The organism is Thermoleptolyngbya sp. PKUAC-SCTB121 (assembly GCF_016919485.1).
Lineage (GTDB): Bacteria > Cyanobacteriota > Cyanobacteriia > Elainellales > Elainellaceae > Thermoleptolyngbya > Thermoleptolyngbya sichuanensis.
Window position 1 is genome coordinate 516,993 of record NZ_CP070366.1, and the last position, 57,671, is coordinate 574,663.

The 57,671-nt window shown below is 56.0% G+C and carries 40 protein-coding genes and 1 pseudogene (2 of these 41 cut by a window edge); 18 read left to right on the forward strand and 23 right to left on the reverse strand.

Features of this window, described 5'->3' with window-relative positions; translation table 11 throughout:
• The 3 genes from rpoB to rpsT all read right to left on the reverse strand — a co-directional run.
• A protein-coding gene (gene rpoB / locus JTM80_RS02180) for a DNA-directed RNA polymerase subunit beta (protein ID WP_205370491.1) crosses the window boundary here: on the reverse strand, positions 1-1,716 show its 5' portion. The gene continues 1,578 nt to the left of window position 1, outside the view; 1,716 of the gene's 3,294 nt are visible here — the first part of the coding sequence; it begins with the start codon at positions 1,714-1,716; its stop codon lies beyond the left edge, outside the window.
• 737 nt (positions 1,717-2,453) lie between these two features.
• On the reverse strand, positions 2,454-3,305 hold the full coding sequence (locus JTM80_RS02185) for a TatD family hydrolase (RefSeq protein WP_205370493.1): 852 nt from the start codon (positions 3,303-3,305) through the stop codon (positions 2,454-2,456).
• Between the two features lie 210 nt (positions 3,306-3,515).
• Positions 3,516-3,818, reverse strand: coding sequence for a 30S ribosomal protein S20 (gene rpsT / locus JTM80_RS02190; RefSeq protein ID WP_172353956.1), 303 nt, complete (start codon positions 3,816-3,818; stop codon positions 3,516-3,518).
• Between the two features lie 291 nt (positions 3,819-4,109).
• Between rpsT and hisD the strand changes: the two genes are divergently transcribed.
• Positions 4,110-5,462: a histidinol dehydrogenase gene (hisD, locus tag JTM80_RS02195; RefSeq protein ID WP_172353957.1), complete on the forward strand. Its 1,353-nt coding sequence runs from the start codon at positions 4,110-4,112 to the stop codon at positions 5,460-5,462.
• Between the two features lie 62 nt (positions 5,463-5,524).
• Here the strand turns inward: hisD and JTM80_RS02200 are convergent, their stop codons facing one another.
• Both JTM80_RS02200 and clpS read right to left on the reverse strand, forming a co-directional pair.
• Entirely contained in the window at positions 5,525-5,914 is a 390-nt protein-coding gene (locus JTM80_RS02200; protein ID WP_172353958.1) for a hypothetical protein, read from the reverse strand.
• Between the two features lie 89 nt (positions 5,915-6,003).
• Positions 6,004-6,285 carry an ATP-dependent Clp protease adapter ClpS gene (gene clpS / locus JTM80_RS02205; protein ID WP_068511220.1) on the reverse strand — a complete coding sequence of 94 codons (282 nt, stop codon included), beginning with the start codon at positions 6,283-6,285 and terminating at the stop codon, positions 6,004-6,006.
• Positions 6,286-7,072: 787 nt separating this feature from the next.
• Between clpS and JTM80_RS02210 the strand changes: the two genes are divergently transcribed.
• A complete protein-coding gene (locus JTM80_RS02210) occupies positions 7,073-7,525 on the forward strand; it encodes a hypothetical protein (protein WP_172353959.1) in 453 nt (150 codons plus the stop codon).
• Positions 7,526-7,528: 3 nt separating this feature from the next.
• Here the strand turns inward: JTM80_RS02210 and JTM80_RS02215 are convergent, their stop codons facing one another.
• Entirely contained in the window at positions 7,529-7,723 is a 195-nt protein-coding gene (locus JTM80_RS02215; RefSeq protein ID WP_068511224.1) for a hypothetical protein, read from the reverse strand.
• Positions 7,724-8,605: 882 nt separating this feature from the next.
• On the opposite strand from JTM80_RS02215, the gene JTM80_RS02220 reads away from it, so the two are divergent.
• From JTM80_RS02220 to JTM80_RS02235, 4 genes are all read left to right on the forward strand, one after another.
• The gene (locus JTM80_RS02220; RefSeq protein WP_084782602.1) at positions 8,606-8,974 is read left to right on the forward strand and encodes an STAS domain-containing protein; all 369 of its coding nucleotides are present in this window, start codon (positions 8,606-8,608) and stop codon (positions 8,972-8,974) included.
• Positions 8,975-9,134: 160 nt separating this feature from the next.
• Positions 9,135-11,804, forward strand: a complete 2,670-nt coding sequence (locus tag JTM80_RS02225; RefSeq protein ID WP_205370495.1) for a TIGR03960 family B12-binding radical SAM protein — start codon at positions 9,135-9,137, stop codon at positions 11,802-11,804.
• A 782-nt stretch (positions 11,805-12,586) separates the two neighbouring features.
• A complete protein-coding gene (locus JTM80_RS02230; RefSeq protein ID WP_172353963.1) occupies positions 12,587-14,701 on the forward strand; it encodes an Rne/Rng family ribonuclease in 2,115 nt (704 codons plus the stop codon).
• Between the two features lie 36 nt (positions 14,702-14,737).
• The gene (locus JTM80_RS02235) at positions 14,738-15,352 is read left to right on the forward strand and encodes a ribonuclease HII (RefSeq protein ID WP_172353964.1); all 615 of its coding nucleotides are present in this window, start codon (positions 14,738-14,740) and stop codon (positions 15,350-15,352) included.
• A 108-nt stretch (positions 15,353-15,460) separates the two neighbouring features.
• Here JTM80_RS02235 and JTM80_RS02240 read toward each other — a convergent pair whose 3' ends face one another.
• Positions 15,461-16,045, reverse strand: coding sequence for a DUF1997 domain-containing protein (locus tag JTM80_RS02240; protein ID WP_205370497.1), 585 nt, complete (start codon positions 16,043-16,045; stop codon positions 15,461-15,463).
• A 457-nt stretch (positions 16,046-16,502) separates the two neighbouring features.
• Here JTM80_RS02240 and pheA point away from each other — a divergent pair, with 457 nt between their 5' ends.
• The gene (gene pheA / locus JTM80_RS02245) at positions 16,503-17,348 is read left to right on the forward strand and encodes a prephenate dehydratase (protein ID WP_172353967.1); all 846 of its coding nucleotides are present in this window, start codon (positions 16,503-16,505) and stop codon (positions 17,346-17,348) included.
• 168 nt (positions 17,349-17,516) lie between these two features.
• Here the strand turns inward: pheA and JTM80_RS02250 are convergent, their stop codons facing one another.
• The 3 genes from JTM80_RS02250 to JTM80_RS02260 form a co-directional block, all read right to left on the reverse strand.
• Positions 17,517-18,167: an LON peptidase substrate-binding domain-containing protein gene (locus tag JTM80_RS02250; RefSeq protein WP_068511235.1), complete on the reverse strand. Its 651-nt coding sequence runs from the start codon at positions 18,165-18,167 to the stop codon at positions 17,517-17,519.
• Between the two features lie 261 nt (positions 18,168-18,428).
• Positions 18,429-18,812, reverse strand: coding sequence for a divalent-cation tolerance protein CutA (cutA, locus tag JTM80_RS02255; protein ID WP_172358779.1), 384 nt, complete (start codon positions 18,810-18,812; stop codon positions 18,429-18,431).
• 51 nt (positions 18,813-18,863) lie between these two features.
• Positions 18,864-19,397 carry an ATP-binding protein gene (locus JTM80_RS02260; RefSeq protein ID WP_225906737.1) on the reverse strand — a complete coding sequence of 178 codons (534 nt, stop codon included), beginning with the start codon at positions 19,395-19,397 and terminating at the stop codon, positions 18,864-18,866.
• 57 nt (positions 19,398-19,454) lie between these two features.
• Here JTM80_RS02260 and JTM80_RS02265 point away from each other — a divergent pair, with 57 nt between their 5' ends.
• A complete protein-coding gene (locus tag JTM80_RS02265; protein ID WP_172353968.1) occupies positions 19,455-20,612 on the forward strand; it encodes a PP2C family protein-serine/threonine phosphatase in 1,158 nt (385 codons plus the stop codon).
• Between the two features lie 236 nt (positions 20,613-20,848).
• Here the strand turns inward: JTM80_RS02265 and JTM80_RS02270 are convergent, their stop codons facing one another.
• Positions 20,849-28,780 (reverse strand): LamG-like jellyroll fold domain-containing protein, encoded by a 7,932-nt coding sequence (locus JTM80_RS02270; protein ID WP_205370499.1) that lies wholly within the window; start codon positions 28,778-28,780, stop codon positions 20,849-20,851.
• A 924-nt stretch (positions 28,781-29,704) separates the two neighbouring features.
• Here JTM80_RS02270 and JTM80_RS02275 point away from each other — a divergent pair.
• A complete protein-coding gene (locus JTM80_RS02275) occupies positions 29,705-31,333 on the forward strand; it encodes an aspartate:alanine exchanger family transporter (RefSeq protein ID WP_205370501.1) in 1,629 nt (542 codons plus the stop codon).
• On the opposite strand, the pseudogene JTM80_RS02280 reads toward JTM80_RS02275, so the two are convergent.
• Positions 31,330-33,894: pseudogene (locus tag JTM80_RS02280) on the reverse strand (MGH1-like glycoside hydrolase domain-containing protein); the annotation flags it as partial. The gene JTM80_RS02275 and the pseudogene JTM80_RS02280 overlap by 4 nt on opposite strands.
• 87 nt (positions 33,895-33,981) lie before the next feature.
• Here JTM80_RS02280 and JTM80_RS02285 point away from each other — a divergent pair.
• Entirely contained in the window at positions 33,982-35,295 is a 1,314-nt protein-coding gene (locus tag JTM80_RS02285) for an NF041680 family putative transposase (RefSeq protein WP_205369514.1), read from the forward strand.
• 343 nt (positions 35,296-35,638) lie between these two features.
• On the opposite strand, the gene JTM80_RS02290 is transcribed toward JTM80_RS02285, so the two are convergent.
• Positions 35,639-36,424 (reverse strand): hypothetical protein, encoded by a 786-nt coding sequence (locus JTM80_RS02290; protein WP_172353973.1) that lies wholly within the window; start codon positions 36,422-36,424, stop codon positions 35,639-35,641.
• A 558-nt stretch (positions 36,425-36,982) separates the two neighbouring features.
• Between JTM80_RS02290 and egtB the strand changes: the two genes are divergently transcribed.
• Together egtB and egtD are read left to right on the forward strand one after the other, a co-directional pair.
• Positions 36,983-38,251 carry an ergothioneine biosynthesis protein EgtB gene (egtB, locus tag JTM80_RS02295; RefSeq protein WP_205370504.1) on the forward strand — a complete coding sequence of 423 codons (1,269 nt, stop codon included), beginning with the start codon at positions 36,983-36,985 and terminating at the stop codon, positions 38,249-38,251.
• Between the two features lie 104 nt (positions 38,252-38,355).
• Positions 38,356-39,333 (forward strand): L-histidine N(alpha)-methyltransferase, encoded by a 978-nt coding sequence (egtD, locus tag JTM80_RS02300; protein WP_172353976.1) that lies wholly within the window; start codon positions 38,356-38,358, stop codon positions 39,331-39,333.
• Here egtD and JTM80_RS02305 read toward each other — a convergent pair.
• From JTM80_RS02305 to JTM80_RS02315, 3 genes are all read right to left on the reverse strand, one after another.
• Entirely contained in the window at positions 39,319-39,921 is a 603-nt protein-coding gene (locus JTM80_RS02305; protein ID WP_205370506.1) for a cupredoxin domain-containing protein, read from the reverse strand. The two genes, egtD and JTM80_RS02305, sit on opposite strands and share 15 nt — an antisense overlap.
• Before the next feature lie 265 nt (positions 39,922-40,186).
• On the reverse strand, positions 40,187-42,439 hold the full coding sequence (locus JTM80_RS02310) for a heavy metal translocating P-type ATPase (RefSeq protein WP_205370508.1): 2,253 nt from the start codon (positions 42,437-42,439) through the stop codon (positions 40,187-40,189).
• Between the two features lie 12 nt (positions 42,440-42,451).
• Positions 42,452-42,646: a heavy-metal-associated domain-containing protein gene (locus tag JTM80_RS02315; RefSeq protein WP_172353980.1), complete on the reverse strand. Its 195-nt coding sequence runs from the start codon at positions 42,644-42,646 to the stop codon at positions 42,452-42,454.
• A 362-nt stretch (positions 42,647-43,008) separates the two neighbouring features.
• On the opposite strand from JTM80_RS02315, the gene JTM80_RS02320 reads away from it, so the two are divergent.
• Positions 43,009-43,686, forward strand: a complete 678-nt coding sequence (locus JTM80_RS02320; protein WP_205370509.1) for a GNAT family N-acetyltransferase — start codon at positions 43,009-43,011, stop codon at positions 43,684-43,686.
• Positions 43,687-44,029: 343 nt separating this feature from the next.
• Complete coding sequence (locus JTM80_RS02325) at positions 44,030-46,099, forward strand: Calx-beta domain-containing protein (protein ID WP_205370510.1); 2,070 nt, start codon at positions 44,030-44,032, stop codon at positions 46,097-46,099.
• Positions 46,100-46,184: 85 nt separating this feature from the next.
• Here the strand turns inward: JTM80_RS02325 and JTM80_RS02330 are convergent, their stop codons facing one another.
• A complete protein-coding gene (locus tag JTM80_RS02330; protein ID WP_172353984.1) occupies positions 46,185-47,240 on the reverse strand; it encodes a zinc-dependent dehydrogenase in 1,056 nt (351 codons plus the stop codon).
• Positions 47,241-47,417: 177 nt separating this feature from the next.
• Complete coding sequence (locus JTM80_RS02335; protein WP_068511873.1) at positions 47,418-48,113, reverse strand: aldehyde oxygenase (deformylating); 696 nt, start codon at positions 48,111-48,113, stop codon at positions 47,418-47,420.
• Positions 48,114-48,550: 437 nt separating this feature from the next.
• On the opposite strand from JTM80_RS02335, the gene JTM80_RS02340 reads away from it, so the two are divergent.
• A complete protein-coding gene (locus JTM80_RS02340; protein WP_172353985.1) occupies positions 48,551-49,366 on the forward strand; it encodes a carbohydrate ABC transporter permease in 816 nt (271 codons plus the stop codon).
• A 57-nt stretch (positions 49,367-49,423) separates the two neighbouring features.
• On the opposite strand, the gene JTM80_RS02345 is transcribed toward JTM80_RS02340, so the two are convergent.
• A complete protein-coding gene (locus tag JTM80_RS02345) occupies positions 49,424-50,605 on the reverse strand; it encodes an aldo/keto reductase (RefSeq protein ID WP_172353987.1) in 1,182 nt (393 codons plus the stop codon).
• Positions 50,606-51,127: 522 nt separating this feature from the next.
• Between JTM80_RS02345 and JTM80_RS02350 the strand changes: the two genes are divergently transcribed.
• Positions 51,128-52,168, forward strand: coding sequence for a DUF2325 domain-containing protein (locus tag JTM80_RS02350; RefSeq protein WP_205370511.1), 1,041 nt, complete (start codon positions 51,128-51,130; stop codon positions 52,166-52,168).
• Between the two features lie 58 nt (positions 52,169-52,226).
• On the opposite strand, the gene rpiA is transcribed toward JTM80_RS02350, so the two are convergent.
• From rpiA to petB, 4 genes are all read right to left on the reverse strand, one after another.
• A complete protein-coding gene (gene rpiA / locus JTM80_RS02355; RefSeq protein WP_205370512.1) occupies positions 52,227-52,931 on the reverse strand; it encodes a ribose-5-phosphate isomerase RpiA in 705 nt (234 codons plus the stop codon).
• A gap of 140 nt (positions 52,932-53,071) precedes the next feature.
• Positions 53,072-53,518: an anti-sigma regulatory factor gene (locus JTM80_RS02360; protein WP_172353991.1), complete on the reverse strand. Its 447-nt coding sequence runs from the start codon at positions 53,516-53,518 to the stop codon at positions 53,072-53,074.
• Between the two features lie 186 nt (positions 53,519-53,704).
• The gene (petD, locus tag JTM80_RS02365) at positions 53,705-54,187 is read right to left on the reverse strand and encodes a cytochrome b6-f complex subunit IV (RefSeq protein WP_068511887.1); all 483 of its coding nucleotides are present in this window, start codon (positions 54,185-54,187) and stop codon (positions 53,705-53,707) included.
• A 155-nt stretch (positions 54,188-54,342) separates the two neighbouring features.
• Complete coding sequence (petB, locus tag JTM80_RS02370) at positions 54,343-55,011, reverse strand: cytochrome b6 (RefSeq protein WP_172353992.1); 669 nt, start codon at positions 55,009-55,011, stop codon at positions 54,343-54,345.
• Between the two features lie 276 nt (positions 55,012-55,287).
• Here petB and ctpA point away from each other — a divergent pair, with 276 nt between their 5' ends.
• Both ctpA and JTM80_RS02380 read left to right on the forward strand, forming a co-directional pair.
• Complete coding sequence (ctpA, locus tag JTM80_RS02375; RefSeq protein ID WP_304941117.1) at positions 55,288-56,571, forward strand: carboxyl-terminal processing protease CtpA; 1,284 nt, start codon at positions 55,288-55,290, stop codon at positions 56,569-56,571.
• Positions 56,572-56,747: 176 nt separating this feature from the next.
• Positions 56,748-57,671, forward strand: the 5' portion of a protein-coding gene (locus JTM80_RS02380; RefSeq protein WP_172353993.1) for an HD domain-containing protein. Its footprint extends 315 nt past the window's final position; 924 of the gene's 1,239 nt are visible here — the first part of the coding sequence; the start codon lies at positions 56,748-56,750; its stop codon lies off the right edge, out of view.

Here is a 57,671-nt window from a genome sequence, read left to right on the forward strand (position 1 = left end):
CATGCCAGAGTCGCGGGCAGTCTGGGCTTCCAGTCCCGTTCCCACCAGCGGACGCTCGGGACGCAGCAGGGGCACTGCCTGACGCTGCATGTTTGATCCCATCAGGGCGCGGTTAGCATCGTCATGCTCCAAGAACGGAATCAGAGAGGTCGCCACCGAGATAATTTGCACCGGAGAAATCGCCACATAGTCTACCTCGGCTGGTGTGGTGGTCGTAAAGTCTCGGCGATATCGGACGGGCACTTGCTCGCCCATGATGTAGCCGTCTTCATCAACCGACACATCTCCGGGAGCCACCCGCAGGTCATCCTCCTCATCCGCCGTCATATAGACGGGCGGCTTATCCTTCAGCACCCGACCCTCTTTGACCTCGTAAAAAGGCGTTTCGATAAATCCGTAGGGATTAACGCGGGCGTGGGTTGCCAGAGAGCCAATCAAACCTGCGTTTGGTCCTTCCGGCGTTTCAATGGGGCAAATGCGTCCGTAGTGAGAGGGGTGGATATCGCGCACTGCAAAACCTGCCCGCTCTCGCGTCAGACCGCCGGGTCCCAAGGCGCTGAGGCGACGCTTGTGAGTCAACTCCGCCAGCGGATTGGTCTGATCCATGAACTGCGAAAGCTGCGAGGAGCCAAAGAACTCCTTGATCGCAGCCACCAGCGGCTTGGGGTTGACCAGCGAAGCAGGGGTTAGCGTGTCAGCATCCGATACGGTCATCCGCTCCCGAATAATCCGCTCCAGACGGTTCAGACCAACTCGCACCTGGTTTTGCAGCAGTTCGCCCACCGAGCGAACCCGGCGGTTGCCCAGGTGGTCGATGTCGTCCACCATGCCAATGTCAAATTCCAGGTTGATCAGGTAGTCGATAGCCGCCAGGATGTCCTGCGGAGTTAGCACGTGCACGGTTTCGGGCACGCTGAGCCGCAGTTTCTTGTTGAGCTTGTAACGTCCGACGCGGCCCAAGTCATACCGCTTGGGATCAAAGAAGCGGGAGTCGAGCAATTGCTGACCGCCGGACACGGTGGGCGGTTCACCGGGGCGCAGCTTGCGATATAGCTCCATCAGGGCTTCTTCTTCGCTGAACTGCCCTTCCTTGGCGATAGTTTTTTGGAAATATTCGGGATGGCGCAGCGCATCAAAGATTTCGCCATCGCTTAAACCCAGCGCCTTCAGCAGCACTTGAGCAGAGAGCTTGCGGGTTTTGTCGATGCGAACCCACACGAGGTCATTTTTGTCTGTCTCGAACTTTAGCCAGGCCCCCCGGTTGGGGATCAGGCTGGCGTTGTAGGTGCGGCGACCGTTCTTGTCCGTTTCTGCTTTGTAGTAAACACCGGGGCTGCGGACGATCTGGTTGACGATAACGCGCTCGGCCCCGTTGATGATAAACGTACCCCGATCGGTCATCAGCGGCAGGTCGCCAATAAAAACTTCCTGTTCTTTGATCTCGCCGGTTTCTTTGTTAATCAAACGAGTGGGCACATACATCTGAACGGCGTAGGTGCTGTCTCGCCGCTTAGCCTCGTCTACGTCATACTTGGGGCGTTTCAGCTTATAGTCTTTGCCCAAGAAATGAAGTTCGAGCTTGCCCGTGTAATCCGTGATCGGAGAAAAGCTGTCTAGCTCTTCAATCAGTCCTTCTTCCAGGAACCAGCGGAAGCTTGCACGCTGGATTTCGACCAAATCGGGCAGCGTAAAGTTGGCAGTGGCTTGTGTAGTCATGCGTCTCCTCGAACAGGTCAATTCTGGGGAGCATCCCAGAGAGCAAGGCAGTAGGGTCAAAAGCGCGGTCAGGGGTTTGCAAGCTCAAGGAACAGGCGAGAATAGGGGATTCCCAATACCGAGATGAGCTAAGATGACGTGAAACGGCGATTGCCACACAAGTTCCTGAGTTCTGAACTAGCAGAAAACAGGGGCTTGCGTGGGCGCAAAGGCTCTCCAAACTGTTTCGGTGAGCCAATCGAACTCAGGGGGAAGCTCGAAGTAGGGCAAGGTCAATGTCCTGACAGGAACAGCTTCAGGCTGAACAGGCTGAGCAATGCTGAACGGTATCAAGTTGAATCTCAAATCGGCTGAATGAGCTAAGCTGGGCGGGCTAGCGGAAGGGCAGGTGAGCGAAGTTGGGGGAGTTGCCGCTAGGAGCAATGCAACCCGTGGATGAGAGAGTTGCGCCAGAGGGCATATCGGCAGAAAGAAAAATAGAGAAGCATTTATATAAGAAATCTGAATCTAACCGATTGTCAGCAAAGTGGCAAGGGAGCCAAGAAACAGCGCTGAGTCTGGAGCAGCGGAGCCGCACACCACCAGCAACCCTGCGATGCCATACGCAGCCCCTATAAGATTATGACGCATGTCGCCTGATCCGTGTCCAGTTTTTCGCAAATCCCTCTTGACAAACTTTTGCTAGGGCTGCTAGCGGGATGGAATCTGCAACACGCTAAGGGTTGTCGCTAAGACTTTTAGGGTGAAGACAGGGACGGCAGCCGATCCGGAGATGCCCACGCGGGATCTGAGGCTGGAACGTCGAGGCGGAACAGGCGACGGGCGTTCTGGGTTGTCTGGTGGGCGATCGCCTCCAGGGATTCTCCCCGCAATTCCGCCACACGCTCCGCCACATAGCGGACATAGGCAGGCTGATTGCGCCGTTCGCCCCGCTTGGGAACAGGGGTCAGAAATGGACAGTCGGTTTCGACGAGGAGGCGATCGCCCGGAACTCGCCGAGCCGAAGCCTGTACCTGGCTTGCGTTCTTGAACGTGACAATGCCGCTAAAGCTGATATAGAACCCCAATTCTAGAAACCAGTCGGTTTCTTCTGGGGTGCCGCTCCAGCAGTGCATCACGCCGCGAACGGGCCCATCCACCGCCCAGATCTGGCGCAGGCTCGCCGCCATTTCAGCCGCTGCATCCCGGCAGTGGATGATGATCGGCAAGTCCAACGCTCGCGCAACCCGGATCTGAGCCTCGAACGCCTCAAACTGAAGCGCCCGATTATCCGCCTTGTAAAAATCCAGCCCCATTTCGCCAATCGCTACGACTCGATGATCCGAGCGGGCCAGAGTGCGAATTTCGTCAGCCATCGTCGCAGTCCACCGATCGGCATCCAGCGGGTGCAACCCGACCGCGAAGGAAATCTCTGGAAACTGATCGGCGATCGCCCGAATTGCGTCAAACTCGGCAGGCTCAACGCAGGAGTGAACCAACTGCACCACACCCGCCGCCCGCCAGCCCTGAGCAACCTCCAGCAAATCGGGCTGAAAGCTCTCAAAGTTGAGATGAACGTGGGTGTCGATGAGCGGAGGAAGTTGGGTCACAGCGATAGAGCCACCCGCGAGGGCCGACAAGAAAGGCTAGATGTGAGACGTGATGCTCTCGGACTTTATAGGGACTGGCCCAGCCTTGGCCAATCTAATCTAAACTGGCCGATGCTCTAAAAGCTCACCCACAAACCATTACTGATCCGCATGGCGAGGTACATTGGACAGGTTCGAGCAACCTAGATCTAAGCTTCATCCAGGCTTTATCTAAGCTTTAGCGGCCGTCTCCGTTTGAGACCTTAGCGCCTTGGCCAGCCGAGCCTTCCGACGTGCCCCGGTATTGGGGTGAATCACGCCCCGCTTCACTGCTTTGTCAATTTTGCTGTAGGCGGCCGCTAGGCGATCGCCCACTTCTTTCTCTAGCTCCGGCGTTGGATTGGCCGCATATTCGTTGACCGTGGTGAAATATCGCTTCATCAAGGTCTTCACCGCAGACTTGTAAGATTTATTGTGCAGTCGGTTGCGCTCTGCAATCTGAACCCGCTTAATCGCAGACTTAATATTTGCCACAGTGTGTCTCTATTGGGTAAAGGCTACAAAATTTCGGCAGCTATCTATTCTAGCGAATAACTCACCAATATGCTAGAACCACTCCCTATAAATCTAGCTCACGGCTACACTAATCCGCTAAAAATCCCGCTAATCTAGAGATAGGTCGTACCCATAGGCACTCAATAGCAGTCCGGTTTTCCTCCAACGAGCGGCAGAGTTGAAGGCTTCTGGGAATGGATTCGGTTTTTGAGTTCGACCTTTGAGTAGACGGGGCACTCCCGGACTGGCGTCTCTCACCTCACTGTGGCAATGCTGCGAATTATCAATCAACGGTCTGAAGCCTCAACGGAACTGCGGCGAATTTGCGATCGCACCCACGATGAGCAAATCCTCCACAAGGAGGCAACGGTTCAGCAGGTGCTCCAGGCAGTGAGGCGGCAGGGCGATCGCGCTGTTCTGCACTATGCCGAAGAGTTTGACCAGGTATCCCTAAAGCCCGAAGAACTGCGAGTCAGCGGCTCCGAGCTAGACGCAGCCTACCAGCAAGTTTCCAAAGACCTGCTCGATGCCATTCGCATTTCCTGCAAGCGGGTGGAGGCCTTTCATCGGCAGCGCGTTCCCAAAAGCTGGGTGCAGTTTGAAGATCCAGAAATCGTCCTAGGCAAGCGCTATACGCCCGTCGATCGGGCTGGGCTGTATGTCCCCGGTGGGCAGGCTGCCTACCCCAGCACGGTGATTATGAACGCGACCCCGGCAAAGGTGGCAGGCGTAGGGCGCATCGTGATAGCAACCCCGCCGCGCCCAGATAAAAGCGTGAATCCGGCAATCTTGGTGGCGGCTCAAGAGGTGGGGGTGCAGGAAATCTATCGAGTGGGCGGGGCGCAGGCGATCGCCGCACTGGCCTACGGCACAGACACTATCCCCAAAGTGGACGTGATCACCGGCCCAGGCAATATCTACGTTACCCTGGCGAAAAAACTGGTCTACGGGACGGTAGGGATCGACTCCCTGGCAGGGCCCTCGGAGGTGCTGATTATTGCCGACCACACGGCCAATCCCACCCATGTCGCCGCCGACATGCTGGCCCAGGCAGAACACGACTCGCTGGCGGCGGCAATTTTGCTGACTACAGACGCGACGCTGGCCCACAAGGTCGTGGCGGAGGTGGAGCGGATGCTGATCAACCATCCCCGTCGCCTGCTGACCGAAAAGGCGATCGCCCACTACGGTCTTGTGATTTTGGTCGATTCTTTAGCTCAGGCAGCAGACCTTTCCAACGAGTTTGCGCCGGAGCATTTGGAGCTTCAGATTGCCGATCCCTGGGTGCTGCTGGAAAAAATTCGCCACGCCGGAGCCATCTTCCTCGGCCACTCGACTCCCGAAGCCGTAGGCGACTATCTTGCCGGCCCAAACCACACCCTGCCTACCTCTGGCGCGGCTCGCTACGCCTCCGCACTCAGCGTAGAAACCTTTATCAAGCATTCCAGCCTGATTCAGTATTCCCCGGCTGCGCTTCAGGAAATGGCGACAGCGGTTGACACCCTGGCGATGGCCGAGGGACTGCCATCCCACGCCGACTCAGTGCGCCTGCGGGTGCAAAAGCCGACCAGCGCTCAAGAAGTGACCGGCGATTATCCCATTAGTCCCGAAGCGGGCTTTTAATGCCACGGGTCAGCGTATCCTCCCAAACCTTGCTGGCTCAACCCGTTCAATCTGCACCATGCTCAGGATCGACTCTGGCGGGTAAGGTATTGCCGCAGCCGCATCAGGCTCACAGTCTGCCCTAGATTCAGCGGCAGCAGCGAGATACCCTGTAAAGACGACTGCACCCAGCCCTCGCCCCAATACCACTGGTGAAATCCGTCCACGCCCTGACTGAGCAGCAGCCGCAGACTGTTGGAGTCCAGCACATCGACTTGATGCCGGATGGCAATCGGCCCTAGCCAGCCTGTGAACTGCATTCCCGGTTCTAGGCGATCGCCCAGATCATGCGAAAAGGTCTGCGGCCCAAGCCACTGACGAAATTCCGCAGGACGCAGCAAGCTATCTCGAATTGCGGCTTCGGAGGCATTTAGCTCAATCCGCAACTCACTATGTTGAAAAACTCCAAGCATGATGGCAGGGCGAATGGTCTGGGGTACTGGTCTAGGCTACTGGTCTGGGTTACTAAGCCGGGTTATGGAGTCTGGAGTACCATCCAGCACTATTCATCTGGCTCGATTGTGCTGGTCAGTCCGTGGCTTTTTAACGTTTCGCAGTAAAACTCAGCATGTTCTTGGGCGCAGGTGATCACTAGCGCAACGCCGTTGGTGTGTGCTTCCATCATGATGTTGATGGCCTGCGGAACCGTAAGGTTGGGCACAGTTTTCATCAGCGTTTGAACGACGTATTCCATCGAGTTGAAATCGTCGTTGTGCAGCAACACGCGATAGCGGGGAGCTAGCTTTCGGGAGGTTGAACGCTGTTCAATAGTCTCGACAGCCACAGTTCTAATCCTCTTTTTCTGAAAAGTACAGCAACGTAACAGGTTCAGTAACGTAACAGGTGCGGTCATATAGAGGCAGTCACGACACACTTGCCTGAATTGCGCCAGTGCAAACCTGTAGTGACAGCTTAACAAGTCTTATGAAGCGCCTGAAGACACGCCAGAGAGATGCCTTGCAAGTACACGGTTCCGCCTGTAGATGTACCTAGTAAATAAATCCTAGTAAATAAATCTAGGAGATACATACGGATGGATGAGTGTGCATCAGCTTGTTCATCCGGCCCAGTCTATTCAGCAGGATGCGTCAAGTAGGCATCTTGTCATGCATTGACTTGCTCTCTGTGGGCGATCGCCCGTCTGACGTGGCGCTTCGATCAATACCTTAGCGCGAATTCATATTTCTAAATGTTGCTCAACACTCAACCCTACAAAAAACTGACATTGAACGCATCCCAGGTCAAGAGAATATCAACACCTGGGAGTGTCGCACTGCCAGAACTCTGCGCTCCAAAGCGGTACTTTCGCAGTCCTCAGCCTTCGGTTCTCAACCTCCGCCAGATGCTCCACCGAAGCAGCACTCTCGGCGTAAAAGTCTGGAGCAGTGCCCCGCCCACTTGATAACCCAATTTAGATAGCCCAATTTATAAGATAGAAGAAGGTCAGTCGGCATCAAGTCTCATGGAGCCAGCGCTTCCCTGCCCATGTGAGATCTTTGGCGGCTGAGCAATCTGCAACTCATCGTCCAAGTAAACGGCTATTCGGGGGCGATCGCCAACTAGAGTCATTCATGGATTCAGCTTCTACGTTTCATCCCAGCGAAATCGTCTGCATCGAACATGAAGAAATCCGCCTTTATGCAGAAGTGATCCAGCTTTCTGAAACTCGTCCGGTCTGCTGGCTACGGCCGCTGCTTTTGGTCACGCTGCTCTCCGAGGAGCAATCCGCGGCCTGCGACGTGAGCGCTCTGGCCAGTTCTATCCCCCCGCTTGGGCGATCGCTAGAATCAGAGAGAATCCACAGCATGATCGATCTGCGCGAAGGGGCGGATCTGCTCTTGCCTACTGCACTCATGCGCCATGCGCTGGATGTTGAGCTAATTCCGCTGTGGTCAGCGCTGCACTCGCTCAAGCCTGCCGCTGAGGGCGATCGCCCCGTTCAAAATCCTTTGCATTCTTTGACACAAAGACTTTGGGCTGCCTATCCTACAATCTTCGAGTCTTCGGAGAAGAAATGCAGCTAACCCCTATGGACTGGGCACTAGGCGCACACGGCCAGCATCCATCTCAGACATCAGCAGTTCCAGAGCTTCATAATCCGCGTCTGAAATGTATCCCAGTCGGGTCAGTTCATAGTTGATTTCGTTCTCAATGTCAGGGGTCAACTGCTTGATATAGAGGGCTTTGGCAACCAGTTGACGAATCACATGGGTAGTCTTCATTGCATTCTTCGCCGCAATGTTTGGGGCATCTCACACTGTTTAAATTGTCGTTCGCTTCTTCGGGAACAGAAGTGATCTCCACCGAGCGAAACAAGTGATCTAAAACGGGTAATTTTTGTGACCTAAATCACCAAGGCTAGGCGGAAACGGAAGTGAAGGGTTGCAGACGGTTCAGAAAGTTGAATCCATTCAGGGGCAACATCAGCCTTTAGCCAAATCGCCAAAACTGCTTCGCTTCGGCTCGCTGAGCAAATCTCAGGCTTGTGGGATATTCCAGGGGCGATCGCAGCGCCGACTGTTCTCAGTGCGATGTGAGGGTAGATGCTAGCGCAATTTGTAGCAAGCCGCACTCGTAGGAACACTTATTTAAATCTTTATAGAAGAGCGGATTGCTTTTAAAGATTCCGCGAATACACGGAAATAGGCTGGCACGGAACCTGTTGAACGAACTATTTTTCAGGGATCACGGTTTGTGTTCCCACTCGGTATCAGTTTTGAGGTTCAACGTGTCCGTGTACCGTTGGGATTTAGTCAAGGCAGGCGGATCAAGCCCTTGCCAAGCCGATCTTTTCCATCGACTTCCATTCGATTTTCGTTCGGTAGGATTCAACTCAGTCGGTAGGATTCAACTCAGCCTGAACTCTGAACCCTAAATTCTAAGAGGATGTTTGAAAAGTCCTACTGTTTGTAGCAGGGCGTGCAAGATCCCCCTAAATCCCCCTTGAAAATAGGGACTTTAAGGCGGTTTACCCCCCTTTTTAAGGGGGGCTGGGGGGGATCTCTGAGTGCTTAACATTACAGGCGATACCTTTTCAAACACCCTCTAAACGCGGTTCAATTCTAATTCTTTTTTATCTCTTGTCGGGGTGAAATTAGCTTGTGATGCAAACCTTACTATCAGAATCTCTGCTCTCTGAATTTTCGCCAGTCGGTTCTGCTTCAACGACGGTTGTAGAGCCTGTGGGGGCGCTCAATGCCTCAAACGCAGCCCTGTTTCAACGACAGTTGGCAACGCTTCTTGCGTCAGATTGTTCGTCCGTGCTGGTCGATCTTAGCCAGGTAGAAACACTCGACAGCGCAGGGCTGATGGTGCTGATTTCGGCACAAACCGCCGCTCACCAGCACCAAAAGCGATTTGGAATCTGCGGGGTTTCGCCCTCTATCCGCATCATCTTTGAAGTGACACAGCTCGACCGGGCCTTTACCCTGTTCGAGAGCCGGGCTGACTACGAAGTGTCTCTCGCATCTTGAGCCAGACAAACATCACTATTCCTCATCGGGTTCGCCATCGGTTTTGCCCTCGCCTCCTTTCGCTCTTGCCCAAGGTGGCGCTCACCGCGTAGCCCTGTTAGACTCGCGTCGTCCTCGTATACTGGGTGGGTAGGGATTTAGTTTAGCGAGGCTGGTTTCTGTGGCGATCGCCCTTGAGCAGTTGCTCACCCCCGACATTGCCCGTCCTGCTCGATACCTGGGCAATGAGCTAGGGGCTGTTCACAAGCCCTGGTCGAATGCAGACATCCGCTGGGTGTTGACCTATCCCGAAGTATACGAGGTCGGCGCATCCAACCTGGGCCACATTATTCTCTACAGCATTCTCAACGCGCAGCCTCGACAACTGTGCGATCGCGCCTATTTGCCCAGCCCAGACCTGGCCGCCAAGCTCAAGGAATCCCATACGCCCCTATTTGCTGTCGAGTCTCGCCGTTCCCTGACCGACTTCGACATCCTTGGCTTCAGCCTCAGCTACGAACTGGGCGCAACCAACATCCTGGAAATGCTGAACCTGGCCCAGATTCCGCTCACCTGGCAAGAGCGGCAGCAGTCTGGGGTCTGGAACGTCGAGCAGGGAAGCTTTCCGCTGATTTTTGCGGGCGGACAGACTGCCACTTCCAACCCCGAACCCTACGCCGACTTTTTCGACTTCATTGCCCTGGGCGATGGCGAAGAACTGCTGCCCGAAATTGGGCTGGTGCTGCAAGAAGGCAAGGCGCAGGCACTCAGCCGGGAGGAACTGCTGCTGGATCTGGCTCAGGTTCCCGGTGTCTATGTGCCGCAGTTTTACGAAATGGCTGCGGATGGGGCCGTGCGTCCTCTGCGGCCAGACGTGCCAGAACGAGTGCTGCGCCGCGTCGCTGCCCCCATGCCCGCCTATTCCATTGGGCTAGTGCCCTACGTGGAAACGGTTCACGATCGCCTAGTGGTAGAAATTCGCCGGGGCTGCACGCGGGGCTGTCGCTTTTGCCAGCCGGGAATGCTGACTCGCCCAGCGCGAGATGTCGCCCCAGAGCAGGTGATTGAAACCATCGAGCAGGGAATGCGGGCAACGGGCTACAACGAATTTTCGCTGCTGTCGCTCAGTTGCTCCGACTACCTGGCGCTGCCCGCAGTGGGGCTGGAAATCAAAAATCGCCTGAAGGATGAAAATATTTCCCTCAGCCTGCCCAGCCAGCGGGTTGACCGGTTTGATGAAAATATTGCCAATATTATCGGCGGTACGCGCAAGGGCGGGCTGACCTTTGCGCCAGAGGCGGGGACGCAGCGGCTGCGCGACATCATCAATAAAGGCTTAACCAATGAGGAACTGCTGCGGGGCGTGAAAACTGCCTACGAGCAGGGCTGGGATCGGGTCAAGCTGTATTTCATGATTGGGCTGCCGGGGGAAACGGATGCCGACGTGCTGGGCATTGCCGAAACAATGCGCTGGCTCCAGCGGGAGTGTCGGCTGAAGGGGCGCAAGCCGCTGGGCTTTAATGTGACGATTTCCAACTTTACGCCCAAGCCCCACACGCCGTTTCAGTGGCATTCGGTGTCTACGGCAGAATTTGAGCGTAAGCAAAGGCTGTTGCAGCAGGAATTTCGCACGATTCGTGGGGTGAAGGCGAATTTTACCGATGTGCGGATTTCGGCGATGGAGGATTTTGTCGGGCGGGGCGATCGCCGCTTGGGGGCCGTTGTGCGTCGCGCTTGGGAACTGGGCGCCCGCGAAGATTCCTGGTGGGAGAGCCTGGAGCGGGCCTTTGGGGCCTGGACGGAGGCGATCGCCGAAGCCGGACTCACCTGGAAATATCGCCAGGTCGAAAGCGGCGAATGGAACCTATTCGATAGCGCCGCCGATGCTTCGGAACTCCCCGCCCCAGACTACAGCGCCCCCCTGCCCTGGGATCACATCGACACAGGCATCAGCAAAACTTGGCTCCAGGAAGACCTGCGCCGCGCCCTAGAAGCGTCCACCATTCCCGACTGCTCCTTCGACGGTTGCTCCCACTGTGGCGTGTGTGGGGCAGACTTTGGACATAACGTGGTCGTGCCGCCGCCGCCAATTCCCCAGTTCCAGCATCACTTTACGCCCGAAACCCACCGCGCCCAGCGGCTACGGGTGCGCTACGGCAAACTGGGCAGCATGGCGCTGATTGGTCATTTAGATTTGTTGCGCTTGTTTGACCGAGCCATTCGTCGATCCGCTCTGCCGATTGCCTACACAGGCGGCTTCCACCCCAGCCCCCGGATCATGGTGGCCAGTGCCCTGCCTTTGGGGTCTACCAGCACGGGCGAGGTCGTCGATTTCGATCTGACGCGAATCCTGGAACCCGCCGAGTTTCTGGAAAAACTATCGGCCCAACTGCCCCCCGACGTGCCGCTGTATGGCGTGGAGGCGATCGCCCCCGACGGTCCCACCGCCACCCAGCAGCTTGACCAAGCAGAATATACCCTGGCGATCGCCCTCTCCGCCGATGCGCCCCCAATGCTCTTGCCCCAGCAGCCTGCCCAGTGGTTGCAAGAAATCTTGACCGCCCGTGAACTCTGGTACGACCAAACCACGAAATCAGGCAAGGTGCAGCAAATCAACTTGCGCGATCGCCTTAGCGAACTGGATCTGCTGCCCCCTGAGCGCTATCCGGCATCCATCGCTGCCGTCCTGAAAGAGGCTGACCCCAACCAGGCCTTTGCCGTTCGCTACGTCGGCAGTTGCCGCAACGACGGTACGCTCCTCCGCCCAGAACACCTCCTTCACCTGCTAGAACAAGCTAGCCAGCAGCCGATGCAGATTCTCCACAGCCACCGCGATCGCCTCATGTTCTAGCGTCCCTCACCCAGCACCTGCACCACCCTCCAGACCATAACGGTGCGTTTTTTAACAGATAGCTCTATTCATCTGTCTACAATTAGATATGGGGTTTAAATACGTTTCATCGAGATTCTCGCGAGATATCCCAGATGAAGCTTTTACACCCGATGTCCAGAGAAGCGCACGTTTTGAGCCTCAGCCACAGCATTTTTCATCCCTTTCCCCATGTGATAGGAATTGTGCAGCGGCTGGTAGCACAATCTTAATGACACGCTATAATGCATTTCAAAAGACGCTGATGCGAACTGAGCGCCCATGTTGCTGCCCGTGGCTTAATAGGCAGACCGTTTGGGAGGGAGTTCGCCTCCGCAGGTTTTGAGACTGAAGATGAGTCAAATTGGGTACCTGGCTCCAGTGGAAGATGTACCCAGTTCTATCGAGCTTGACTAGTGTTGCGTCAGGCGGCTTTTGCGGACTCACCTACTGCATCATCCGCAGTTCGTGAGCCAACTCGTGAGGCAATCAGCCCATGAGTCGAGCGTTGACAGACCACTAGCAAGCGCTAGCTCCGAGTATCAGAAAGCTCCAGGTATTGAAACGGCAGGCAGCTTTTTAATTGTCTTTACATCCAGAGAAGTTAGAAGCAGTACGCTGTCGAATCGATGGGTAGTAGGGCATTCCTCGTCTACTCGCCGATACCAGGGTCTTCCGTGTTTACAGATCTACACACAAAATCACCGCAGAAGCGCATCCCGCGAGTCTGTTCGCTCTGCGTTGCCCCGTTCTGAGGAACTTGAATGTCAAAACAAATTATTATTGCCGAGCAGCATCGAATCGCCGCCGTCTTTTCAGGAGACCAAATTCAAGAGCTAATTGTTGCAACAGGTAGCCACCAGGTCAGCGACATTTACCTGGGCATTGTGGAGAATGTCTTGCCGGGGATTGATGCTGCCTTTGTGAACATTGGAGACAGCGAGCGCAACGGCTTTATCCATGTGTCTGACCTTGGCCCGCTCCGCCTCAAAAAAGCGGCCGCCCCCATCACCGAACTGCTCGTGCCCCAGCAAAAGGTGCTGGTGCAAATTATGAAAGAGCCGACCGGCAATAAAGGACCCCGGCTCACCGGAAACATCAGCTTGCCTGGACGCTATCTGGTATTGATGCCCTCTGGACGGGGCGTGAATCTGTCTCGTCGAATTCGCAATGAAAACGAGCGAAATCGCCTGCGGGCCTTGGCGATTTTGGTAAAACCAGCGGGTATGGGGCTATTGGTGCGAACCGAAGCGGAAGGCGTGCCAGAAGAAGCCATTATCGAAGATCTGGAAGCGCTGCAAAAACAGTGGGAAGCTATTCAGCTAGAAGCCGCCAATACCCGTCCGCCCTGTCTGCTGAATCGAGATGATGATTTTATTCAGCGGGTGCTGCGGGATGTCTACAGCGCTGATGTAAACCGCATTGTGGTGGACTCTCATACGGGGGCAAAGCGCGTTAAACAGCATTTGATGAACTGGAGCGGCGGTAAGGCTCCAGTCGGCGTGTTGATTGACCACCACCGCGAACGCACGCCCATTCTGGAATATTTTCGGGTGAATGCGGCGATTCGCGAGGCGCTAAAGCCGCGAGTAGACTTGCCTTCTGGCGGATACATCATCATCGAGCGCACCGAAGCGCTGACGGTGATTGACGTGAACTCTGGCTCCTTTACCCGCTCTGCGACGGCGCGAGAAACCGTACTGTGGACGAACTGCGAGGCGGCAGCAGAAATTGCCCGCCAACTCCGGCTTCGCAACATTGCCGGGGTGATTGTGGTGGACTTTATCGATATGGATTCCCACCGAGACAAACTCCAGGTTTTGGAGCAGTTTAACAAGGCGCTGCGGGCTGATAAGGCCCGGCCCCAAATTGCTCAGCTAACGGAACTGGGACTGGTGGAGCTGACCCGGAAGCGCCAGGGGAAAAATATTTACGAGTTGTTTGGAAAGGCGTGTCCAACCTGCGGCGGGTTGGGGCATGTGGTGCATTTGCCCGGAGATACCGAAGAGGGGGCTGTGCCTGCTGAAGCGCCCCGCACATTCCCCGCTGCTCATGAATCGCGGGCGGTGCAGTTGCGGGAGCCTTGGGACGCTCCGGAGTTAGACTTTGGCTCTCCGGCGCTGGCAGAGCAGCAGGAGCTAGATCTGACCAACCACCCCAGCTATCAAGACCGCAACCGAGTTGATAACCGCCGCCGCCGCCGGAGTCGCCCGCCCCGCTCTGGTGAGCCTGTGATGCGCGGGAATGGGGGGCGATCGCCCGACCTTGAGGCGGATACAGACACGCCCGTTGCGCTTGAAGAACTGCCCGTGCTGAACGGCTCCACGCCAACCCCAGGGAAAGAGAGCCGAGAGGGGCGAGAAGGGCGCTCAGAAAAGCCGGAGCGGGGTGGACGCGGGCGACGAGAGCGAGCCGCTGCAGAGCCACAGCAGGTGATCACGGTTGAGATGACCCCAGAGGAGCAAGAGATTTATGCGCTGATGGGGGTTTCGCCGCTGGTGTTGGCACCGGAACCTGTGAAAGATCCAAAGACAACGGTGGTGATGGTTGCGCTGCCGGGACAGGGGCGACAGGGGGGCAACTCGACGGCTTCTGGCACAACTTCTGGTACAACCCCTGGCACAACTTCTGCTAATGGCAGTGGGTTCTCTACCGCCCTGCTCGAAAAAGACGAATCTGCACCAATGCCAGACCCTATTCTGAAATCTGCTGCGCCCGTTGAACCTGTGGCACATGCAGAAAGCTTGCCCCCCGAAGCCGCGATCGCCCTGGACAGCCCCGACCCTGAGGACGGCGATGCGGCTGGGGATAGCAGCGCCCCTAGTCGTCGTCGCCGCCGTCGCCGCTCGTCTGTGTCAGCCGACGAGTCGGCCTCCTAGTCAGCCACCGGATGTACCTGATGTGGAAGAGGGCAGATGGCAGCCGAGCTAATCGCGGGCGTGGATGAGGTCGGGCGGGGGGCGCTGTTTGGGCCCGTGGTGGCCGCCGCCGTGATCTTGCCAGAAAGTGCCGCTGCTGAGCTGGCTGCCCTCGGCGTGACGGACAGCAAGCTCCTGTCGCCTGTGCAGCGCGATCGCCTGGTGGAACAGGTGCCTCGTCTTGCGATGGATTGCCGGATTGGCGTTGCCTCGGTGAGGGAAATCGATCGCCTCAATATTTTGCAGGCATCGCTATTGGCCATGCGTCGGGCGATCGCTCGCCTCAGCCCGCAGCCAGATCTCTGCCTGGTAGATGGCAACCAGCGCATTCCTGGCCTGCCCATTCCCCAGCAGCCGATCATCAAGGGCGACCAGACCTGTTTGGCGATCGCCGCCGCCAGCATCCTCGCCAAAGTTTGGCGCGATCGCCTGATTGTCCGTCTCTCGGCTCGATATCCCCACTACGACCTGGCCACCAATAAGGGATACGGCACGGCGGCCCATCGGCTAGCGCTCCAAACCTACGGCTGTACATCCCAGCATCGCCGCAGCTTTAAGCCCTGCCAGTTGGATGCGTTGCCAGTTCAGCAGAGGCTCGATGTCGGCTCTTGAGATCTTTTCTTGAGGTCTTCTTTTCTTGAGGTCTTCTTGAAATCTTTTTTTGAGCCGTACTGTTTGGGAACAGAGCGCCCAAACTGGGGACTGGGCGTAGTCGCTAGCTTAGTCTGCTGCTAAATCTGGTGCGAAGGAAAGTGGAGCGCGGGCCGGTTCTGCAAGTTGCGCCCTGACCCAGTTTTCATAGTCCACCAAAAGCTGATGCATAAGCCGCTGCTTGATCGTGCCCAAAACGCTCCGCAGCAGCCCGTTTCCAGTTGCCTCCAGCAAGGAGCGGGGCGTGACCCAGAGCGCAGGCGGCAGCCCGACCTCGACCTGCAAATTCGCTTGACCCAGCAGCCGAGTTCCATAGCGAGTTTGCACAGGCATCAGTTGCCCCAGCAGATCGAGATGAAACCGCTCATTGATGTAGTCCACACCCAAGATCTCGCTGCCCGCCGACCGCAGCGTAATGCCGCCTTCTGCGTCATTCCAGATGTCAATATCCACCGTGGGCTGGAGGCTGAGCGTGAGGAACGTAATCGGGCGCATTTTGAGACGAAAGCGATCGCCCCCCAGTGCTTCAACCCGGCTCGGGTCAACCAGCGCCGTAATCAACCGATGGGGCTGACGCAAATAGTGCTGAATTGGAATCGGTTGCTCAGGAACCTTGAGTTCGACCGATTGGGAGGCGGAGAAACGAGTCTGCATGTCAGATAGCGTGAGGAGAAAAAATAAATTGCAGGGCGGGAACATGAAAACTGAGTAACCTTGCCGCCTGCTTAACCATCCATTGCAAAAAGACAAAAGACTCAGTAGCAAAAAGCTAGTGCGTAATCGCTCAGCGCTTCAGTCGAGCAATACCTGACCAGTCCGTGCTGGAAACAATACCCCAGAGCTTGCATAGCCTTTCATAGCACTCTGCCTGAACCATTCGGGAATCGCCAAAATTCATGCCTAACTGGGCGCTTGCTGGGAGAGAGACTGGGCGATTGACTCGTGGGTTCATTTGCGTCAGCTAAGTTCATCCTGAAGCAATATGAAGCTGCAAACAAGCGTGTTGGCTATCCCTTAAACAAATTTTACAGCTTTTCCCAGAAATCTACCTTGACTATAGGTAGTATACGGAGGTTTTACAGGGAATGCTGAGATTTCTACTGGACACCATATGACTATCTTGATTGCTCATCTTGGGCCAGCCGGAACCTATGCCGAAGATGCGGCGATCGCCTGTCGCGCATGGCTAGAAAGCACGTCCGGGCTGTCGAGCGAACTGCGTCCCTATTCCAGCATTCCAAAAACGCTGCGGGCCACCGAGAGCGGGGAAACCCAGCTTTCGGTCGTGCCAGTCGAAAACTCCATTGAAGGAAGCGTGACCACCACGCTGGATACGCTCTGGCAGATGAATTCCTTGCAGATCCAGCGGGCGATCGTGCTGCCGATTGACCACGCGCTCATCTCCCGCGCCCCCGATCTGGCATCCCTGCAAACGGTGTATGCACATCCGCAGGCCCTCGCCCAGTGTCAGGGCTGGCTGGAACGGATGCTGCCGGAGGTGCGGTTGATCCCTGCTAGCTCTAATGCCGAAGCGCTCCACAAACTGGAGCAAGAACCCCAGTCGGGGGCGATCGCCTCTCGCCGCGCCGCCAAGCTCTACAATTTACCCGTGCTGAGCTACCCGATCAACGACTATCCCGACAACTGCACTCGCTTTTGGGTCTTGGGAGTAACGCCATCCCCCGGCGGCACCCATACCTCCCTGGCCTTCAGCGTCCCTGCCAATATCCCTGGCGCACTGGTCACGCCGCTCCAGGTCTTTGCGACCCGCAACCTAAACCTGAGCCGCATCGAGTCTCGACCCAGCAAGCGATCGCTCGGAGATTACGTCTTTTTTATTGACATCGAAGCCAGCGCAGACGATCCAACGGTTCAGCAGGCTCTCCAAGAGCTAACCCAGCACACCGAAACCCTGAAACTGCTGGGCAGCTACTCCATTGCTAAAGTGACTTGCTAAATTGGCTTGCTAAATTGGCTTGCTAGCGTGGCTGAGCCAATCCCTATCTTGCCTGGGGTGGTGTATTTGGGACAATAGGTTTGAGCTTTAGACTTTGAGCTTTCAGCGAGGCAAACAAGCGAGTTGCGATAAAGCTGGCAGACCCAAAAGCGCTAACCCGAAATTGACCTAGCCATCGAAGCGCAGGGCATCCTTCAGCGCAGTCCGGGCGGCAAGGTGGCTACGAGTAGAGGTCAAAATCTCCGCTTCTCGCTCCAGACGAGCCGCCGTGTCTTGCAGTTCTAGCAACGCCTGCTGCTCCTGAGCTACGCCGTATAGATTGCTGGCGACCCAGTAAGACAGTTCTAGCGGCAAATCTGGAATATCGTCAGGCACTTCGATTTCCTGATTGGTCAGCTTCGCAGAGAGCCGCACCACATCTCGCAAAAGCTGATCTACCTCAATGCTAAGAGAGTGGAGGTTTCGCTCGGTGGGATGGTCTTCGATCCACTCGACTAGACCAACGTGATAGGGCTTTTCGCGCACGTAGTCCAACACGCGAAAGCGCTGCTGCCCCACGGTCATAATCTTCATGCGGTCGTCGGGCATCCGGTGGAAGTTGGTGATTTCAGCGCAGCACCCCACGCTCGCGACGCGACCATCCGCAGGATCGACCATCAGCACTCCAAAGCGGCGATCGCTCTGGAGGATTGTGTTCATCATAATTCGGTAGCGGAATTCAAAAATGTGGAGGGGGAGTCGCCGCCCCGGAAACAGAACAACCTCTGAAAGGGGGAAGAGGGGGAGTTCTCGAACCGCAACCGATGAAGAAAATGCCATTGAGTTCTGTCTAATCAGTATCAGAGCCAGAAAGCGCTAGAGACGCACCTGCACTCACACATACTGCAACGACTATAGACCGCCGATGCAGCGCTGATGATGGTGCTGATGAACCGCCATTGCCGTGTACACAAAGCTTTGGGCACTTATCTTTCAGTTTATCGCATTCCTCTGGTTTTCCCAAGGTTCGACAAACTGCGCTCAGTGCTCTGCATGGTGTTCTGAGCTTTTAGTGGTTTTCGCTTTTAGTGGTCTGAAGTTTTAGCGTTCTGACTTGTCGTCCTGATTCTGAAGGCTGACCCTCGATAGGGGCGACAGGGGGCTAACTGATGCTCCTAACCAGTTGAGATAGTCTGCTGATCCGGCTGCGATCGGCAGCGCGATGATTTCGGGAACGTCGTAGCTGTGGAGTTCCCGGATTTTGGTTTCGAGGGCTGGAAACAGGGTTAGGTCAGTCTTGATCACAAGCTGCCACTCGTCTTGCTGCTCCAAGGTATTCTGCCAGGTGTAGACCGAATGGACGGGGAACAGGCTGACGCAGGCCGCCAGCCGTTCGGCGACTAGGGCGCGGGCGAGCGCCTCTGCTTCGGTGCGAGAAGCAGCCGTCGTCAGCACCAGACCATACGGCGCTGGGAGATCGCACATTGCGGGGAGGTCACTCATACGGTGCTGGGGAACTGATGCGTTGAGGCTGCTCTAGTCTGGTCTGGCTAAGTCTTGCCGGGTGTAATGTTTCACAAAAAGGAGGCAGTTCCGCTGATCGGGCGATCGCCGATAGTCTAGAACGTCTGCTGTTTTTTTCATCAACAGCAGACCCCGACCGCCTGCGGCATCCCGGTCTACCTCATCTGGAATCGCCTCCAGCATTTTTCGCAAGTTAAATGTCGGGCCACAGTCCCAAATCTGGATTTCTAGAAACTCTTTGAAAATCGTGACGCTAATTTCGATCGGGGTGTCTGGCGAACGGTTGCGATGGGCATGGCGGACGGCATTGGTAAAGCCTTCGGCCAGCGCAAGCTGACATTGTAGCCAGACTAGCTCTGGAATACCCGCGCATCGCAGACCGTCAAACCAGGCCAAGACATGATTTAGCTCGTTGAGCTGCGTATCGACCTGGATCTGCTCGCTCCGGAGCATGGTCAACTGAGTCGATCGAGGAGCCGATCGAGCGGGTGAGACTTCGCAGGAAATCCTCGTCTCTTGGGAGGTGAAGCCGGAAGAGGACGACATAAACGCTTATCTTAATAACTATCGTCAAGGTGTCATTGCTCTAGCCCTAGTCTTCCCATGCCGCAGATTCTTATCATCGACGACGACTCAATTATTCAAACGGTGCTAAAAAAAGCGCTGCAATCCCAAGGATATGAGGTTGCGATCGCAGATGATGGGGAGACTGGGCTGGCGCTAGCCGAGAAGCTGCGGCCGGCGCTGATCGTGTCGGATTGGGTGATGCCAGGACTAGACGGGCTAGAAGTCTGCCGCCGGGTCAAGGCAAACCCAGATCTGTCCACTACTTTCTTCATCTTACTCACTGCCCAGAGCGCTGTGGAAGATCGAATTCAGGGCTTGGATACGGGCGCGGATGATTTTTTGGCGAAACCGATTGAAATTAATGAGCTTCAGGCGCGGGTGCGGGCGGGGCTGCGGCTGCACTTGCTGAGTGAAGATTTGCAAACCCAAAAGCGCCTGCTCGAAAAGGAGCTATCGGAAGCCGCCTCCTACGTGCGATCGCTCCTCCCAGACCCAGCGACGGGCGACATTGAAATCGACAGCCGCTTTATTCCCTCTAGCCAGCTTGGGGGCGACTGTTTTGACTATTTTTGGCTCGACCCAGACTATCTGGCGATGTATTTGCTAGATGTGTCGGGGCACGGACTGGGTGCGGCGCTGCCGTCGATTACGGTGCTAAACCTGCTGCGATCGCAGTCGTTGCCCAATGTCAACTTTTACCAGCCCCACGTCGTGCTGCGGGCGCTGAACGAAGCGTTTCAAATGGATAGCCAGCACGACAAGTACTTCACCATCTGGTATGGCGTGTACAACAGGATCAAGCGGCAGCTCACCTACGCCTGCGCCGGACATCCACCCGCCGTGCTGATGCCGGGACGACTGCTGCCCCAGCCCGATAAACCGCCTGAAACCTGTCTGCTGGGGATGCGTCGGGTGCCAATTGGCATGATGCCCGATACGGTTTTTGAGAGCGATCGCTGCAACATTCCCCCCGGCAGCCTGCTGTATATCTTCAGCGACGGCATCTATGACTTGCCCAGTTCTGCGGGTCAGCCCACTTGGGGACTGCATCCGTTTATCAACACTCTGTCTAACTATGCACCCAACGGTGCAACTATCCCAAATCTCGATCTTTTGCTGCAAGCGGTTCGCAGTCAGGGTGGCGTGTCTACTTTTAGCGATGACCTATCTATTCTGCAAATCGCGTTTCATTAATTGCAGCCGATCACCCCGCCAACACACATAGGACTTACGCAGTTGGAAGATTTCTCGCGGGCGCAGCCCGCGAGAAATCTTCCAAACCCTAGAAAACTTATCGCAAGTGCGTAAGTCCTGACGCAAATGGAACATACTTACTCGATGCGTGAATCAAAAAAGGTGTGCCGCTCTGAAAGCGAACAGCACACCCCACGATTTACAGAATCCTCAGGCAGTTGGTTGCCAGGAGTCGCTTATTGCACCTGGCTTTGCAGCACCGAATCCGGGAACACCTGGTAGTAGCGGCTCATATATTCAATGATGTAGCTCTCGGCGCTGGCCAGTTCTGGCATGAACCGAGAAATGACCTCACGAATTGCATCTGCCAGATCGCCATAGCTGCGTGTTTTTGACTGCACGTAGGGCTCCAATCGTTTGATCAGTTCCCAGTTGCTTTCGATGTTGGCGGCTCGCAGCGTGTCTTCGGCGGGCGTGGCGGCGGGAGAGCCATACCGGGGCAAGACGCGGCTGACGTAGGTGACGCGGTGCATCACGCGCCAGGGCTTGCCGACCTTCTGCTGGATGGACTGGCGCAGGGCGATCGCATTCGGATCGTTGCTCTGTTCCAGCCAGGCCCGGTCGAGCACCTTGTTTTCAAAGTCCTTAAAGTGTTCCTGGCTCGGCTCTAGATAGAACGTCATGAACCGATAGCCATCGACCTTCCCAGGACACTTGGCGCGATCGCCCTTGGCATCATACAGCGACAGACCCAACCGTTCTGCCTGCTGCGGGTTGGCGACCTGGATGTTGCGCTCCACATCCAGATCCACCGTCACCCCGAAGGATCGCTGGGAAGCGCTGGTCCTGGTCTTGGTGAGGGTCTGGCTGCCGCCCCAGAAGGACTCTAGCTCAAAGTTGACCGCCATTCCGGCGATCGCCGTGTTGAAGTCCATATAGCCCCCAATCTGACCCGACACCGAGAATGTGCCGCCAATCACCTCTTGCTGGGTCTCCATAAACTGCTGCGTTTCGGCAAACAGCCCGCCGTCGGACGTCCAGACATAGGTGTTGAATAGGTTGCGGCGGGTCAGTTCGGGCAGCTTATCTTCCTGATTCAGGGCAATGCCGCCCTCGATCGCTGCACCAATGCTGGTTCCCACTAGGGGAAGAACGGGTGTCCCTCGCGCCATGCCCTTTTTGCCCGCAGGTTCCACGTCATAGCTGCGATAGTCGGCCTCTAGCTCCTTCTGCTCCCGCTCGATGCGCTGCTTTAGGGCATAGGCTTCGATTGGCTTGAAGTAGCTGCGGTCGGGGCTGGAGTCGGTGGTGTTGGGATAATCCACCGCATCCGCATTCAGCCCCACGCGCCCGTCCAGCGTTCCCTGTTTCACATACTTCGGATTCATGGGGAACATGATCACGTTCCAGTCTTTGGGAATGTCGGGGTTGGGTTGCATCCGCAGAGCTACCGTCACCCGCCGTGCCGGGTCGCGATGCTTCAGCCGCATCACAAACACATCCGCTGTTTCCGACTGTACCAGCGCAAAGCCGACGTTTTTCGGCACATAGCGCCTGCCCAGTTCAGGATAGCGGGGGTGGGCAGCCTCTTCCCAGTCTCCCTGAGCAGTCAGGCGGCTGAGGGTGTTCGTGGTTTTGCCAAAGCTGACGGTACTGTTTTGCAGCCAGCTTGTGTTGGTTTCCATATTGCCCTTAATGCCCAGCACCAGGTTCGTGTTGACAGTTTCCACCACCAGCCCAAATCCAGCTTCATTTTTCACCTTGAAGCCAGCACCGAGCTTCATATTGAGGGCAGTTTTGTAGCTGCGATCGCGCGTATTGGCGTAGGTATACATCATCTGGTCGGCTTCGGTGAGTTCCACCGTGCTGACCTTTTCGTAGGTATCGCGCACCGTCAGGTTTTCGCTGGGCACGGGCGGCGCACCCTCGATAAAGCCGATGAGCTGCGGGTCATACTGCGCCTGTCCCACCCACTCTAGTTCCAGATCACCGACCTTGTAGCCCGTTAGCAGTCGCCACTGGCCGTTGCGGATGTAGGCGTAGCAGCGCTTCATCACGCCTATCAGGTTGCCCGCCGAATCGGATTGCATATCGCCGTATTCCTGCACCGCAGGCGCATTCGTCAGCACGTCATGAAAGTCGGTCTTGACCTGGGCCAGGGCGCTGCGAACCTGGGCGGTTTCTGTGCTGACGGGGGCCGTAGACAGGGCAAAGTAAGCCAGTGTTGCGTCCGTCAGCGGCGAGTTGGGCGCAGTGCCCGGAATCGCTAGATGCAGCCCGCGCCCAGAGCCATCTTGCAGTGTGTTGCCCACTTCGCTGGCGTGATAGTAGGCAAGGAGCTGTTCAAAATCGCCTGCAATGGGGCGGAACAGATTGTCCTGGATTTGCTCCAGCGTGCGGGCGACTTTCCAAATGCGGACTTCATCTAGTTCGCCTGTGAAGGCGTGGCGCTGCAACGCTGGGTTAGCGGTCGGAGCGCTTGCATCCGTACCCAGCGAAAATCCAGGTGTACCCTCAAAGGGTGGCTTTTGACGGCTCCAGGCATAGGGCGTGTTGCTGGCGCTCCAGACATAGGTCATCACGACATCGCCGTTGAGATAGAGCCGCAGACGCGAGGCTTCTGGGTCGCTGCTCTGCACCCAGCGTGCGCCGTAGATCGTGGCGTGATTTGTGCCCTTAGAGTCTTGGGCGATCGCCCTCTGGTTTTCCTCCAGTTGCCACCAGCCGACCAGCCCCTTTTCGCGGCCCTTGATCGCTTTGCCCAATTCCGAGGCAGTGAGAGCACGGCTCCACAGGCGCACCTCGCCCAGTTCTCCCCGGAACGAGTGAGCGGCCATCTTTGTGGCATCTCGCGGGTCAGTCTGGCAAACAGCCCAGCCGATTTCGAGGGGCTGACTACCGCTGCCGATGGTTCCCTCAAACCGCTCTGGATTTTCCGCCTTGCTGACAGATTTCCAAATCTCATACTGCACGCCGTCCTGGCTGCGTGCATAGAAATGGAATTCATACCATTGATTGATGCTCACTTGAGCATTACCTTGAGCGGTTTCAGTACGGTGCTGGCGCGTCACGCCGACATGATAGACCTGATTCGGCTGGAGTGAAAATGAGGACTTTAGGAAGTGATTTTCGGGTGAATCCTGGTTGTCTTCAAAGGCGAAAACAAGCTTCCCTTCTTTGTTCACTGACAGAGAATAAGTACAGTCATCATCACTGCCGTCTTGTATCTTACCTTTGGTCAAAATGCCCTGGGGCTGAGCCAAATCATCCAGCCGAATGACAGCCTCGATCGTCAGGTCGCCCGCCAGTTCCAGCGTTGTATCGCTGCCACAATCCAGGCGATCGCCCGCCTTAAACCTTAGCGCGTGGGCCTGCTCAAACACTGCCGCAAGATGCTGCCACTGATTAGCGGATGCCATCGGGTCGGTGTAGACCAATTTGCCGCCCACTTCGGCAAACACGCGATAGATCGGCGCATTTTCTCGGAGCGCATCCAGGTCGTGGCTAATGCCCAGGCGATAGCGGGTAGACGGCGACCCCGACTGATGCTTCAGGATTTCCGTAAAGCCCTTGGGAAACGCGCTGTGCTTCACCCAAGCTTCTATCGTCAGGTTGGCTTCGGTTTGATAATCCGCTAGCCGCTGTGTCGTCGTCACGGGGCGAGCAGCCGCATCGAAGGAGAGCGCATAGCCATAGGCATCGGCGACCCAGCGGTTGCTGAGGGTGTCATCGCTGAGGACAGCGGTTCCTGGCTGCACTGGCTCCGGTTCATTGCCCGCATCCACCAAAAACAGCAGCGACCCATCCTGGAGCGATCGCGCAATCTGGTTGACCTGGGCATGAGCGTCGTAGTCGTAGGGCAGCAGATACACGCCCTCGTCAGCTTTGCACGCCAGCGTTACAGGGTCGATTTGCACCTGCATCATCTGCGAATTGACCCGGCGCAGAGCAGGACTGCCCAACACCCTGCCGTGGCGCTGATGGCGCGAATCGTCCTGGGCAACCAGACGACCCTCCCGCAGCACGAATCGCCAGCTTCCTGCCAGCGTTTGCCAGGCGGCTCCGGTGGGGTCGTTCAGCACGCGGCGCATTCCGGCAGCGATGTCGGCTTCGCTGCGGGCTTCGTTCCAGATGCGGAGTTCGCCGATTTGCCCTTTGAAGTGGCGATCGCCATTCCACTGCCCCATGAATAGCGGCCCGCCGCCCAGCAGCGCACTGCGGTTCGTCGCCGTGGCCACCAGTTGCCCATTCACCAGAATGGACTGGGTGCGGGCTATGCTGTCGTAGCGCCAAGCAACGTGATACCAGCGCTCTGGCTGTAGCACGATGGGGCTGCTGAGGTCGTTGGCCTCGCCAAAGAAGCCCAGATACGGCCGGCGATCGCGGATCGTTAGGTGCAGCGCCCGCAGCGCCGCGCGAGGAGCCGCGCTCCCCAACACAGGACAATCTCTGGGCGCGTCGGCTGCCAGGTTAATCCACGCTTCCACCGTAAAGCTGCGGTTGGGCAGGCCCAGCGCCTCGGCGGTGGTCAGCTCGACAAAATCGCTAGAGCCGTTGAACGAGAGCGATCGCCCCTGGAAGCCCGGAACCTCGCCCTTGGGCAGCATGGATTGCGCCGCCTGCACGACAGCTTTGGTCTTGCCGCTGCCGATCAGCAGGGTGTCGCCCGCCTTGAGGGAATGCGTTGCGGCGCTCTCCAGGTCAAACTGGGCGACGCTGCCGGATAAGGCTTCGGTGAGCTTGCCGAGATAAACCGGACGCGCCATGCCGTTTAGCACGGCGACAAACTGAGCGCGATCGCGCGGCACCCGCTGCCATTTTTCCTGGATACTCGTCGCCGCGTTTTGAATTGCCACGGTGCAGGTGTCGGCATCCTCTGCTGTGATAGTGATCTGGCTACTGTCGAGGGCGGCCCCAGCAGAGCGGGCGATCCAGCGCAATCCCGGCGTTTCGGGCTGGCTAAAGCTGGCGCGACCCGTCACCACGTCGTAATACGCGGCAAAGAACTGGTTGCTGGTGCCCCGGTAATACAGGCTGAGGCGACCCGTGACGCTTTCAAACAAGAGCGGCGTGTCCTTCGTCCAGGCAAAGCCCAGCACGGCTCCCGACACAGTGAGTCCGGTCGGATCGGCGCAGACAAACGGCATCGGCAGCGGGTTGTCTTGCCCAAACTCGTGCATCACCAGGCGCAGGTATCTGAGCGTGGGGATGCCGTCGGCAAGCTGGCTTTCCAGGAAGCTGATTTCACGTCGCAGGCGATCGCGCTCTGCCTGCAAGGCTGTGGTGGCTGCGTTGTAGAAGGTGACCAGATACCCCAGTCCTTCATCTCGCAGGTTTTCGTAATGCAGCGGTGCTACAGGTGGCACTTCATACGGCAAGCTGTTTACCGCAAGGTCGCTAAAGCGGAGCTTGACGTATTGGTTGCCCTTGAAGAAGAAAAAGTCTCCGGTTCCAGCGCGATGCACCACGCCGTCTACGCGAGTCCACTCAGTTGGGAAACCTGGAAAATGGTCGTGAATGCGGCCGGTGGTGCGATACCCGGTGTGGACTTCCCCAACGGGAGCATTCCAGCCCGTAAAGCGAAGCCAGCGATCGCCCCGAAAGAAGAAAACCTGTTCGTGCCCTCTGACTGCTGCATCGATGCCCAGCGCCCAATCGCTTTCATCAGGTTTGAGACTAAACGCCTCCTGAATTGACGAGATGTGATGTGGCGTGCTGGACGGTGTGATCAGGTTAACCCAGGGTTTACAGGCTGCACCTCTAAAGAGGTAGCAGTTGTTGAGTTCGCCAAAGGTGACGAGGGTATCCAACCCCGTCCATTCAGCCGGGAAATTCCGGGGATGGAACAGTTCGGCAATCGGTCGGATGGGCTGCTCGGTCAGGTTGCCATCGCGGTCGAAGACAAAGGCTGCGCCCTGAGTCGCCGTCTTGCCCACATACAGCAGCTTGTAGTAAGTCCGCCCGTTAATCGTTTCGCTGTAAGCATCCAGTTCTCCCGTGCAAATGGGAGCCTCCGCCAGCTCTGCCTCGATGTTTTTCAACGTGCTGAGTTTGGCGATGCGCTCACTCGTCCAGCGCTGTACGTCTTGCTGGAGCTGGCTATATTCTTCCAGGGTGTCGCTCAGCGTGCGATCGCCAATTTTGACGGCTTCGAGCTGTTTCAGGTTGAGCAGGTCGGGCACCTGTGCCAGGTTGCCATCCCGCGACACGGCAAAATCCAGCACGGCGATCAGCGGTTTGGCGGCGGTGTCGGTGGAGCGATCTTCCGTCGGCACGGCAAACATGACGCGGCCGTTGCGCTTGATCGGCTTCTTTTCCTCCGCGACATAGCCCACCCCTGCGGGTTCCTGCTGGTAATAAAACAGCGCCGTGCAGCCAGCAGTAACCGCGCGATCTTGAAAGGCAAAGCTAGAACGACGAATGCCCGGATGCTCGCCCACGGGCGCTTCCGACTTGATCCAGGGATGCTCGCTGCCTGTGATCTGCCCGTGCTGGGCAAAATCCGTCTGGTCATACAGCACCGTACCCGTGCCCTCGTCGCAGCGCCAGTAGCCCACCAGATCTAGCTCATTGCCCACCAGTCGGTGATGCCGCTCGATCTCTAGTTCGCGGGGCGATCGCGCTCGGCTCCAGATCCGCAACTCGTCGATCTGTCCTTTGAAGTGATCGCCCTGGGCCGTGCGGTTGCCGAGGAACAGCGGGTCATCGTTAATCAGAGCGCGGGACAAGTCATCGTCAACCGTGCCTGCGGCCACCCCGTCAATATACAGCGTAATCGTGGGCAACTCGGTGTGTTCCTGGTCAGCGCGGGGCGTAGCCGTCCGCACCACCGCCACATGATGAAACTGACCATCCGTTAGCGCTACTTCGGATATCAGCGCCAGCGTCCTTTGCCCGTCCGTGCGGAAGAAGCCGAGTTTGCCATTGCTCAGATAGCGCAGCGCATAGGGACATTCGCCGCGGCCCGCGCCTTTTTCCAAAATGTTGAACTGGGCAGTGGGGGCCTCATCTGGGTTGGCTTCGCTAATTTGTGCGGGGTCAGCTAGCAGCCACATCTCCAGCGTAAAGCCGTTGGCACCGGGCAAGTTCAGCCGCTCTCTGGAGCGCACCGCCACGGCATCATCTACCCCATCCAGCAGCAGGGCCGATTCGGCAAACCCCGATTGACTCAGCAGCGGAATCAGCGGTTCGCCCGAAAAGAGACAGGTTCCTGGCTGCCGCTCGAATACGCTCTGCTGATGCTCTGGCTTGGGACTGGTGTAATACTGCGTGCCGCGGGTGTTGAAAGAGCCATTGGGCGATCGCTCGATGTTAAAAGAATCAAACCGCTGGGTCACTCGGTTGTAGGCAAAGATTTGCCAGCGCTGCACATCGGGAATCGCCGTCGGCAGCAGCAGCACTGTAAACCAGCCGTTCGTTAAATTGCGAACAAAGTCAAGCGTTTGAGTTGGCTCGTAAAAGGCTTTCTTTTCCAGATCTTCGTAGCCCAATCCGTCCTTGCGGCTGGCGGGCGAATCTTTGCGGCGGCTACGCTGATAGCGCACCTCTAGCTTGGGCTGGAGTTGCCCACCCGTGAATACAAACCGATCCATCAGCAGCGTATTGTCCACTACAGGAATCGGCCGCCCCTGAGCATCTTTCAGGACTTCGCCCTGGGCGCTGGTTCGCCACACCATATCGGACGCATCCCGTGCCGCCGACTGACGAAAGACATACACATGCTGTTCGTCTGAAAGAACCTGAAACGGTCGAAATCCATTCAGACCGCCGTTCGGCAGAGATGCGCTTAATCGTGCCGTAGTAGATTGAAAGCTGTCTCGCTCTTTGGGTTCGATTAATGTTCCAGCAGGCAGCGCAACGCCATGTCGATTGACGAGCGGCATCCGCTGCGTCCCCGCTGCCGATTTGCCAACGATCGCCAGTTCATCAGGAAAGATCAGTTCCTTTGGCTCAATATCCCAAAATGCACTATCGAGGGAGGTAGAAACACCAGAGCGCTCCATATCAAGAACTGTGTAATAGATATGGCGATCGCTATCCATCGCAAAGGCAATCACCGTTCCGTTATGGCGCACCATAGTCGTATAGACATAGGTCTTTTGTGCAGATCTGGCGGCGGCACTAGAGGGTTCATACACTTTGACAAAATTCCGTTCGAGGATAGACATGGGGGCTTGTCTCCTGTTGCTTGAAGTAAGGATTTGACAGGTAAAGTGCAGATTCTCGCTCAGCTTGCAAACACGCAAAACACTGTCCAGACGCAGCATTGCAGGGCAGGCACGGCCTTTGCCAGATGACAAGTACAATATCCAGCAATATCCAGCGCCCTTGATAGAGCCAAATTGGGGGCAATCCGGCAATTGACAAGGGTTTGTTGGCGTTACAGAGATTGAATTTTGATCAACGCCTGACCGGTGCTGATGAAAGGACAATGGTTGAAACTGCACCAGCTAAGAGCCATTTTGGATATGTCATGCTTATCTCGAGTGCATTAACCGAATGAATTACGTCTTTGCAGCGAAGCGAGGGGAACACTATTTGTTCCTTCAGTCTAGAAAAAGACAATTCCGAAGTTGTGCGGAAGTTTGTTGATTCAAAACAGGATTTGATACGGCGCATTGTGATATCAATTCCTGATTTTTGCGAATAGAGTATATCGATTTTGGATTTTGGATTTGAGATTTTGGATTGCTAATCCAAGATTGAATAAGGCTTTTGGCGGTCGCACCCGTGGCGCTGCCTGCGAGAATCGCGGTTATCTTTGCAAAGCATCCAAGCAGCCAATCTTTTTTGATTGGGATGAATATCGTATGGCCAGTGCTGCAAGAATGGGAACTATTGGTAATCCGGTTGCTCACAAGGTTGACTCTATTACTGTGAGCTAAAACCGCTTAAAATCACCTGATTTTGTGATCAGAAACACGAAGCAAGGTGTCAGCGATCGCACTTCAATATTTTACAGATCGCAAAAGCCTGGTCATCAAGCGCGATCGCCCCCAATTGCATTCAAATACGCCCAAATGCCTCCAGCGTAATTTGGAAGACGACAGCGAACCAGGAAAAGGCGGTATGAAAAGAAGAGTGAGCGTGGCTTGGACTTCTCTTCTGTTCTGGAGGCAGCCGTGGAAGGATTGTGGGCGTTTCTCAGCGGTCAGCCAATTCTGACGCTGTTTCTGGTAATTGCGTTGGGCTATGCGGTGGGCGAAGTGGCGATCGCCGGATTTAGCCTGGGCGTGGGGGCGGTGCTGTTTGTCGGGCTGGCGATGGGTGCGGTTGCACAGGATGCTGCGCCGCCTGCGCTAGTCGGCACCGTTGGGCTGATTTTATTTTTCTACGGCATCGGCATTCAGTACGGCAAACCTTTCGTGGAAGGGCTGCTCAGCCCTAGCGGTCGCTGCCAAAATGCGATCGCCCTGCTGAGCGTGCTGGCGGCAGGATTGGTGACGGCGCTGCTGATGTCCTGGCTGCGGCTCGACCCGGCGCTGGGAGCGGGCCTATTCACGGGGGCGATGGTCAATACAGCGGCGCTACAGTCTGTGGCCGACAAGGTCGGAGGTGACCTGCCCGCAGTGGGCTACGGCGTGGCCTATCCGTTTGGCGTACTGGGGCCGATTTTGGGGATGTATCTGGCGCAGCGGCTCCTGCGGCCGCGAGTCGAGGTTCCCACCTCACGGGGCGTAGAGGAGGTGGAGGCGCTGGTCAGCCATCCGGCAGCGGTGGGAAAGTATCTGTCGGAGGTGACGGCGCAATTTCCCGACGAGGTGCAAGTGGTCGCCGTGCGCCAAAATGGTCATAACCGAATGCCGCGCCCGAACCTGCGCCTGCAAACGGGTGATGCGCTGCTGCTGCTTGGGGCCAAGGGCGACGCGCTCAAGCAAGCTTGCCGCACGATTGGCGATGTTGCCCCGTCGCAGATTATTCCTGACCACACCGAGCTAGACGACCTGGATGTGTATGTCTCCAAGCACAGCGTCATTGGGCATCGGCTGGGGGCGCTAAACTTGGGCGAGCATCCGGGTTGCACCATCCTTTCCGTGCAGCGGGGGGACGCAACGCTCTATCCGCATCCGGGGCTGGTGCTGGAGGCGGGCGATCGCATTTGGGCGGTGGCCGAGCGCGATCGCCATTCTGCCGTGCGTCAGTTTTTTGGCAACTCTGCCCGCAGCACGGCCGAAGTCAGCTACCTGGCGCTGGGGCTGGGCATGGTGCTGGGCGTGTTGTTTGGGCTGATTCCGTTTCCGCTGCCGGGGCTGGGGACGTTCACCTTTGGCGCAGCTGGGGGTGCGATGATTGTGTCGCTGCTGCTGGGCTGGCGCGGCCGCATCGGTCATTTAAACTGGACAATTCCACCTTCAGCCAATCTGACGCTGCGAAATTTTGGGCTGACGCTGTTTCTGGCTGTGGTGGGAATGCGATCGGCTCCGGCATTCTTCTCCACCCTCAGCAGCACGGGCCTGCAACTGGTGGGCGTGGGCGCGGCCATGACCGCCGCCATCGTGGTGGCCGCCTTTATGCTAGGCTGTGGGCTATTTCGAGTATCCTTTGACGAGGCGCTGGGCATTGTAGCTGGCGTGACGGGCAATCCGGCGATCCTGGCCTACGCTGCCAAGTCCGTCCCCACCAACAAACCCGAACTGGGCTATGCCATTGTCTTTCCCAGCAGCACCATCATCAAAATCATCGTGGTTCAGATTTTGCTGGTGTGGTTTGCGGCTCGTTAGCAGAAGTAGCGCTCCTGCCTAGCCCCTGCCGCATATCGTCCACACTGCTGAATTAGCTTCGCCACCAGCCCCGTCCAGCCCGTCTGGTGACTGGCTCCCAGCCCTGCGCCATTATCGCCGTTGAAATACTCATAGAACAAAATGTGATTCTGCCAATGGGGATCGGTCTGGAAGAGTTCTGCGCCGCCAAAAACAGGGCGCTGTCCGTCTGCGTTTTGCAGGAATAAGCGGGTAAGGCGCTCCTCCAAATCAAGCGACACATCCCACAGATTTTTAACCTGATCTGACCCGGTGGGGCAGGCCACCAGAAACTCGTCCCCCAGGTAGTGGTGAAATTTTTGCAGGGATTCAATCAGTAGGTAATTCACTGGAAACCACACCGGGCCGCGCCAGTTGGAGTTGCCGCCAAATAAGCGAGTGGTGGATTCTGCCGCTTCGTAGGCGACTCGATATTCGCTGCCATCGGCATAGAAAGTATAGGGATTGTCTTTGTGATGACGAGACAGCGAGCGGATGCCATAGGGGCTGAGAAACTCACGCTCATCCAGCATCTTATCCAGCACGCGCCGCAGCTTATCGGGACGCACCACCGCCAGCAGTCGCCGCCGCCCCATCCCTTCCGCCGTAAAGCTGGCGATATTGTGGCTCAGGTCTGGGCGATTCTCCTCAAACCATTCCAGCCGTTCCTTGAAGCCGGGTAATTTATCCAGCAACTCTGGCTCCAGCGTTTCCACGGCAAATAGGGGAACTAGCCCCACCATCGAGCGGATTTTGAGCTTGAGGCGATCGCCGTGGGGCAGATGCAGCACGTCATAAAAGAAGCCGTCTTCCTCATCCCATAGCTCCGTCTTGCCGCCGCCAATGTGGTTCATGGCATCAGCAATGTAGACAAAATGCTCAAAAAACTTGGTCGCCATGTCTTCATAGACCGAGTTTTTCTGCGCCAACTCTAGCGCGATAACGAGCATATTCAGGCAATACATCGCCATCCAGCTTGTGCCGTCGGACTGTTCTAGGAAACCGCCCGTGGGCAGCGGGGCGCTGCGGTCAAACACACCCACATTGTCCATGCCCAAGAAGCCACCTTCAAACACGTTGCTGCCTTCGGTGTCCTTGCGGTTCACCCACCAGGTAAAGTTCAGCAGCAGCTTTTGAAACACGCGCTCTAGAAACTGGCGATCGCCCTCGCCCCACATCCGCTGCTCGATTTTGTAAACGCGCCAAGTTGCCCAAGCGTGAACCGGCGGATTGACATCATTGAAGGCCCACTCGTAGGCTGGGATTTGCCCGTTGGGATGCATGTACCATTCCCGCGTCATGATATCGAGCTGGTATTTGGCAAAGTCAGGATCGATCATGGCCAGTGGAATGCAGTGGAACGCTAAATCCCACGCTGCAAACCAGGGATATTCCCACTTGTCGCACATAGAAATGATGTCGTCGGCATCTAGATGTCCCCACTGACGGTTGCGGCCATGCAGCCGTTCGGCAGGCGGAGCGGGCATGTTTGGGTCGCCCTGGAGCCAGCGACTGACATCGTAACGGTAATATTGCTTGCTCCACATCATGCCTGCAAACGCTTGGCGCTGCACATTGCGGCGATCGCCATTCATCGGAAACGGGCTGACCTTGTGATAAAACTCATCGGCTTCTTGAACCCGCGCTGCCAAAATCTGGTCAAACTCCGCGCCAAAGGGATGGCTAATAGACGGGCGATCGCTAAGGCGCAGACGAACCTGGCGCGTCTCTCCGGCGGGAATTTCCAGAACGTAGTGAGCGGCGGACTTGGTGCCCCGCTGTTCCGGATTCACTGCATCCGTTTCCCCGTGAATCACGGTGCGATGAATGGCATCTTTCACGTAAGGTGTGGAGTTACCCACGTTAAACAGCGCTTCGTAGTTCGTCTCGTTTTCAGTGAAATAAACAGGCGGCGTGATTTCGGCTCCGTTCACCGCCACTCCTTCGCAATAGAGCCAGTGTTGCCCCAGATCGGCGTGAGTAGAGGCGATCGCCGCAATACTCTCCAGCCCCTTCTGACCCAGGTGCGGCAGGTACATTCCCGGCTTTTCGACCGCATCACCCCAGTTCCAGGTGTTGCGAAACCACAGCGTCGGCAGCAGGTGCAGCGGGGCGGGGTCTGGGCCGCGATTCGTCACCGAGATCTGAATCAAAATATCCTCCGGTGCAGCCTTCGCATACTCCACCATCACGTCGAAGTAGCGATTTTCAGCAAAGATACCCGTGTCGATTAGCTCGAACTCCGGCGTGAACTTGTCGCGCCGCTGGTTTTCTGCGACGAGTTGCTCGTAGGGAAACGCTGCCTGGGGATACTTATACAGCGCTTTGAGATAAGAATGGGTCGGCGTGCTGTCCAGGTAGAAGTAGTACTCTTTTACGTCTTCTGCATGATTGCCCTGCGGCCCCGTCAGCCCAAATAGGCGCTCCTTTAGCACCGGATCTTTGCCATTCCACAGTGCTAGCCCAAAACAAAGCCGCTGCTTTTCGTCCGAGATGCCCAGTAGTCCGTCTTCGCCCCAGCGGTAGGCGCGGCTGTGAGACTTTAGTTTGGACTAATGGTGAAGAGGAAGGCAGTCAATGAGAAGCACCGACTGCCGTAAGGTCAATGAAGTACAACCAACATTGACCCCATGATTTTCAACGAACTTCAGCAATTTCGCCAAACGTTGTATGCCAGCTTGGGAAACGCCAGAGATGCCCTGTTTGATCTGATGGATGCCGTGTTAGTGAGTGCGTGCATCGTGTCGTTTGTGAGGCTATCGCAGAGTCCTGTCTTTCGTCGCCAGTGGTCGAGCCCCTATGAAGCGTTGCGCGATAGCCGCCTACCCCGCTCAAAGGTGCTGAAGCTGTTGGTGCAGCAGATACCGACTCAGCAGCAACCGTTGTTGGCAGGTGATGCGAGTCGGTGGAACCGTCCTGCTGCCAGGCGTTTGAAAGACCGCACCTTATCAGGCAGAACAGGACATGCCCCGATAGCCGGACAAAACTACAGTACCTTAGCCTGGATTGCTGAAGACAGGGGCAGTTGGGCATTACCATTGCGGCATGAGCGCATCACCAGCTTTGAAACACCCGCCAGTAAAGCGGCATTCCAACTCAAACAAGTGACTCGGCAGTTAGCGGTGCGTCCGTTGGCGATCTACGACCGAGGGTACGGCAATGCCAGTTTTGTCAACCAAACGGCAGGGATTGAGGCAGACTTGCTGCTGCGGGTTACATCCAATCGATGTGTCTATGGCGCGCCCCCAGCGTATCGAGGGCGAGGCGCACCTGCCAAGCATGGACATAAGATGAAACTCAATGACCCTGACACTTGGAGTGTCCCGGTCGAAACCGTTGAAGTCGATGATCCCAACTGGGGACGAGTGCGGGTCAGTCGTTGGAGTGCATACCATTTCCGCAAATCCCCGAAACGGGCAATGGAAGTGTTGCGCGTGGAGGTGCTGGAGACACAGAGCAGCACGCGACGCTTGGCTCCTTTGTGGTTAGTTTGGCTGGGTGAGCAGATGCCTCCGTTAGAAACCCTGTGGTTGCACTACCTCCGTCGCTTTGCCATTGAACACTGGTATCGCTTTGCCAAGCAGAGGCTATATTGGACACATCCCCAGTTCAGTTCTGTATCGGCAACCGAACAGTGGAGCAGCCTGATGCCGTTGCTCAGTTGGCAGTTGTGGTTAGCGCGAAAGGACTGTACTGACCACCCCTTGCCCTGGCAGGCACCGCAAGAAACGTTGACTCCGGGTCGGGTCGCACAAGCGTTTGCAGGCATTTTGGCAGCGATTGGCACCCCTGCTCCTGCGCCTAAACCTCGTGGTAAATCGCCAGGACGAGGCAAGGGGCACAAGCCAACTCCTCGTCCCTGCTATCCGATGGTCAAAAAACGAGCCTCGAAACGCAAGACATCCGAACAATCCCTGAACAGTCCGGTTGCAACAGCAGCTTAACTGCGAGCAGGATTGTATCCAATTCCTTAAGTTCAACTGTTATGAACGGTTGAGCAGATTCTTTATGGCATCCTGTTGAGCATTATTGTGATGCCAGTTAGTCCAAACTAAAGGTGAGACTGCTGATGCGAAAAATAGTCCCACGCGGAGCCATCCGCGCTATAGTCTTCACGAACTGTCCCCCACTGGCGATCGCTGAGATACGGCCCCCACTTTTTCCAGGGTGTCGCTTGGCTGCGCGATTCAAGCAGGCGTTGGTGTTCAGGAATCATGAGCATTAAGAGAGCAATGGCTAAACCGCAGCGCTTTGCGGCGTACTTTAATGCTAACTATGCTAGGCAGACTAAGGAACCGATAAAATCTGCTTTGCGATAGAAACCGTTCTATCTATAAAGGTAGGCAAATCCTCTGCTTTTGTAATCTGAGTCGCCTTTAGCACTGCACCCACCCAGTGATCGGTATGCCAATTGCCAGATTCCAGCGCTGGCAGGTTAGATAACTCTGGATACGGATAAGGCGAAATGTACCAGTAGGGTTCACCATAGGACGGGTCGCCTGGCGATAGCCCCACGCCGAGGTACTTTGTGTCTGCTTCGGTGGAGCCAGCATAGGTCATTAGCGTGGCCATGTCAAAATGGTGGGGCCAGATGGCGATCGCCGCCGCTGCTGGGTTTTCTGCCACAATTTTGGCCAGCAGCGGTTGCGTTTGGGCAAAATAAGCTGCCACTGCTTCGCGCCCTGCGGAATTGCCAAACTCGAACGCGGCTCCGTGCGCCAGGAGGTGATCGGGGAAATCGTCGGGCGGATATTCCAGCAGCTTGATCGAGTCGGTGGCAACCCCCAGTTTTGCCAGTTCTGCTTTGTGCCAGTCGAGCGCCTGCTGCATGGTTTGCCCTGCCAGTGGCAAAGAGGCGATCGCTGCTCCATCTTTCAAAATTACGCTAGTCAGCAAACCGGGCAATAGCACCAGTTGGATTGACGTGTCGGGGATTGGTTTGCCGATAAAACCAAACAGCGCTTCGTCCCAATCCAGTGTCACCTGGCTCCCATCGGGCTGGGGTTTGCCCAGTGCTGCACCCACTGCTGCAATAAACTGCACTGCATAGTGAAGCTGAACACGATCAGACACAAGATCTTGAGGATTCATAGAAAGTCCGGGGATGCAGGGATGAAGGGATGAAGCAGAAAAGGAGTATCGGTTATTAATTCCTGTGTTTAAGTCTTTTTGGATATTTGCCCATATTTACCAATCATGTTTTATAGATCACATCGCAAATCAACTCGCAAATCGACAAGATGTCGATCACGCATTGCTAGTTCCACATTGCAGGTTCCACATCAACACTCTTTATGGATTTTCCTTTATGGATTTCCCTCTATAGACACTTTCTAATTAAACGCGCAAAACCGAAGCGAAAAATTAGAGCATTCTGAATGCTACCTGGAAAAGTTCAAATTCAGGATTCCCTAAAAGTCTCACTCTGCAAGTTGTCTTAAAAACAAAGAAAAGCTTAAAAATTGAGAAACACCTAAAGAAATCTGAGATTTCGCTGAGTCCTTGATGAGTGAAATCTCAGCCTTTATTGAGATGAGTTTTAGTGAAAATCGAGGTTATCATCATTTTGAATTTGAGATTCCTGTCAGAATCAGCACCATGTTATCTGAGCGTTCAACCGAGAGTTTAACCATGTCCCCTACGACCGTTGCAATTTCTGAGGCATTGCCTCCATTGCAGCACCAATATTCAGCAGTTCGTCAACTGAGCGAAACGCTCTGCCGTCCTTTAGAAATTGAAGATTATGGCATCCAGAGTATGGCAGATGTCAGCCCGCCAAAGTGGCACCTGGCCCATACAACCTGGTTTTTTGAGACGTTCTTGCTCTGTCCTTTTCTAAAGAATTACAACGTTTTTCATCCGAAATATAGCTATCTATTTAATTCGTATTACGAAGCGGTTGGAAATCGCCATCCTCGGGCCCAGCGGGGACTGCTCTCTCGCCCAACCGTGGCAGAGGTTTATCAATACCGGGCCTATGTCGATGACGCGATGCGATCGCTCTTTTCCAGCGTCCCGCTCTCCGCTGAAATGACTGCGCTAATCACTCTAGGGCTTCACCATGAACAGCAGCATCAAGAATTGCTGTTGACCGATATCAAACATATTTTTGCCACCAATCCTTTGCGCCCTGCTTATCGACCTGCCGCGCCAAAAACTGCTCTAGCTGCCACTGCACCACCCCTCCGGTTCGTCGAGTTTTCTGGTGGACTCCACACCATTGGACATCAGCAATCTGGCTTTGCTTTTGATAACGAAAGCCCTGCCCATCGCGTCTATCTCCAAGACTTTGCGCTGGCATCGCGCCTGGTGACGAATGGCGAGTATCTGGAATTTATCGAAGCGGGCGGCTATGAAAAGCCCGAATACTGGCTGTCGGAGGGCTGGGCGACGGTGCAGGCCCAGCGATGGACTGCGCCGCTGTATTGGGAGCAGATAGACGGTCAGTGGTGGGAAATGACGCTGATGGGAATGCAGCCGCTCAACTTGGCGCAGCCCGTCTGTCACGTCAGCTTATTCGAGGCGGATGCGTTTGCGAATTGGTGCGATCGCCGTTTGCCCACCGAAGCGGAATGGGAAATTGCTGCTGCGGGGATGCCCGTTGTCGGGAACTTGCTGGAGGGCGATCGCCTCCATCCCCAGCCTGCCAAAGATTCACAGCCTGTGGAGCAACTCTACGGCGACGTGTGGGAATGGACGCAGAGTGCATACCAGCCCTATCCTGGGTTCCGCCCTGCTGCGGGAGCAGTTGGTGAATACAACGGCAAATTTATGTGCAACCAGACCGTCTTGCGCGGTGGATCTTGTGCCACACCGCCTGGACATATTCGCGCCAGCTATCGCAATTTCTTTCCTGCAAGTACGCGCTGGCAGTTCAGCGGCATTCGTTTGGCAGTGTAGTCTGGTGTCCTAGACGAGTTCTTTTTCAATTCTCTATTCTGATGCACCAAGATGAAATCTTCTGTGCAGAACTATATGTATTCTAGGATTTCAAGGAACGGTTTATGACAGCGACGCTCAACTCTCAACTGCATTATCGCCCGGTTAAGCTATACGACTTTCAACCGCCGTTAGAGGACTTTCGATCGGCGGTGTTGGAAGGCTTGCAGCGATTCCCAAAGTCTATCTCGCCGCAATTCCTCTATGATAAGCGCGGATCTGAACTGTTTGACGCAATCTGCACGCTGCCGGAATACTATTTGACGCGAACCGAAGTCCAGCTTTTGCAAGACCACGCAAACGAAATCGCGACGTATCTGGGAAACGGGGCGCTGGTTGAGTTTGGCAGTGGCAGCAGTCAGAAAGTCCGCCTTTTGCTGGACGCTGCGCCTCAGGTGCAAACCTACATTGGGCTGGATATTTCGCGGCAGCACCTCTACGAAGCCTGTACTGCCCTGGCGCAAGACTATCCGGGGCTGGAGGCGATCGCCCTCTGCACCGACTACACGCAGCCGCTCCCCATCGCCCAGATTCCCGAGCTGCAAAACCGACACACCATCGGCTTTTTTCCGGGTTCTTCCATTGGTAATCTAGAGCCAGCGGAAGCCGTCAAGTTTCTGCAAAATGCAGCAGTGCTGGGCGACCTGATCATCGGCGTGGATTTGAAGAAACCTGCTTCGATCCTAGAGCCGGCCTACGACGACGCGCAGGGGATTTCCGCCGCATTTGCTCTGAACTTGCTGACCCGGATTAACCGCGAACTGGGCGCAGATTTTGACCTGTCGCTGTTTACCTATCGCGCCCGCTACGACGAAACATTTGGCCGCATTGAAATGCAGATTGTCAGCTTGGCGCAGCAAACCGTTCACATTGGCGATGCCAAAATCCGCTTTGGCAATGGCGAAACCTTGCGAACTGAGTACTCCTACAAATACACGTCCGATGAGTTTCAAATGCTGGCAATGGCGGCTGGGTTTCAGCCTATTCAGGTGTGGACGGATGCCCAGCAGCTCTTTAACATCCATTATCTAAAGCGTCTGTAAGGCTGAGTGGTTGGGATGGGTGGGTGCGGATGCAGGAGGGGCGATCGCACCCTTCTCTTCTGCGCCCTGGACTTCAACCACCCCCCGAAACATATTCATGCCGCAAGTAAACTCATATCGACCGGGTTGCGTAGGAGTGAACTCGATCGCAGTTGTTTGATTCAGCGGCAAAGCTTGGGCAATGCGAAAATCGGGAAAGCGGACCTCTTCCAGACAACTGCTAGGATCTTTGCGATCGAAATTGAGCCGCACCGGCTGACCCACCTGCACCACGATCTGGCTTGGCTCATAGCCGCCATCCACCGTCACGGTCACTTCCTGGATGCCGCCCTGTGTCGTGGCTTTGCGCGACTTGGGTTTGCTGAGCAAAAACCACCAAAGCTCCAGCCCGATTAACCCCAACCCGCCTGCGGTGACCGCCACTTTAGCCCAAAGCGGTTGTTCAATTCGTTGGAATTGTCCTGCATTTTTAGAGGTCGAATGCTGTATTTCTGTGTGCGTTTCCTGGGCGATCGCCTCATTCGAGACCATTCCACACAGCATTCCGACGATTGCAACGCCGTTAATGAGTGCTGTTTTGTAAGTCATGTTCATCTCCTCCTAGATCGATGTCGCGAGTAGCGTTGCAAGTACTGTTTCAAGTAGCGTGCCAGAAATAAGACCCAATAGAAAACCAAAGCCTGCCAATGTGCCGAAAAAAGTCATGTGATTACTCATCGTTCTGTCCTTCCTGAGTAAATTTGGTCGCCGCACAGTTAAGCTACCGGATGAATGAGAATGCAAGGATAAGTCCAATCGCGAGCGATGCAATATATGTGCGCTGAACTGGACTTATCCGTATGCATCTCAGGCATCAGCTTAATCCTCTGGGCTGAAAGTTGCGTAAACGCAGCGCATTCGTCACCACAGACACCGAGCTAAACGCCATTGCCGCTCCTGCAATGATGGGATTCAGCAGCCAGCCAAACACGGGATAGAGAATCCCTGCTGCGATGGGAATTCCTGCGACGTTGTAGATAAAAGCAAAGAACAGGTTTTGTCGGATGTTTCGGAGGGTGGCGCGGCTCAGTTGAATTGCGGTGACGATGCCGTGCAAATCGCCAGAGATGAGCGTAATGTCGCTAGCGGCGATCGCCACATCGGTTCCCGTACCAATCGCAATCCCCACATCGGCCTGGGCCAGCGCAGGCGCGTCGTTGATGCCGTCGCCCACCATCGCCACAACCTTGCCTTCAGCCTGAATGGTTGCGATCACTGCCGATTTTTGATCAGGGCGCACTTCGGCAAAGACGCGATCGATTTCGACTTCATGAGCAATCACGTTTGCCGTCCGCTGGTTGTCGCCTGTGAGCATGACGACTTCCAAACCCATGCGCTTCAGCGTGCGAATCGCGTTCACCGAAGACGGCTTCACCGCATCCGCAATGCCCATCACCGCTTCCACGTTGCCATCCACTGCAATCCAAATCACTGTTCTGCCAAGATACTCCAGCCTGTCCCAGACAGATTGCAAAGCGCTGGTATCAATGCCGAGTTCATTCATCCAGCGGTGCGTTCCAATTTGCACAAATCGGCGATCGACATAACCCTGCACACCGCTACCCGCAACAGCTTCAAATTCTTGCGGGTCGGTCAGTTCCACCTCTTGTGTCCGGGCATATTGCACTACGGCTTCCGCCAGCGGATGTTCGGAATTGCGTTCGAGCGATCCTGCTAGACGTAGGAGGTCTAGCTCATGCTCGATGCCATTTGCAGGTACAAAATCCGTCACCGTGGGCTTGCCCTGGGTAATGGTGCCCGTTTTATCAAGGACAATGGTTTGCAGCTTGTGCGCCAGCTCCAGACTCTCTGCCCCTTTGATCAAAATGCCGTTTTCTGCGCCTTTGCCCGTACCCACCATGATCGAAGTCGGCGTGGCCAGCCCCAGCGCACAGGGACAGGCAATAATCAGCACGCCGACAGTCGTGATCAGCGACATCGTCACATTGCCCATGAGGTTGAACCAGAGGACGAACGTGAGAATGGCGATCGCCATCACCGCAGGCACAAACCACCCTGTCACCTGATCTGCCAATCGCTGGATCGGCGCTTTGGAACCCTGCGCCTGCTGCACCAGCTTGACGATTTGCGCCAGGAACGTATCTTTGCCCACGCGAGTAGCACGAAACTTAAAGCTGCCTGTTTTATTCAGCGTTGCGCCGATCACCTCATCGCCCGCCTGCTTTCTCACAGGCACGCTTTCTCCCGTCACCATCGCCTCGTCAATTGTCGAAGCGCCCTCTACAATTTCGCCGTCCACCGGGATCTTCTCGCCGGGACGCACCAGAATCACATCCCCCAGCCCCACGTCCGAAATAGGAATGTCAAATTCCCGTCCGTTGCGAATCACCCGCGCCGTTTTGGGCTGCAAACCGACGAGCTTGCGAATGGCTTCCGAAGTTTGCCCCTTGGCGCGGTTTTCCAGCAGTCGCCCCAGCAGCAGCAGCGCAATAATCACCGATGCCGCCTCGAAATACACATCGGGACTCAGCCCCTGCGCGAGGAACCACTGCGGCGCAAACGTGGGAAACAGCGAGTAAAGAAACGCTGTGCCCGTACCCACTGCCACCAGCGTATCCATCGTGGCGGTGTGCCGCTTCAGCGCTTTCCAGGCGTTGATGAAAAAGCTGCTGCCGGCCCAGAGCATCACGGGTGTTGTCAGCACAAGCTGAAGCAGCGGATGGTGCAGCCACATCGGAATCAAGGGAATCGGCAGCCCCGTCATCATGGGCAGTGAGCCAATAACCAGAACCGCGCTGACCCCGCCGCTCAGCCAGACTTTGCGAACCAGCTTGCGGTGCTCGTCCAGACGGTTCTGCTGCTCTTCATCGGCAAGGGGCGCAAGTGCATCATCGCTCATCGGCTGCGCTCCGTAGCCCGCTTCTTCTACGGCAGCCTGAATTTGGGCGATGTCCGTTTTGCGCTCATCGTAGGTGACCGTTGCCTGCTCTACACCGAAGTTGACGCTGCACGCCTCTACACCCGGCACTGAACCGATGGCTTGCTCGATATTGTGGGCACAGGCGGCGCAACTCATGCCGCGCAGCCGAAAGGTTTGATCTTGCATTGAGTAACCCCCTCACGCGATGGTGTATCCGGCCTCGGCGATCGCCCTGCGGAGGTCTGCTTCTGCGGCCTGGGTGTCCACGCTCACTTGCTTGGTTTTCACGTCAGTTTGCACAGTTGCCGCAGCATCGATGGTTTGGATTGCTTTGGTGATGGTGTCGCTGCACGCCGAGCAGGCCATATCAGGAACCGTGAATTCGTAGGTCATGGTGAAAACTCCCTGGTTTTGCCACAGTCTTTGGAACTGCTTCTATCTTGAAGCCTCCAGTCTGCTAGAGAGTCAAGAGCCTGGGTGATACGTTTTTTGTCACAGGCTGGAGAGTTTGCAGCGGAGCGCTTTGGGAGCGGTTTCAGGACGGTTTGGGATCGCTCGGTTCGATAACTTGTGTTCAGATACCAACAGCAGAGATTTGCAACCTCGACGGTGGTCTGAACGCCTCGTAGCTGGTTCACTTCAGCCATGCGGTGTTGGCAGCAAGCGGGCTGAGCCGGATCGGCCCACCCGTGTATACTGCCGCCTCATACGTATCAAAGTTCTGTCCCCATTCGTTGTTTCAAAGGAGAAAGCCAATGCTTTCGCAGGTTTCCCCCATAGAGGAAAAAGTAGAACAAAAAGTAGAACAAAAAACGCAGGTTCCCACAGAACTGCCCCAAGCTCCCCACGTCACAAAGCCCGCATCGGCGCTGTATCCCTTGCCAGTCCGTTCCGCTGCTGCAAGAATCCTTGACCGAGCAGCCAACCCAGAACTGATCCAGATTCGCCATGTCCAGGCTGGAGACATAGATAAGCTACATAGCTTGCTGACGAGTCCGGATGTCGTGTACTGGACGAGTAAGATGCCCTGCGTTGTTGCAGAAGAGATGCGTGAGCAGCTAAACAATCCGCCTGCGGGTCACTATACGCTGGTTGCGACATACAACCAGAGCGTTGCAGGCAGTCTGGGCTTTTCGACCTGCCTCCAGTCCCGGATGCGTCACATGGGCCACATCAGCACCGTAGCCGTGCATCCTAACTTTCGCGGCTATGGCGTGGGGACGGCATTGGTCAAAGCTGCGATCGACTTGGCAGACCAGTGGTTTAACCTGCATCGGCTAGATCTGATGGTCTACACCGACAATGACGCGGCGATCGCCCTCTACCAAAAATTCGGCTTCGTAACCGAGGGCGTGCTGAAGGACTACGCTTTTCGCGCTGGAGCATATACCGACGTGCAGGTGATGGCGCGATTTGCCAAGCGCGGGATCTAGTCGCGCCAATCTAGCACCTTACCTAGGGCATGTTTTAAAACCCTTTGATCTCCCCTTAGCCCCCCTTAAAAAGGGGGGAACCGAGCCGACCCACTTCGGAAGTCCCCCTTATTAAGGGGGATTTAGGGGGATCGATCAAGGCAATCAACGACCTAGAAAGTTTTAAGACACTACCTAGTGCCTTATCTGGCGAATCTTCAGAAAACGGGCGATCGCAGCATGATTTTCGTGCTGACAGAGTTCCCTAGTCTTTTTTACCCTACCTTCTTCGTTCTTCTCTCTTCGTTCTTCGTTTTTTCCTTTTCCCTGTTCCTTTCCAAACCCTCAACCCCAACACTTACCTATGTCTATCCTCAAAGTGAATTCCGAGTTTCGTGTTAACAACCGCCCTGCTGGCAGCCAATACGGCGCAGCGATTGCAACCGATGCTGACGGAAACTTTCGTGTTGCTTGGGAAGAAGCGTTCGATGGACGAAACCGAATCTATACCCGCCGATTTCAAAAAGACGGTCGGCCGCTGAGCGACGATACCCTGGTTCAAGATGTGGCTTCCAGCCCGGCTATTGCGATGGATCGGGACGGCAACGTGGCGATCGCCCATACCTTGCCAAACCAAAGAACCAATAGCCGCGACATTTATGTCTCGCGGCTGACTAGCACTGACCGCAACCAAAACGGCTTCTTTGCTGTGGAGCTTGAGGGCTTCCAGGGTGATGCGGCGATCGCCATTAGCGATGACGGCAGCTACATGGTGACTTGGACGAGCATTGGTCAAGATGGCGACGGCGCGGGGATCTATGCCCGTCAATTTAACGCCGATGGGTCGCCTGCGGGAGCCGAAGTGCGAGTAAACGCAACGACTCGCGGCAATCAATTTGACCCGGCGATCGCCACAGACGGCAAAGGCAACTTCGTCATCACCTGGTCAAGCGTTGGTCAAGATGGCAGCGGCTACGGCATCTATGCCCAGCGATTTAATGTCAACGGCCGACCGGTCGGCGGCGAACTTCCCGTCAACCTGACCACCGACAACGATCAATTCGGCGCAAAGGTGGCTATGGGCGCAGATGGTTCGTTTGTCATAGCCTGGGGTTGCCAAATTGAAGGGCTGGTCGCCCGACGGTTTGATGCCGCAGGGCAGCCCCTCAGCGACGAGATTCAAGTCAGCCAGACTCCGACAGGTTCCCACTATGCCCCCAGCATTGCGCTCGATTCCCAAGGCAACTTTGTGGTTGCGTGGGCCAGTACCCAGGAGCGCAATGATGCCGACATCTATATGCGTCGCTTTAGCGCCACAGGCATTCCCCTCAGTGATGAGCTGCGGGTAAACTCCCACACTCCAGGCCTCCAGGTTGCCCCAACGGTCGCCATGCAGGGGGATGGCAATTTCATCGTCACTTGGCAAAGCCTGGGGCAAGATGGCGACGGCTACGGCATCTATGCCCAGCAGTTTGAGATTGCATCGGTGGTGTCCTTTAGTCAGCCCACCTATCAGATCGGCGAAAACGGCGTGCCCGTCGGCGCACAGGTGACGGTGACGCGCTCTAGCGACTTACACCTGGCCTCTCAGGTTGCTTACGAAATTACTGGCGGCACCGCAACCAACGGCTCAGACTATATCCTACCTCAGTCAGATTTCATCTTATTCCAGCCTGGCGAATCGAGCAAAACAATTACGATTCCCATTTTGCAAGATACGCTCATCGAAGGCGATGAAACAATTGTGATGCGGCTGCTTGAGGTGCAGGGCGGAAATGCGATTTTGCAGGGCAACCGAGAAGCAACGATCACGATTTTAGACGACGATCGCCCTGGGGGTGGCATCAATCAGCCCGGTCGCCCTCAAGATCCACTGCTGCCGCAGCCGCCCAACGCTGCACCCATTGGAGCGCCTATTGGAGCGCCCGTGGGTCTGCCAGATCTGTCGCCCGCACCCGGAATGCGATCGCTCCGAGGCACCAACCGCAAAGATACGCTAACAGGCACGAATGCGGGCGAAATGCTGGTGGGTTTGCGGGGGAACGATCGGCTCAATGGGCGCGGCGGGAACGATATCTTGATTGGGGTAAATCCCAACACGCGCGCGCCAGGGCGAAACGAAATCGACCAGTTGACGGGCGGGCCCGGACGAGATCTGTTCGTGCTAGGGGATCAGCAGCGCGTTTTCTATGACGACGGCAAGCGGAATAGCGCTGGACTCAAGGATTACGCGCTGATCAAGGATTTCAACCGACAACAGGATGCCATCCAACTGCACGGCAAAGCCTCCGACTATCGCCTGGGTTCCGCACCCAAGGGACTGCCCAAAGGGAATGCCATTTTCCTAGAAACCGGACGCACGGATGAACTGATTGCGATTGTTCAGGGGAACGGCAAGCTGAATCTCAATAGCACAATGTTCCAGTTTGTCTAAGCTCAATCTGATGAACAAAAGAGGGATGGAGCCATGCAGGTTCCATCCCTCTCGCATTAACTCGCATTGAAGTAGATAAGTATCGTTAGCCCTGCCCCACGTCAATCAGGATTTTGAACGTGTCGGGGGTGGGCGACACGGCGCGATCGACCGCAGCGGCGAGGTCACTCAGCGGAAAGCGATCGCTCACTAGGGCATCCACATCGATTCGTCGGTTGAATACGATATCGGCAGCGAGGCTCTGCACCTTATAAGACGAACTGTAGCTGCCCATCAGGTCAATCTCGCGGCGATAGAGAATGTTGGGATTAATCGGAATCTCCACCTCATCGGGAAACTCGGCAAAGAATAGAATTTTGCCGCCCTTGCGGGTGCAGTCGAGTGCCTGAAAGAATGCCTTGTCGCTGGGAACCGCCAGCAGCGTCGTGTCTACGCCCATGCCCTGGGTCAGCGCGTGAATTTTTGCGGGCAGGTCTGGGTCGCGCGGATCGAAGGCGGCCTCGGCCCCAAGCTGGCGAGCTTTTTCCAGGCGAGACGGGATCAGGTCAGTGGCGATCGCCCTTGCGCCAAAATACTTCACCAGCATCACAAACATCAGCCCAATCGGCCCCGCCCCCGTCACCAGCACCGTCTGTCCGGGCTGCACCTGCGCCTTCTTCACCGCCTTCAGGCAGCAGTTGGTCGGCTCCACAAAGCTGGCCTGCTCAAAGGTCACGTCGTCGGGAATTTCGATTAGCCCGCCGTGCTGCACAATATGCCCCGGCACTTTCACATATTCCGCAAAGCCGCCGCCGCTGGGCGCAAACCCGGCCGTCGTGCTGATGCTTTTATACACCTCGCACATGGAGTAATTTTCATTCAGGCAATAGCCGCAATGCATACAGGGAATGTGGTGCAGCACGACCACCCGCTGCCCCGTCCGCCAGCCCCGCACCGCGTCGCCCACCGCCGCAATTACGCCCGCCGTTTCATGCCCAAAGATGCGCGGCGGCTCATACAGCGGATAGCGAATCTTTTTGATATCCGACTGGCACAAGCCCACCACCCGCACCTGCACCAGCACCTCGTCTGCCGCCAGTTCTGGCACGGGCACGTCTTCGTAGCTCAGTTGATTGACTCCGCGAAATACCTGCGCCTTCATGGAAAATCCCTTTCACTCAACAAGATTAGGATACGGTGTGGCGCGGTCATCCTTGGGCTGTGGACAGCATAAAGCGGGCAAAAATTGTCACAAACCACCTCCCCCAGCCCCCCAGGGAGAAAAGAATCGAGCCGCTCAGGGGACTGGGGAAAGCAGGACTAGAGGGCGATCGCCCGTCTAGGCAGCCGACAGCCCGTAGGCAGACATCCGCATGATGTCGCGAGTGGTGAAGCCGATGTTGCTCAGCGCTTCGCCGTAGCTGATCATGAAATCCTCTACCAGGGCTTCTTTTTCCATGCCCAGTTCCTTGGCATCGTTTTCCACCTGGTTCAGCATCCGCCACACCAGCGGCAGGTTTTGCTTGTTGGCTTCCTCTAGCTCTGCCTTAGATGCTTCAAAGTTCGCCTTCAGCCATTCTTCGCCAAAGTTCAGGTGCAGATACTCATCCTTCACCACGCCTTCGGTGATCTTGCGGGCAAAGTCATCTGCCACCGGAATGTAGATGTTGTACGCAGAAATCGCAAAGCACTCGATAATCAGCGACTGAATCAGCAGGCAGGTCACGATTTTGCCCTGGGCCGCGGCCTCCTGAAAGTTGCGGTGCAGGTCAGCAAAAAATTCCTTAGCAAAGGCCATGTCTGGCTCAACGGACAGGTTCCGCCCACAGGCCTGAAAGCCCTTCTTGTGGCGGCTTTCCATCTTCGACAGGCCGATCAACTGGTCTTTGTGATCAGGCATCAACTCTGCAAGGCGCTGGTAATTGTCGAAGGCTTCCTCTTCGCCCTCAATCACAATGGCGTTGATGCGGCTGTAGGCATCTTTATAGACGGCACTCTGATAGTCGAGTTCTGGGGTAAGCTCAAGCTGCGGCATAGTAGGGTCGGTCTCCTGACTGAGGGTCAAAACGGTGGAAAACAAGCTCCTGTAAGTCTGTTCGGGCAGCGCTGAGGTCGGCGGTGTCCAGAACGTTTAGACGAGAGCGAGTGGGCAATGGCGGCAAATCGAGCCGTGACGTTAAGCATTGCGGGGTCAGTCTGTCTGCTGGCGTGGTTTGGAGGAAAGTCTCAAACTTGCAGCAGCTTTGGGAAGAAACCATTGTAAAGAAATCGGTGCCCTAGTTTGCTTAACTTAAGATATGCCCAAACTCTACTCTACTGGGTTTCGGCATGGAATGGTTAAACTAGAGTCCCCTTGTAGCTGATATCCTGTTCAACGACATCATAGATTTATATCTATGCCCAAGCCTAAACCGTTGATCCATACTGTATCGCACAAGATTTCGCTGCTGGCTCCTTCTCTAGAATCACGTTATGCTCTCTAGTCGGTTTCCCGGCCTGTCGTTGAATCTGTGGCGCTGGCTCAACGGGCTACTGCTGGGCCTGGGGGCGGGGCTGGTGCTGCTGCCGCTGGGTGTGGTGCTGTGGACTTCGTTTCAGACCGGAGATAGGGCAGGGCTGACGCTCGACAACTATCGCCAAGTGTGGGCGCGGGGGCACTTTCTGGGGGCGATCGCCAACTCTACCTTCGTAGCGCTTGCCGTCACCGCCCTGCAAATCCTGCTCTCGGCACTGGCAGGCTATGCCCTAGCGAGGTTTCGCTTTTGGGGACGACAGACTGTGCTGGCGCTGGTGCTGGCGACGCTGGTGATCCCGTTCCAGCTTTTGGTGATTCCGATTTTTTGGGTATTAAAAACAGGACACCTGATCAATACCTACGGGGCGCTGATCTTGCCGACAGCAGTCAATGGATTCGGCATTTTCCTAATGCGACAGTTTTTTCAGACCATCCCCATCGAGCTAGAGGAAGCGGCCGCGCTAGACGGTGCTACCCGTCTGCAAGTGCTGGGGCGGGTTGTGCTGCCGCTGGCCCGACCCGCGCTGGTGACGCTGTTCCTGTTTACCTTTATCGGCGAGTGGAATGATTTGTTTAAGCCGCTGGTGTTCACGACGCGCCCAGAGTTGCGAACCGTGCAACTGGCGCTGGCGGAGTTTCAGGAGCAGTTTACGAATAGCTGGTCGTTGCTGATGGCGGCGGTAGTGCTGGTGACGGTGCCTGTGGTGGTGCTGTTTGCAGTCGGACAGCGCCAGTTGATTGGCGGCATTGCGACGACGGGGCTGAAGAATTAAGCACCTGAGAATTAAGCACTAGTTTTGGAACGCCACTGGCTGCAAAATGCATGGCTCCTAGCTCTGCGACAGACGCTTGACCGCTGCACCACCCAGCAGTTCGTGAGTCTCGGCGAGCAGGCGGGGAATCTGGTCGGCGTGGGGGCTGTGGCGCAGGCAGTCGCGCAGGTCGAGGGATTGAACTTCGTCGGCCTTGTTGCCCGGAAACCAGTGGCTAGCCCCGCCCAGCATGTTGTAGCGGGTTTTGGCAAATTCGGTCAGTCCAAAGGCGATCGCCAAGTTTCGCAGCCACAGGATCGAGCGAATATTGACCTGATTGGGCACGTCTTGATGGTTCGGCAGGCCCACATCCCAGGTCTTGTACCAGTCCTCGCCCAGCGCGGCGATCGCCCCCTGCTCAAGCTGATGCAAAATGGGCGGCAGCACTTCGTCAGCGCGATCGAGCAATTCCAGCGTTTTCAGATGCTCGTCAAAGTCGCTGGGGCGGGCCGCGCCAATGCTGAGCGTATGCACCTGCGGATGGCTGAGGCAAAACAGGTTGTTGAACACCATCGGACTGAGGGGGTGGCAAAGTTCCACCAATCGGGGCGGCGGGCTGTAGAGCATTCCGCCTTTGTCGGACGGGCTGATGATGAACACGCCCATGTCGTGGCGGTGGGCGGCTTCGATGGCAGGCCAGTTGACCTGGTTGATGTAGTACCAGTGCAGGTTGACGTAATCGAATTGGTCGGAGGCGATCGCCCGCACAATCACCTCTGTCGGCCCGTGGGTCGAAAAGCCCACAAACCGCACGCGCCCCCACGCCTGAAACCGTCGCGCCACATCCAGACAGCCGCCCGACCGCAGGCTATAGCCCAGCAGTTCTGGCGTGTTGATGCCGTGCAGCCCCAGCAGATCGATGTAGTCCAGATTCAGGTAAGCGAGCGATTGCTCCAGTTTTTGCTCAAAGTCTCGCGGGTCTGCCGTGGGCGATACTTTGGTTTGCACGATGATCTGGTCGCGCGGCAGTTTCGGCAAAATCTGACCCAGTTGCAGTTCTGAGCTGCCGTAGCCCCGCGCCGTTTCGATGTGGTTGATACCCACTTCGAGCGATCGCCGAATCGTGGCTTCTAAATTTTCCTGATTGTCAGACGGAATCTGATCCAGCGGCGTATCCTGCCACTTGTGCTGATAGCGCATTCCGCCACAAGAAAAAACGGGCATTGCCAGCCCAGTCCGTCCAAACCGTCGATAGAGCATAGGATTTTGAGAAGGGGTCTTATGCGAAAAGGGCAACCCCTTCAAAAGTAGCAATAATAGGAGTATCGTCAACTTAGTGCATTGATAAACCTACAGACTCGATAGTTTAGCCATATTACGGTCTGGCAGAGAGGCGACAGAAGGGGGGATAAGGGGGGGTGGTAGAGCATTTGACAGAGAGTTCGACAGAAATTTCGGCAAAAAGCTTGACAACGAGTTTGCCAAAGGGCTTAGCAGTAAGAACTTGGGATTCATGACAAGACAGTCCTCAAAATCCGATACGAGTCCGATTCGAGATAGTATTTAGATTCTCATGCGGAAACACCATCCCTTGCCTGGATGCTGGGATTAACCGACTGGGATTAACTGACATAGATGCCACGATCGATACCATTTGATAATCGATACCCTCCAATATTGGTACTGCGGATGGGTATCGAAGGCTTTTTCTTTTTATCCGTCTGAATTCATAGCCCCTAAGTTAATCACTAGTTAATCACTTATTGTTTTGGAGAAAAGCGTATGGATATTAGCGATTTAGATGATCTAGAGTCATCCGTCAAAGATTTATTATCCCTGGCAAAGATAGAGCTAGAAGAAAAACGATTACAGCAGCAGCGGGATGAACAAATTCAGCAAAAAGTTGTCGAAATTCGCCAGAGACTAGAACCGCTACTCCAGGAAACAGAGCGAATGCTCTCTAAGTTTGAGCCGGATGATTTTTCAGACAGCGTGACCCGTACCAAATTAGAAGAAAAAGTCGCCGACCTGCGCCAGAAAATTGCCGATGCGCCAGAACTGGCGGCACAAATGGTCGATCGCCAGATGATTTTGAACGAAGAGCGGCTGATTGATGAGCGCGTTGCGGAGCAGGCAGCCCGCTGGCGACAGGCCCTCAAAGATGACCTGCTGGAAATGATCGCAGAGCAGGAAGATTTCTATAATGCAACCGATGCGGCGATCGCCATTCGAGGCTACGTGCATGACCTGAAGGCGATCGGAGCGCTGGAAGAGGTCGTCGATAAGCTCATCGAGCAAATTAACGCCTACAGCGAGGAAGGGCCCGTCGCTCGCCTGCGTGGTAGCCATGAGCAGACCCTCACGTTTATCTACAACAAAGCGCTAGAAAACCGCTCCCGCGTCGAGCGTGCGCCCAACGTCCAGCCCCGTGTCCGCCATCGCACCTCCGAAAAGCGCCCCAACCCCTATGCCCAGCTTGAGGGCAAAGTGGTCATTTTCGGCGGGCATGACCGATTAGAAACCGCCGTGCGAAACCGTTTGAGGGAGTCAAAAGTCGAACTAATCTGGTGTACGGCGCAGGCGGGCCCACAGATTGCCGAACAGGCCGAAAGCCACGTGGCCAGCGCCGATTTAGTTCTCGTTATGACGGGCTACACCAGCCACAAACTCACCGATAAGGCCATGCAGGCCGCCCAGCGGGCAGGCAAGTCTCCTGAAATGATCAATACTACAGGTGTGATTCGCATTTTGGAGGCGATCGAGTACGGGCTGAAATCCCAGCTTTTTGCCCGCCGTGTCAACCACTTCTCAAAACCCGCTTAGGGTTTGACTTTCTTTCGCCCCTCAGAGCGGCTACAGTTCCCGCACCATAGCTCCCGCACTATAGCTCCCGGACAATGGGCTGTCCCTCTTTGATTTCGCCCACTAGCACCACATCCGCCAGACCCACAAACAGGCCGTTGTCCAAAACACCCGGAATATTGTTCAGCGTCTGCTCAAACTCAGCCGGGTTTGGAATGCTGCCGAAGGTCACGTCCAGAATCATATTGCCCTGATCCGTAATCACCGGGCCATCCTTCTTTACGCCCATCCGCAGTTCGGGCTTGCCGCCCAGTGCCTCTAGCGCCCGCGTCACCGGGGACACTGCCACAGGCAGCACCTCGACGGGCAGCGGAAACGTAGACCCCAGCGTCTCTACCAGCTTGGTACTGTCCACCACGACGATGAACACATCGGCCAGAGAGTCCACGATCTTCTCGCGAGTGTGGGCTGCGCCGCCGCCTTTGATCAGCACCTTATTGGGATCAACTTCATCAGCCCCGTCAATGGCGATGTCGATTTTTTCCACATCGTCCAGCGTGACCAAGGGAATGCCATACTTTTTAGCCAGCACCGATGCCTGAAACGAGGTCGGAATGCCTTTGATGTCTTTCAGGTCGCCCGATTTGAGGCGATCGCCCAAATGCTCAATTGCAAAGGCCGTCGTAGACCCAGTTCCCAGCCCCACGATGGAGCCAGACTGCACGCGCTGCGCCGCCGCAATACCCACCTGCTGCTTCATGGCTTTAACGGCATCTTCGCTCATAACGCCTCCCTCTACAACACACATCGACTTTATAGGCTACCACTTCGAGGCGCGATCCTTGAGCAATTCAGCCGACACGATTCAGATCGGATGGATCGGGAACAGCGCAGCAGATCAATCAGCCCGTCTAGCTGCTAAATCTAGACTGGGTGCTTAAAGCCGTAGGTTACCAGTTGCAGGCAGTTGCGCCCGTCGATGTAGCGGTCATAGGATACGCGATCGGTCAACCGCCGCAGCAAAAACCAGCCATAGCCCCCCGATTGCAGCGTGCCGGGTTGGGGTTCCTTTAGCCGATCGGGATTAAACGGTCGTCCATAGTCCCAAATGCGGATTTCGATCCAGTCTTCGTGCAGCGCCAGCGCAATCTCGATTGGTGTTTCTGGCGGCAACCCCCGGTGGGCATGGCGCACAGCGTTGGTGAAGCCTTCAGCCAGCGCTAAATTGAGGTGATCGCACTGATGGGCCAGCCAGGGATAGCGCCCTTCGTTTTGCAGGCAAAACTGTCGGAACCAGGCTTGGATTGGATTCAGAGCGGTTAGCTGGCTGGGCACCACCAATCGCTCTCGCTGCTGAATGACATCCACCACGATTTAAGATTCGGCGAAACGGCAAAGGATTGAGGCAGTCTGCGTCGAGCGCTCCGGTTCAAAGCCAAGACTATTTCACAACAAAGCGCCCGTACAGCAACCAGAAGAGAAAGAAACACTCCCAGTAGATGCACGAGCGCCGAGTCAGCCAGAGCAAGTCGCTCCAATAAAGCTAGAAAAACATCCCTAGAACAAGCCCAGGGTCAGAGACTTGTCGATTGGGAACGTTGCGCCGATGCCCAGCCACAGCGTCACCAACGTTCCGAACAGGAAGACCGTCGTCGCGACCGGACGGCGGAAGGGGTTCTGGAACTTGTTCACGCTTTCGATGAAAGGAACCAGCATCAAGCCTAGGGGAATAGCACTTTGCAGCGCCACACCCAGCAGCTTGTTTGGCACGATTCGGAGAATCTGGAATGCGGGGTACAGGTACCACTCCGGCAGGATTTCCAGGGGAGTCGCAAATGGATCGGCGGGCTCGCCCACGAGAGCTGGATCTAGCACGGCTAGCGCTACCACGCAGCCGATGGTTCCCAGAATCACGACCGGGAAGATGTATAGCAGGTCATTGGGCCAGGCGGGTTCACCATAGTAGTTGTGACCCATGCCTTTCTTAAGTTTCTCGCGCAATGCGGGATCGCTAAGATCCGGCTTCTTAATGGTTGCCATAATGATTCAGGTTTCTCCTAAGCAGCAAGGATCGAACAGAGGGGAAGAGCGGTCGGAGTTCCCAGCAGCTAACTGATTCCAGCAGTGTAAAGGATCGGCCGAAGCATTGAAAGGGCGATCGCCCTCTTTCAACTCGGCGACCCAATCCGTGCGACCTACAAGGGGCCAGAGATACCCTGCTTGCGGATCATCAGGAAGTGCAGCAGCATGAACACCGCAATCGACCAGGGCAGCACAAAGGTATGGAGGCTATAGAAGCGAGTCAGCGTTGCTTGACCCACGCTATCGCCACCGCGCATGAGTTCCACAATCTGGTCACCGACGACAGGAATAGCACTGGGCACGCCGGACACGATCTTGACCGCCCAATAGCCGACCTGATCCCAAGGCAGCGAATAGCCCGTCACGCCGAAGGAGACAGTAATGACTGCCAGAATTACGCCCGTTACCCAGGTCAGCTCACGGGGCTTCTTGAAGCCGCCCGTCAGATAAACCCGGAAGACGTGCAGGATCATCATCAGCACCATCATGCTGGCAGACCAGCGATGGATCGAGCGGATGAGCCAGCCAAAGTTCACCTCAGTCATCAGGTACTGAATCGAGGAGAACGCCTCAGTCACAGTGGGTTTGTAATAAAAGGTCATTGCAAACCCGGTGGCGAACTGAATGATGAAACAGGTCAGGGTGATGCCACCGAGACAGTAGAAGATATTGACGTGGGGAGGAACGTACTTAGTGCTGATATCGTCGGCGATCGCCTGGATTTCCAGCCGCTCCTGAAACCACTGGTACGCTTTCGAGTCAGTTACCTGCTTTGTAAACATGAAGCAAGAATTCCAAAAGAGAGATGTATTGCCATTTCTAAAGAATGTAACATAGCTGCTCATCAGATTTCACGCTGTAACCAAGATCCGGCACAGGTTTCGTTCAACTTTTTGGGCGGCGCTGCAATTTTACAGAGAAGTGATAAAGACTGCGGCTTCTGCTACGATGGCTGGTTAACTCGAAGGGAGCAGGCTTGGGGCGATCGCCGCCGATCCTTTCAGAATAGGTACGCCTGAGATAGCCGCCAGTCTGAGTAGAACGTTAAGATATGTTTTATGAAGCAACATCGATTAAAGCGCCTGGGGTTAGAACGCCAGGGATTAAAGCGACTACTTGGGTTTGTGCTGGTTTGGCTCTTCACGGGGTTGATGGCGTTGCAGGTGAATACTCCGCCCGCTTATGCCTTTACCGAGGAGCAAAAGCTGCTGAATGAAGTGTGGCGGATTGTCGATCGGGCCTACGTAGACAGCACCTTCAATAACCAGAACTGGTGGCTGGTGCGCCAGAAGGTGCTGAAGCAGGCTCCCACCAACCGAGAGGATACCTATGCCGCGATTCAGCAAATGCTGGCAGGGCTGGACGACCCCTATACGCGCCTGCTGAAGCCGGATCAGTATCGCAGTCTGCAAACCAGTACGTCTGGCGAACTGAGCGGTGTGGGGCTGCAAATTGCCCAAGACCCCGACACGGGTGATCTGCGCGTGATTACGCCGATTGAGGGTTCCCCCGCAGACCGGGCTGGCCTGCAACCACGCGATCGCATCTTGAAGATCGATGGCGAGGTAACTGCGAACCTAACCTTGGACGAAGCCGCCGAGCGGATGCGTGGCCCAGCGGGAAGCCGTGTGGTGCTAACGATTGGGCGCGATGAAAGCCCGAAAAGCTGGGAGGTGGAACTGGTGCGCGATCGCATCACCATCAACCCGGTCTACGCCGAACTGCGGCCCCAGCCCGACGGAACCCAGGTGGGCTACATTCGCCTCACCCAGTTCAGTGCCAATGCCGCAGAAGAGGTGGCCCATGCGATCGCCCGTCTAGAAAAACAGGATGCCAACGCCTACATTTTGGACTTGCGGAATAATCCTGGCGGCTTGCTGCAAGCGGGGATCGACATTGCGCGGCTGTGGCTGCGGGACGGCACCATTGTCTACACGGTCAACCGCGACGGCATTCAGGATAGCTTTGAGGCCCTGTCGGAGCCGCTGACGGATGACCCGCTGATCGTGCTGGTGAACCAGGGCACGGCCAGCGCCAGCGAGATTCTGGCGGGCGCACTGCAAGACAACGGACGCGCCCAATTGATTGGCGAAAAGACCTTTGGCAAAGGGCTGATTCAATCCCTGTTTGGGCTGTCGGACGGGTCGGGGCTGGCGGTGACCATCGCCCGCTACGAAACGCCCAGCCACCGAGACATTAATCGCCTTGGCATCGAACCCGATCGCTCGGTTTCGCTCAACATTACTAGCCGCGAACAGGTCGCTACGGAAGCCGATGAGCAATATCAGGCGGCAATTGAGGCGCTGACGCAACAGATGGTCGTCGCTGGAGCAGCGGGGTAAGTGGGGATGGCGTATCAGTCCGCCTGTTGGGAAGAATGAGGGTGAGTGATTCGACAGGGCATCTTGTGCTTGGGGCCTGAATGCTCAAGTCCTGAATGCTCAAGTCCTGACTGCTCAAGTCCTGACTGCTCAAGTCCTGACTGTTGCCCCGCCCCTTAACCCCCCAATCCCAATAAATGCCCGGACGTACCTATCATGACCCGCTGCATGGGGCGATCGCCCTCGATCGCGCTGATCCGACGGAGGCATTGCTGATTGATCTGATTGACACGCCCGCATTTCAGCGGCTGCGGCGGATTCGCCAGCTGGGCCCCGCCAGCCTGACGTTTCACGGAGCCGAGTCGTCGCGGTTTACCCATTCGCTGGGCGTGATGGCGATCGCCCGTCGCGCCTTTGACCGTCTGGCCACCCGTCATAGAGAACTCCAGCCCCACCGCGCAGCCGTTCTCTGTGCGGCGCTGCTGCATGACATCGGACATGGCCCCTTTAGCCACACCTGCGAAGAAATTTTTGGCAGCCACCACGAACACTGGACGCGGCGGATCTTGGACGAGTCGGAACCCGTGCGATCGCGGCTGGATGAACACGACCCCGCATTATTGCCCCAACTCTCGCAGATCTATCACAAAACGCATCCACTCCCTGTGGTGTGGCAACTGGTGACGAGCCAGCTAGACTGCGATCGCCTGGATTACCTGATGCGCGACAGCTACTTCACCGGCGCATCCTACGGGCGGCTCGATCTGGATCGAATTCTGATGGCGATGGGCTATGACCCAACCACGCAGCAGTTAGTCGTAGCGAAAAAAGGCATGGCGGCGATCGAGCATTATCTGATTGTCCGCTACTTTATGTACGCCCAGATTTATAACCATCCCAAAAATATCGCGGCGACCTGGGGCTTGCAGCAGGCGTTTCGGCGGGCGCGGGAACTGCTGGCGCTGGGCAAGCTATCGGCCGACGACACCGTGACGGCGTGGCTGCAAGGCGACTGCAACACGTTGCCCCTGGCGCAATATCTCCAGGCAGACGACGGCGTGTTTATCTACCATCTGCAACGCTGGCAGCAGCACGACGACCCGGTGCTGGCGGATCTCTGC

Bases quoted from the DNA above. Each gene is read 5' to 3' on its own strand.
- JTM80_RS02265 (WP_172353968.1), top strand. From the start codon at position 19,455: ATGCCGCAGATTCTTATCATCGACGACGACTCAATTATTCAAACGGTG.
- JTM80_RS02210 (WP_172353959.1), top strand. From the start codon at position 7,073: ATGGATTCAGCTTCTACGTTTCATCCCAGCGAAATCGTCTGCATCGAA.
- JTM80_RS02285 (WP_205369514.1), top strand. From the start codon at position 33,982: ATGATTTTCAACGAACTTCAGCAATTTCGCCAAACGTTGTATGCCAGC.
- JTM80_RS02345 (WP_172353987.1), bottom strand. From the start codon at position 50,605: ATGCTCTATCGACGGTTTGGACGGACTGGGCTGGCAATGCCCGTTTTT.
- JTM80_RS02305 (WP_205370506.1), bottom strand. From the start codon at position 39,921: ATGACTTACAAAACAGCACTCATTAACGGCGTTGCAATCGTCGGAATG.
- JTM80_RS02335 (WP_068511873.1), bottom strand. From the start codon at position 48,113: ATGCCGCAGCTTGAGCTTACCCCAGAACTCGACTATCAGAGTGCCGTC.
- ctpA (WP_304941117.1), top strand. From the start codon at position 55,288: ATGAAGCAACATCGATTAAAGCGCCTGGGGTTAGAACGCCAGGGATTA.
- JTM80_RS02320 (WP_205370509.1), top strand. From the start codon at position 43,009: ATGCTTTCGCAGGTTTCCCCCATAGAGGAAAAAGTAGAACAAAAAGTA.
- JTM80_RS02250 (WP_068511235.1), bottom strand. From the start codon at position 18,167: ATGGCATTTTCTTCATCGGTTGCGGTTCGAGAACTCCCCCTCTTCCCC.
- JTM80_RS02270 (WP_205370499.1), bottom strand. From the start codon at position 28,780: ATGTCTATCCTCGAACGGAATTTTGTCAAAGTGTATGAACCCTCTAGT.
- egtB (WP_205370504.1), top strand. From the start codon at position 36,983: ATGTCCCCTACGACCGTTGCAATTTCTGAGGCATTGCCTCCATTGCAG.
- JTM80_RS02260 (WP_225906737.1), bottom strand. From the start codon at position 19,397: ATGTCGTCCTCTTCCGGCTTCACCTCCCAAGAGACGAGGATTTCCTGC.
- JTM80_RS02200 (WP_172353958.1), bottom strand. From the start codon at position 5,914: ATGCTTGGAGTTTTTCAACATAGTGAGTTGCGGATTGAGCTAAATGCC.
- JTM80_RS02325 (WP_205370510.1), top strand. From the start codon at position 44,030: ATGTCTATCCTCAAAGTGAATTCCGAGTTTCGTGTTAACAACCGCCCT.
- cutA (WP_172358779.1), bottom strand. From the start codon at position 18,812: ATGTGCGATCTCCCAGCGCCGTATGGTCTGGTGCTGACGACGGCTGCT.
- petD (WP_068511887.1), bottom strand. From the start codon at position 54,187: ATGGCAACCATTAAGAAGCCGGATCTTAGCGATCCCGCATTGCGCGAG.
- petB (WP_172353992.1), bottom strand. From the start codon at position 55,011: ATGTTTACAAAGCAGGTAACTGACTCGAAAGCGTACCAGTGGTTTCAG.
- JTM80_RS02230 (WP_172353963.1), top strand. From the start codon at position 12,587: ATGTCAAAACAAATTATTATTGCCGAGCAGCATCGAATCGCCGCCGTC.
- JTM80_RS02330 (WP_172353984.1), bottom strand. From the start codon at position 47,240: ATGAAGGCGCAGGTATTTCGCGGAGTCAATCAACTGAGCTACGAAGAC.
- egtD (WP_172353976.1), top strand. From the start codon at position 38,356: ATGACAGCGACGCTCAACTCTCAACTGCATTATCGCCCGGTTAAGCTA.
- JTM80_RS02235 (WP_172353964.1), top strand. From the start codon at position 14,738: ATGGCAGCCGAGCTAATCGCGGGCGTGGATGAGGTCGGGCGGGGGGCG.
- JTM80_RS02350 (WP_205370511.1), top strand. From the start codon at position 51,128: ATGGATATTAGCGATTTAGATGATCTAGAGTCATCCGTCAAAGATTTA.
- hisD (WP_172353957.1), top strand. From the start codon at position 4,110: ATGCTGCGAATTATCAATCAACGGTCTGAAGCCTCAACGGAACTGCGG.
- pheA (WP_172353967.1), top strand. From the start codon at position 16,503: ATGACTATCTTGATTGCTCATCTTGGGCCAGCCGGAACCTATGCCGAA.
- JTM80_RS02240 (WP_205370497.1), bottom strand. From the start codon at position 16,045: ATGCAGACTCGTTTCTCCGCCTCCCAATCGGTCGAACTCAAGGTTCCT.
- JTM80_RS02315 (WP_172353980.1), bottom strand. From the start codon at position 42,646: ATGACCTACGAATTCACGGTTCCTGATATGGCCTGCTCGGCGTGCAGC.
- JTM80_RS02215 (WP_068511224.1), bottom strand. From the start codon at position 7,723: ATGAAGACTACCCATGTGATTCGTCAACTGGTTGCCAAAGCCCTCTAT.
- rpiA (WP_205370512.1), bottom strand. From the start codon at position 52,931: ATGAGCGAAGATGCCGTTAAAGCCATGAAGCAGCAGGTGGGTATTGCG.
- JTM80_RS02310 (WP_205370508.1), bottom strand. From the start codon at position 42,439: ATGCAAGATCAAACCTTTCGGCTGCGCGGCATGAGTTGCGCCGCCTGT.
- JTM80_RS02220 (WP_084782602.1), top strand. From the start codon at position 8,606: ATGCAAACCTTACTATCAGAATCTCTGCTCTCTGAATTTTCGCCAGTC.
- JTM80_RS02340 (WP_172353985.1), top strand. From the start codon at position 48,551: ATGCTCTCTAGTCGGTTTCCCGGCCTGTCGTTGAATCTGTGGCGCTGG.